The 54,900-nt window shown below is 71.2% G+C and carries 61 protein-coding genes and 1 riboswitch (2 of these 62 running past the window's edge); of the genes, 38 read left to right on the top strand and 23 right to left on the bottom strand.

What is annotated here, in order from left to right; genetic code table 11:
• A protein-coding gene (gene rpsT, locus ACQRWP_RS21290; RefSeq protein ID WP_030491765.1) for a 30S ribosomal protein S20 crosses the window boundary here: on the bottom strand, positions 1 to 2 show a 2-nt sliver of it. Its footprint begins 265 nt before the window's first position; only 2 of the gene's 267 nt are visible here; the start codon is cut by the window's left edge — 2 of its three bases fall inside, at positions 1 to 2; the stop codon falls past the left edge of the window.
• Positions 3 to 291: 289 nt separating this feature from the next.
• The gene (locus ACQRWP_RS21285) at positions 292 to 1,278 is read right to left on the bottom strand and encodes an aminoglycoside phosphotransferase family protein (RefSeq protein WP_430497196.1); all 987 of its coding nucleotides are present in this window, start codon (positions 1,276 to 1,278) and stop codon (positions 292 to 294) included.
• 61 nt (positions 1,279 to 1,339) lie between these two features.
• Here ACQRWP_RS21285 and ACQRWP_RS21280 point away from each other — a divergent pair, with 61 nt between their 5' ends.
• The 9 genes from ACQRWP_RS21280 to ACQRWP_RS21240 all read left to right on the top strand — a co-directional run bounded on the left by ACQRWP_RS21280 (position 1,340) and on the right by ACQRWP_RS21240 (position 10,643).
• Positions 1,340 to 1,876 (top strand): DUF4240 domain-containing protein, encoded by a 537-nt coding sequence (locus ACQRWP_RS21280; RefSeq protein WP_430497194.1) that lies wholly within the window; start codon positions 1,340 to 1,342, stop codon positions 1,874 to 1,876.
• Between the two features lie 116 nt (positions 1,877 to 1,992).
• Positions 1,993 to 3,870, top strand: a complete 1,878-nt coding sequence (gene lepA / locus ACQRWP_RS21275; protein WP_112677232.1) for a translation elongation factor 4 — start codon at positions 1,993 to 1,995, stop codon at positions 3,868 to 3,870.
• 398 nt (positions 3,871 to 4,268) lie between these two features.
• On the top strand, positions 4,269 to 4,553 hold the full coding sequence (locus ACQRWP_RS21270) for a GlsB/YeaQ/YmgE family stress response membrane protein (protein WP_238660678.1): 285 nt from the start codon (positions 4,269 to 4,271) through the stop codon (positions 4,551 to 4,553).
• 386 nt (positions 4,554 to 4,939) lie between these two features.
• Positions 4,940 to 5,224 carry a GlsB/YeaQ/YmgE family stress response membrane protein gene (locus tag ACQRWP_RS21265; RefSeq protein WP_430497192.1) on the top strand — a complete coding sequence of 95 codons (285 nt, stop codon included), beginning with the start codon at positions 4,940 to 4,942 and terminating at the stop codon, positions 5,222 to 5,224.
• A 251-nt stretch (positions 5,225 to 5,475) separates the two neighbouring features.
• Positions 5,476 to 6,762 carry a sugar ABC transporter substrate-binding protein gene (locus ACQRWP_RS21260; protein WP_430497190.1) on the top strand — a complete coding sequence of 429 codons (1,287 nt, stop codon included), beginning with the start codon at positions 5,476 to 5,478 and terminating at the stop codon, positions 6,760 to 6,762.
• Positions 6,759 to 7,745, top strand: a complete 987-nt coding sequence (locus ACQRWP_RS21255; RefSeq protein WP_430497188.1) for a carbohydrate ABC transporter permease — start codon at positions 6,759 to 6,761, stop codon at positions 7,743 to 7,745. Before ACQRWP_RS21260 ends, ACQRWP_RS21255 begins: the two co-directional genes overlap by 4 nt.
• Positions 7,742 to 8,572, top strand: coding sequence for a carbohydrate ABC transporter permease (locus ACQRWP_RS21250; protein ID WP_430497187.1), 831 nt, complete (start codon positions 7,742 to 7,744; stop codon positions 8,570 to 8,572). Before ACQRWP_RS21255 ends, ACQRWP_RS21250 begins: the two co-directional genes overlap by 4 nt.
• 83 nt (positions 8,573 to 8,655) lie before the next feature.
• A complete protein-coding gene (locus ACQRWP_RS21245) occupies positions 8,656 to 9,297 on the top strand; it encodes an MOSC domain-containing protein (protein WP_430497185.1) in 642 nt (213 codons plus the stop codon).
• Between the two features lie 152 nt (positions 9,298 to 9,449).
• Complete coding sequence (locus tag ACQRWP_RS21240) at positions 9,450 to 10,643, top strand: low temperature requirement protein A (RefSeq protein ID WP_430497183.1); 1,194 nt, start codon at positions 9,450 to 9,452, stop codon at positions 10,641 to 10,643.
• Between the two features lie 27 nt (positions 10,644 to 10,670).
• On the opposite strand, the gene ACQRWP_RS21235 is transcribed toward ACQRWP_RS21240, so the two are convergent.
• The 3 genes from ACQRWP_RS21235 to ACQRWP_RS21225 form a co-directional block, all read right to left on the bottom strand.
• Positions 10,671 to 11,858 (bottom strand): low temperature requirement protein A, encoded by a 1,188-nt coding sequence (locus ACQRWP_RS21235; RefSeq protein WP_430497181.1) that lies wholly within the window; start codon positions 11,856 to 11,858, stop codon positions 10,671 to 10,673.
• A gap of 188 nt (positions 11,859 to 12,046) precedes the next feature.
• Positions 12,047 to 12,949 carry a phytanoyl-CoA dioxygenase family protein gene (locus ACQRWP_RS21230; RefSeq protein ID WP_091409805.1) on the bottom strand — a complete coding sequence of 301 codons (903 nt, stop codon included), beginning with the start codon at positions 12,947 to 12,949 and terminating at the stop codon, positions 12,047 to 12,049.
• Positions 12,950 to 13,170: 221 nt separating this feature from the next.
• Complete coding sequence (locus tag ACQRWP_RS21225) at positions 13,171 to 14,031, bottom strand: hypothetical protein (RefSeq protein WP_430497179.1); 861 nt, start codon at positions 14,029 to 14,031, stop codon at positions 13,171 to 13,173.
• A gap of 321 nt (positions 14,032 to 14,352) precedes the next feature.
• Between ACQRWP_RS21225 and ACQRWP_RS21220 the strand changes: the two genes are divergently transcribed.
• A complete protein-coding gene (locus tag ACQRWP_RS21220; protein WP_430497177.1) occupies positions 14,353 to 15,117 on the top strand; it encodes an SDR family NAD(P)-dependent oxidoreductase in 765 nt (254 codons plus the stop codon).
• A gap of 42 nt (positions 15,118 to 15,159) precedes the next feature.
• Here the strand turns inward: ACQRWP_RS21220 and ACQRWP_RS21215 are convergent, their stop codons facing one another.
• Entirely contained in the window at positions 15,160 to 15,948 is a 789-nt protein-coding gene (locus ACQRWP_RS21215; protein WP_430497175.1) for an enoyl-CoA hydratase-related protein, read from the bottom strand.
• Positions 15,949 to 15,967: 19 nt separating this feature from the next.
• On the opposite strand from ACQRWP_RS21215, the gene hemW reads away from it, so the two are divergent.
• Positions 15,968 to 17,191, top strand: a complete 1,224-nt coding sequence (hemW, locus tag ACQRWP_RS21210) for a radical SAM family heme chaperone HemW (protein ID WP_430503246.1) — start codon at positions 15,968 to 15,970, stop codon at positions 17,189 to 17,191.
• A gap of 66 nt (positions 17,192 to 17,257) precedes the next feature.
• On the opposite strand, the gene ACQRWP_RS21205 is transcribed toward hemW, so the two are convergent.
• Positions 17,258 to 17,884: a DUF4870 domain-containing protein gene (locus ACQRWP_RS21205; protein WP_430497174.1), complete on the bottom strand. Its 627-nt coding sequence runs from the start codon at positions 17,882 to 17,884 to the stop codon at positions 17,258 to 17,260.
• Between the two features lie 225 nt (positions 17,885 to 18,109).
• On the opposite strand from ACQRWP_RS21205, the gene hrcA reads away from it, so the two are divergent.
• The 3 genes from hrcA to ACQRWP_RS21190 all read left to right on the top strand — a co-directional run bounded on the left by hrcA (position 18,110) and on the right by ACQRWP_RS21190 (position 21,089).
• A complete protein-coding gene (gene hrcA, locus ACQRWP_RS21200) occupies positions 18,110 to 19,132 on the top strand; it encodes a heat-inducible transcriptional repressor HrcA (protein ID WP_355494003.1) in 1,023 nt (340 codons plus the stop codon).
• A 75-nt stretch (positions 19,133 to 19,207) separates the two neighbouring features.
• On the top strand, positions 19,208 to 20,353 hold the full coding sequence (dnaJ, locus tag ACQRWP_RS21195; RefSeq protein ID WP_181518639.1) for a molecular chaperone DnaJ: 1,146 nt from the start codon (positions 19,208 to 19,210) through the stop codon (positions 20,351 to 20,353).
• A 1-nt stretch (position 20,354) separates the two neighbouring features.
• On the top strand, positions 20,355 to 21,089 hold the full coding sequence (locus ACQRWP_RS21190; RefSeq protein ID WP_430497172.1) for a 16S rRNA (uracil(1498)-N(3))-methyltransferase: 735 nt from the start codon (positions 20,355 to 20,357) through the stop codon (positions 21,087 to 21,089).
• A gap of 20 nt (positions 21,090 to 21,109) precedes the next feature.
• Here the strand turns inward: ACQRWP_RS21190 and ppk2 are convergent, their stop codons facing one another.
• Entirely contained in the window at positions 21,110 to 22,054 is a 945-nt protein-coding gene (gene ppk2, locus ACQRWP_RS21185; RefSeq protein ID WP_430497170.1) for a polyphosphate kinase 2, read from the bottom strand.
• A gap of 135 nt (positions 22,055 to 22,189) precedes the next feature.
• Between ppk2 and ACQRWP_RS21180 the strand changes: the two genes are divergently transcribed.
• Positions 22,190 to 22,864 (top strand): hypothetical protein, encoded by a 675-nt coding sequence (locus tag ACQRWP_RS21180; protein ID WP_430497169.1) that lies wholly within the window; start codon positions 22,190 to 22,192, stop codon positions 22,862 to 22,864.
• A 42-nt stretch (positions 22,865 to 22,906) separates the two neighbouring features.
• On the opposite strand, the gene ACQRWP_RS21175 is transcribed toward ACQRWP_RS21180, so the two are convergent.
• Complete coding sequence (locus ACQRWP_RS21175; RefSeq protein ID WP_430497167.1) at positions 22,907 to 23,668, bottom strand: SDR family NAD(P)-dependent oxidoreductase; 762 nt, start codon at positions 23,666 to 23,668, stop codon at positions 22,907 to 22,909.
• Between the two features lie 99 nt (positions 23,669 to 23,767).
• On the opposite strand from ACQRWP_RS21175, the gene ACQRWP_RS21170 reads away from it, so the two are divergent.
• The 8 genes from ACQRWP_RS21170 (at position 23,768) to ACQRWP_RS21135 (ending at position 31,249) form a co-directional block, all read left to right on the top strand.
• Positions 23,768 to 24,127, top strand: a complete 360-nt coding sequence (locus tag ACQRWP_RS21170; RefSeq protein ID WP_430497165.1) for a histidine triad nucleotide-binding protein — start codon at positions 23,768 to 23,770, stop codon at positions 24,125 to 24,127.
• A 95-nt stretch (positions 24,128 to 24,222) separates the two neighbouring features.
• Positions 24,223 to 25,605: a serine hydrolase domain-containing protein gene (locus ACQRWP_RS21165; protein ID WP_430497163.1), complete on the top strand. Its 1,383-nt coding sequence runs from the start codon at positions 24,223 to 24,225 to the stop codon at positions 25,603 to 25,605.
• Between the two features lie 131 nt (positions 25,606 to 25,736).
• Entirely contained in the window at positions 25,737 to 26,795 is a 1,059-nt protein-coding gene (locus ACQRWP_RS21160) for a PhoH family protein (protein WP_091409765.1), read from the top strand.
• Positions 26,796 to 26,810: 15 nt separating this feature from the next.
• Complete coding sequence (ybeY, locus tag ACQRWP_RS21155; protein WP_030491788.1) at positions 26,811 to 27,284, top strand: rRNA maturation RNase YbeY; 474 nt, start codon at positions 26,811 to 26,813, stop codon at positions 27,282 to 27,284.
• Positions 27,260 to 28,684 carry a hemolysin family protein gene (locus ACQRWP_RS21150; RefSeq protein ID WP_430503245.1) on the top strand — a complete coding sequence of 475 codons (1,425 nt, stop codon included), beginning with the start codon at positions 27,260 to 27,262 and terminating at the stop codon, positions 28,682 to 28,684. The genes ybeY and ACQRWP_RS21150 overlap by 25 nt, the downstream gene beginning before the upstream one ends.
• Positions 28,677 to 29,063 (top strand): cytidine deaminase, encoded by a 387-nt coding sequence (locus tag ACQRWP_RS21145; RefSeq protein ID WP_430497160.1) that lies wholly within the window; start codon positions 28,677 to 28,679, stop codon positions 29,061 to 29,063. The genes ACQRWP_RS21150 and ACQRWP_RS21145 overlap by 8 nt, the downstream gene beginning before the upstream one ends.
• A 5-nt stretch (positions 29,064 to 29,068) precedes the next feature.
• Positions 29,069 to 29,965 (top strand): GTPase Era, encoded by an 897-nt coding sequence (gene era / locus ACQRWP_RS21140; protein ID WP_112677269.1) that lies wholly within the window; start codon positions 29,069 to 29,071, stop codon positions 29,963 to 29,965.
• A 153-nt stretch (positions 29,966 to 30,118) separates the two neighbouring features.
• On the top strand, positions 30,119 to 31,249 hold the full coding sequence (locus ACQRWP_RS21135) for an acyltransferase family protein (protein WP_430497158.1): 1,131 nt from the start codon (positions 30,119 to 30,121) through the stop codon (positions 31,247 to 31,249).
• Here ACQRWP_RS21135 and ACQRWP_RS21130 read toward each other — a convergent pair.
• A complete protein-coding gene (locus ACQRWP_RS21130; protein WP_430497156.1) occupies positions 31,236 to 32,045 on the bottom strand; it encodes a DUF4097 family beta strand repeat-containing protein in 810 nt (269 codons plus the stop codon). The genes ACQRWP_RS21135 and ACQRWP_RS21130 overlap by 14 nt on opposite strands.
• A gap of 102 nt (positions 32,046 to 32,147) precedes the next feature.
• On the opposite strand from ACQRWP_RS21130, the gene recO reads away from it, so the two are divergent.
• The 5 genes from recO (at position 32,148) to ACQRWP_RS21105 (ending at position 35,237) form a co-directional block, all read left to right on the top strand.
• Positions 32,148 to 33,014 carry a DNA repair protein RecO gene (gene recO / locus ACQRWP_RS21125; RefSeq protein WP_430497154.1) on the top strand — a complete coding sequence of 289 codons (867 nt, stop codon included), beginning with the start codon at positions 32,148 to 32,150 and terminating at the stop codon, positions 33,012 to 33,014.
• 4 nt (positions 33,015 to 33,018) lie between these two features.
• Positions 33,019 to 33,831, top strand: coding sequence for an isoprenyl transferase (locus tag ACQRWP_RS21120; RefSeq protein ID WP_430497152.1), 813 nt, complete (start codon positions 33,019 to 33,021; stop codon positions 33,829 to 33,831).
• A 71-nt stretch (positions 33,832 to 33,902) separates the two neighbouring features.
• The gene (locus ACQRWP_RS21115) at positions 33,903 to 34,088 is read left to right on the top strand and encodes a hypothetical protein (protein WP_124820420.1); all 186 of its coding nucleotides are present in this window, start codon (positions 33,903 to 33,905) and stop codon (positions 34,086 to 34,088) included.
• A 190-nt stretch (positions 34,089 to 34,278) separates the two neighbouring features.
• Entirely contained in the window at positions 34,279 to 34,479 is a 201-nt protein-coding gene (locus tag ACQRWP_RS21110) for a thioredoxin reductase (RefSeq protein ID WP_410815411.1), read from the top strand.
• Entirely contained in the window at positions 34,476 to 35,237 is a 762-nt protein-coding gene (locus ACQRWP_RS21105; protein ID WP_112677214.1) for a pirin family protein, read from the top strand. Before ACQRWP_RS21110 ends, ACQRWP_RS21105 begins: the two co-directional genes overlap by 4 nt.
• 136 nt (positions 35,238 to 35,373) lie before the next feature.
• On the opposite strand, the gene gndA is transcribed toward ACQRWP_RS21105, so the two are convergent.
• A complete protein-coding gene (gene gndA / locus ACQRWP_RS21100) occupies positions 35,374 to 36,816 on the bottom strand; it encodes an NADP-dependent phosphogluconate dehydrogenase (RefSeq protein ID WP_430497151.1) in 1,443 nt (480 codons plus the stop codon).
• A 189-nt stretch (positions 36,817 to 37,005) separates the two neighbouring features.
• Entirely contained in the window at positions 37,006 to 37,302 is a 297-nt protein-coding gene (locus ACQRWP_RS21095; protein ID WP_091409732.1) for a thiamine-binding protein, read from the bottom strand.
• Between the two features lie 289 nt (positions 37,303 to 37,591).
• Here ACQRWP_RS21095 and ACQRWP_RS21090 point away from each other — a divergent pair, with 289 nt between their 5' ends.
• Positions 37,592 to 38,023, top strand: coding sequence for a hypothetical protein (locus tag ACQRWP_RS21090; RefSeq protein WP_430497147.1), 432 nt, complete (start codon positions 37,592 to 37,594; stop codon positions 38,021 to 38,023).
• Between the two features lie 247 nt (positions 38,024 to 38,270).
• Here the strand turns inward: ACQRWP_RS21090 and ACQRWP_RS21085 are convergent, their stop codons facing one another.
• The 3 genes from ACQRWP_RS21085 to ACQRWP_RS21075 form a co-directional block, all read right to left on the bottom strand.
• Positions 38,271 to 39,071: an energy-coupling factor transporter transmembrane component T family protein gene (locus ACQRWP_RS21085; RefSeq protein WP_430497145.1), complete on the bottom strand. Its 801-nt coding sequence runs from the start codon at positions 39,069 to 39,071 to the stop codon at positions 38,271 to 38,273.
• The gene (locus ACQRWP_RS21080; RefSeq protein WP_430497143.1) at positions 39,068 to 40,498 is read right to left on the bottom strand and encodes an ABC transporter ATP-binding protein; all 1,431 of its coding nucleotides are present in this window, start codon (positions 40,496 to 40,498) and stop codon (positions 39,068 to 39,070) included. The genes ACQRWP_RS21085 and ACQRWP_RS21080 overlap by 4 nt, the downstream gene beginning before the upstream one ends.
• A gap of 121 nt (positions 40,499 to 40,619) precedes the next feature.
• Positions 40,620 to 41,213, bottom strand: a complete 594-nt coding sequence (locus ACQRWP_RS21075; RefSeq protein WP_430497141.1) for an ECF transporter S component — start codon at positions 41,211 to 41,213, stop codon at positions 40,620 to 40,622.
• Positions 41,214 to 41,287: 74 nt separating this feature from the next.
• A riboswitch (TPP riboswitch) is annotated at positions 41,288 to 41,392 on the bottom strand.
• Between the two features lie 107 nt (positions 41,393 to 41,499).
• Here ACQRWP_RS21075 and ACQRWP_RS21070 point away from each other — a divergent pair.
• From ACQRWP_RS21070 to ACQRWP_RS21050, 5 genes are all read left to right on the top strand, one after another.
• Positions 41,500 to 42,330 carry an alpha/beta fold hydrolase gene (locus tag ACQRWP_RS21070; RefSeq protein ID WP_430497139.1) on the top strand — a complete coding sequence of 277 codons (831 nt, stop codon included), beginning with the start codon at positions 41,500 to 41,502 and terminating at the stop codon, positions 42,328 to 42,330.
• Positions 42,331 to 42,359: 29 nt separating this feature from the next.
• On the top strand, positions 42,360 to 43,166 hold the full coding sequence (locus ACQRWP_RS21065) for an aminoglycoside N(3)-acetyltransferase (protein WP_430497137.1): 807 nt from the start codon (positions 42,360 to 42,362) through the stop codon (positions 43,164 to 43,166).
• Positions 43,163 to 43,912 (top strand): sugar isomerase domain-containing protein, encoded by a 750-nt coding sequence (locus ACQRWP_RS21060; RefSeq protein ID WP_410815423.1) that lies wholly within the window; start codon positions 43,163 to 43,165, stop codon positions 43,910 to 43,912. Before ACQRWP_RS21065 ends, ACQRWP_RS21060 begins: the two co-directional genes overlap by 4 nt.
• A gap of 139 nt (positions 43,913 to 44,051) precedes the next feature.
• The gene (locus tag ACQRWP_RS21055; RefSeq protein WP_430497135.1) at positions 44,052 to 44,555 is read left to right on the top strand and encodes a DUF6328 family protein; all 504 of its coding nucleotides are present in this window, start codon (positions 44,052 to 44,054) and stop codon (positions 44,553 to 44,555) included.
• A gap of 104 nt (positions 44,556 to 44,659) precedes the next feature.
• Positions 44,660 to 46,657 (top strand): acyl-CoA dehydrogenase family protein, encoded by a 1,998-nt coding sequence (locus ACQRWP_RS21050; RefSeq protein ID WP_430497133.1) that lies wholly within the window; start codon positions 44,660 to 44,662, stop codon positions 46,655 to 46,657.
• A gap of 9 nt (positions 46,658 to 46,666) precedes the next feature.
• Here the strand turns inward: ACQRWP_RS21050 and ACQRWP_RS21045 are convergent, their stop codons facing one another.
• The 8 genes from ACQRWP_RS21045 to ACQRWP_RS21010 all read right to left on the bottom strand — a co-directional run bounded on the left by ACQRWP_RS21045 (position 46,667) and on the right by ACQRWP_RS21010 (position 51,305).
• Entirely contained in the window at positions 46,667 to 46,834 is a 168-nt protein-coding gene (locus ACQRWP_RS21045; protein ID WP_167337361.1) for a hypothetical protein, read from the bottom strand.
• A gap of 159 nt (positions 46,835 to 46,993) precedes the next feature.
• On the bottom strand, positions 46,994 to 47,602 hold the full coding sequence (locus ACQRWP_RS21040) for a hypothetical protein (protein WP_430497131.1): 609 nt from the start codon (positions 47,600 to 47,602) through the stop codon (positions 46,994 to 46,996).
• Positions 47,603 to 47,682: 80 nt separating this feature from the next.
• Positions 47,683 to 48,081 carry a Fur family transcriptional regulator gene (locus ACQRWP_RS21035; protein WP_091409697.1) on the bottom strand — a complete coding sequence of 133 codons (399 nt, stop codon included), beginning with the start codon at positions 48,079 to 48,081 and terminating at the stop codon, positions 47,683 to 47,685.
• Complete coding sequence (locus ACQRWP_RS21030; RefSeq protein WP_030338189.1) at positions 48,078 to 48,377, bottom strand: ArsR/SmtB family transcription factor; 300 nt, start codon at positions 48,375 to 48,377, stop codon at positions 48,078 to 48,080. Before ACQRWP_RS21030 ends, ACQRWP_RS21035 begins: the two co-directional genes overlap by 4 nt.
• A 43-nt stretch (positions 48,378 to 48,420) precedes the next feature.
• Positions 48,421 to 49,287 (bottom strand): metal ABC transporter permease, encoded by an 867-nt coding sequence (locus ACQRWP_RS21025; protein WP_430497128.1) that lies wholly within the window; start codon positions 49,285 to 49,287, stop codon positions 48,421 to 48,423.
• 3 nt (positions 49,288 to 49,290) lie between these two features.
• Positions 49,291 to 50,052 (bottom strand): metal ABC transporter ATP-binding protein, encoded by a 762-nt coding sequence (locus ACQRWP_RS21020; protein WP_196929961.1) that lies wholly within the window; start codon positions 50,050 to 50,052, stop codon positions 49,291 to 49,293.
• On the bottom strand, positions 50,049 to 50,993 hold the full coding sequence (locus tag ACQRWP_RS21015; RefSeq protein WP_430497125.1) for a metal ABC transporter substrate-binding protein: 945 nt from the start codon (positions 50,991 to 50,993) through the stop codon (positions 50,049 to 50,051). The genes ACQRWP_RS21020 and ACQRWP_RS21015 overlap by 4 nt, the downstream gene beginning before the upstream one ends.
• A 54-nt stretch (positions 50,994 to 51,047) precedes the next feature.
• Positions 51,048 to 51,305, bottom strand: coding sequence for a hypothetical protein (locus ACQRWP_RS21010; RefSeq protein ID WP_425698852.1), 258 nt, complete (start codon positions 51,303 to 51,305; stop codon positions 51,048 to 51,050).
• 29 nt (positions 51,306 to 51,334) lie between these two features.
• Between ACQRWP_RS21010 and ACQRWP_RS21005 the strand changes: the two genes are divergently transcribed.
• The 4 genes from ACQRWP_RS21005 to dusB all read left to right on the top strand — a co-directional run.
• On the top strand, positions 51,335 to 51,676 hold the full coding sequence (locus tag ACQRWP_RS21005) for an antibiotic biosynthesis monooxygenase family protein (RefSeq protein ID WP_112642190.1): 342 nt from the start codon (positions 51,335 to 51,337) through the stop codon (positions 51,674 to 51,676).
• Between the two features lie 24 nt (positions 51,677 to 51,700).
• Positions 51,701 to 52,180, top strand: coding sequence for a hypothetical protein (locus ACQRWP_RS21000; protein ID WP_124823385.1), 480 nt, complete (start codon positions 51,701 to 51,703; stop codon positions 52,178 to 52,180).
• Positions 52,181 to 52,295: 115 nt separating this feature from the next.
• Positions 52,296 to 53,675: a glycine--tRNA ligase gene (locus tag ACQRWP_RS20995; RefSeq protein ID WP_203124314.1), complete on the top strand. Its 1,380-nt coding sequence runs from the start codon at positions 52,296 to 52,298 to the stop codon at positions 53,673 to 53,675.
• Between the two features lie 894 nt (positions 53,676 to 54,569).
• A protein-coding gene (dusB, locus tag ACQRWP_RS20990) for a tRNA dihydrouridine synthase DusB (RefSeq protein ID WP_430497121.1) crosses the window boundary here: on the top strand, positions 54,570 to 54,900 show its beginning. 842 nt of this gene lie beyond the right edge of the window; the window shows 331 of its 1,173 coding nt (coding positions 1-331); it begins with the start codon at positions 54,570 to 54,572; the stop codon falls past the right edge of the window.

The following is a 54,900-nucleotide window of genomic DNA, read 5'->3' as shown; positions in this document are numbered from 1 at the left end:
ACGCGACAGCCTCGTCTTGATAGCTCGGGTTGGTCAGCTTATTGCGCGTGATGACGAACATGCGTCATCGCTGCGCGAAGAGCCAGGTTACCAGGTCGCCCGGGACGAGCCAAAACGGCTCGGCCTTCGCGCGGACGGACCCGGCCCGTCGGGGACCAGGTTACGCCCTCGGCCAGGGCGGCGGCTCACCGCCAGCCCGACCCAAGGCCGGTCCGCGGCGCCGCCAGCCCAGCCCGATCCCAGGCCGCTCCGGGGCACCGCCAGCCCAGCCCGATCCCAGGCCGGTCCGCGTCACCGCCAGCCCTGGCGGCGGGCCAACCAGTCGAGCGACTGCTCGCCGCTCCACCGCTGGTGGGCGGGCAGGTGCGGCGAGGCCGTCGGCGGTGCCGCCGCAGCGCCGGTGAGGTAGTAGCCGGCCAACGCGGCCAGCGTCGCGTCCAACGCGTCCGGGGGTGCGCCGGCGGTGGCCGGGTGCGCGGCGAAGAGCCGGTCCGCGTCCAGCCCGCTGGCGTACGCGGTGAGCAGCAGGCCGGCCAGGTCGAACCAGGCCGGCCCGGCGCAGACCCAGGTCCAGTCGCAGAACCAGGCTCGGCCGTCCGAGTCGATCAGCACGTTGTCGACCCGCAGGTCACCGTGGATCAGGCCGGTCGCCCCGGCGGCGTACCGGGGGAGGAGGGACTCCAACTCCACCAGCTCGGGCAGCCGGCCCAGCAGCGGCGCGGGCAGTGGTGGGGTCGGCTCGCGACCGGCGGCGACCTCCTCCCACCAGAGGATGTCCGACCGGGCCAGGTCGGCAAGGTGCGGCAGGCCGAGCGCGGTCAGCTCGGCCGGCGGGTCGGCCAGGGCGGCGGCGATTCGCGCGTACCCGGCGAGGGTGGCGTCCAACTCGGCGGGCACCCAGGGCAGGTGCGGGGTGTGCCCGTCGACCGCGTCGGTGCAGAGCACGAACCAACCGGCCGCGGAGAGGGTCCACCGGGGGCGGGGCGCCGGCAGGTCGGCCGGCAGCCGATCCAGGATCGCGGCCTCTCGGGCGTACCAGTCGACCAGATGCGGTTGCTCGGCGGCGGGCGCGGCCTTGACGAAGGCCCGACCACCGTCGGCGGTGTCGAGCACGGCGGCGAACCCCCGGGTGAAGCCCGCGCCCGCGACCCGGGCGGTGACCACCGGCGCGCCGAGCCGTTCGGCGACCGCGGCCCGCAGCGCCGCCGGCAAGGCCGGCCACGACGGGCGCAGGGCGCTCGCGTGGTACGGCACCGGCGGCAGCAGGGAAGGGGACACCCCACCATGCTGCCCCGGGGTACGTGCGCGACGCACGGCGACACTGCCAGACTGCCAAGCCATGAGGACCGAGGACTTCTGGAAGCTGATCGACGAGGCGCGGGCCGGCGGCGGGGGTGAGCCCGGCCCGGTCGCCGCGCGGGCCGTGGCGCTGCTCACCGAGCGCGACCCGGAGGACATCATCGGGTACGCGCGGCACCAGACGCGGGTGCTGGCCGCCTCGCACAAGGCGGATCTGTGGGGTGCCGCGTACCTGATCAACGGTGGTGCCTCGGCTGACGGCTTCGAACACTTCCGGGGCTGGCTGATGACCCAGGGTCGGGCCGTCTTCGCGCGCGCGGTCGCCGAACCGGACTCGCTGGCCGAACTGCCCCAGGTGCGGGCGGCCTCGCTCAGCGGCGAGGAGTTCTCCGCCGAGCGGATGCTCTCGGTGCCCTGGGACGCGTACCGCAAGGCCACCGCGACCGAACTGCCGGCGGACCGCGACCCGGTGCGGACGCCGGACCTCAACGACTTCTGGGACTTCGACGACGAGGACGAGGCGCGTCGGCGGCTGCCCCGGCTGGCCGCGCTCTTCGTCGAGCCGCCGATGGAGTGAGGGGTCCTCGGGCCGTTCCATCGCCCGCGCAGTGGGCGCACCCCGGCGGCGTGGGAACATAGAGGGGGTCGGCGGCGCGCCGGCCTGTTCACGTCAGCCGACCAGAACGGACCGCTGTGCCACCGAAGCTCGATCCCGGCGCGAACGCCCCTGGTGCCACCGACCCCGGTCGCATCCGGAACTTCGGCATCATCGCCCACATCGACCACGGGAAGTCGACCCTGGCCGACCGGATGTTGCAGCTCACCGGAGTGGTCGACCCGCGGCAGATGCGCGCGCAGTACCTGGACCGGATGGACATCGAGCGCGAGCGCGGCATCACCATCAAGAGCCAGGCCGTCCGCATGCCGTGGACCATCCGCGAGGGTGAGCGGGCCGGTGAGCACGCGGTGCTCAACATGATCGACACCCCGGGGCACGTGGACTTCACCTACGAGGTGTCCCGGTCGCTGGCCGCCTGCGAGGGTGCCGTGCTGCTGGTCGACGCCGCGCAGGGCATCGAGGCGCAGACCCTGGCCAACCTCTACCTGGCTCTCGAGAACGACCTGCGCATCATCCCGGTGCTCAACAAGATCGACCTGCCGGCGGCGCAGCCGGAGAAGTACGCCGAGGAGCTGGCCCACCTGATCGGCGGTGACCCCGCCGACTGCATCCGGGTCTCCGGCAAGACCGGCGAGGGTGTTCCGTACCTGCTCGACGAGATCGTCCGGCAGTTCATCCCACCGGTCGGTGACGCCGTGGCGCCCGCCCGGGCGATGATCTTCGATTCGGTGTACGACGTCTACCGGGGCGTCGTCACGTACGTCCGGGTCATCGACGGGCGGATCAGCGCCCGTGACCGGATCAAGATGATGTCCACCGGTGCGGTGCACGAGCTGCTGGAGATCGGTGTCATCTCACCCGAGATGGTCAAGGCCGAGGCGCTCGGCGTCGGCGAGGTCGGCTACCTGATCACCGGTGTGAAGGACGTCCGGCAGTCCCGGGTCGGTGACACGGTCACCATCAACAGCCGGCCGGCGGCCGAGGCGTTGGGTGGCTACAAGGACCCGAAGCCGATGGTCTACTCCGGCCTCTACCCGATCGACGGGTCGGACTACCCCAACCTGCGCGAGGCGTTGGACAAGCTCAAGCTCAACGACGCCGCCCTGGACTACGAGCCGGAGACCTCCGGTGCGCTCGGCTTCGGCTTCCGCTGCGGCTTCCTCGGCCTGCTCCACCTGGAGATCATCCGGGAGCGGCTGGAGCGCGAGTACAACCTCGACCTGATCTCCACCGCGCCCAACGTCGTCTACCGGGCGATCACGGACGACGGCGAGGAGATCGTCGTCACCAACCCGAGCGAGTACCCCACCGGCAAGATCGCCGAGGTGTACGAGCCGGTGGTCCGGGCCACCGTACTGACGCCCAACGACTACGTGGGCGCGGTGATGGAGCTGTGTCAGGGCCGGCGCGGCAACCTGCTGGGTATGGACTACCTCTCCGCCGACCGGGTGGAGCTGCGCTACACGCTGCCGCTCGCCGAGATCATCTACGACTTCTTCGACCAGCTGAAGAGCCGTACCAAGGGCTACGCCTCGCTCGACTACGAGCCCACCACCGAGCAGGCGTCCGAGTTGGTGAAGGTGGACATCCTCCTGCACGGCGAGCCGGTGGACGCGTTCAGCGCCATCGTGCACAAGGACAAGGCGTACAACTACGGCGTCACCATCGCCGCCAAGCTGCGCACCCTGATCCCGCGCCAGCAGTTCGAGGTACCGATCCAGGCGGCCATCGGCAGCCGGGTCATCGCCCGGGAAACCATCCGGGCGATCCGTAAGGACGTGCTCGCCAAGTGCTACGGCGGCGACATCAGCCGTAAGCGCAAGCTGCTGGAGAAGCAGAAGGAAGGCAAGAAGCGGATGAAGATGGTCGGCCGGGTCGAGGTGCCGCAGGAGGCCTTCATCGCCGCCCTCTCCTCCGACTCCGGCGACGGCAAGGCCGCCGGCAAGAAGTAGTTCGCGCCGCCGTACGCGCCCGGGTGCCATCCGCACCCGGGCGCGTCGCGTTTCCGGCTGTGCTCGCCGGCCGCGCCCGCCTCGCCTGCTCGGCCCACCCTGGCCCCATTGGGCCCGTCAGGCCCGCCGTGCTTACCGGCCGAGCGCCGCGGCGCGGCGAGTGTGAGCACCCGGTGCGGAAGAATTTTCCGTTGCTGTCGTGGGGTCGGCGGGTTGACGAGATGGGCTCCTACCTGTGTGGACGTCCTCACGCGCGAACCGACGCACCGCCAGAGCATTGACAACTGACGTTGTCCTTTGAGGTGAGTCGGTTTGGGCTTTCGGTGGGTCGGGCACTTAGTCGCCACGACAGGAAGCACACGCCTCGTGTGTCAGACATTCTTTGAAGGAGGGCGACCGTGGAGTTCACCGTGTGGGGCATCATCACTGCGATCGTTGTTGGTCTCATCGTCGGCGCGCTCGGCCGTCTGGTCGTCCCGGGCCGGCAGAACATGCCGATCTGGCTGCACATGCTGATCGGTATCGGCGCGGCCCTGCTGGGCACCGTCCTGGCGCGGGCCATCGGCATCGCGACCGAGACGAACGGTATCGACTGGGGCGAGCTGCTGGTGCAGGTCGTGGTGGCCGCGATCGCTGTCGCGCTGGTGGCCGGTGTGGGTGGCCGCCGCCGCGTGACCCGGTAACACCACAGCACCAACTCGTACCACCGCGACACCTCCGATGGGCGCCCGGCCGACAGGCCGGGCGCCCATCGGCGTTCCGCCCGACGTCTCCGGGGCTCCGTCGGGCGTCTTCGGCGGGCTGGATCGCGGTGATCGACTCGGTTTTGGTGATGTCGGGGTGTCCCGGCGGCTCTGATGCCACGGTTTCAATGACCTCGTGTTGATCATGCCTCGCGGCCTCGCCGGCCGGGGCGCTGCTGGGCCTGCGGTGGAACGTGTCCTTGTCGGCCAAGTCGTGATCGTTTCGTGAGTGAAGTCGGTTTGGATTTTGGGTGGGTCGGGCAATTAACGGTCACGACAGGAAGCACACGCACCGTGTGTCAGACATTCTTTGAAGGAGGGTGGCCGTGGAGCTCACCGTGTGGGGCATCATCACTGCGATCGTTGTTGGTCTCATCGTCGGCGCGCTCGGCCGCCTGGTCGTCCCGGGCCGGCAGAACATGCCGATCTGGCTGCACATGCTGATCGGTATCGGCGCGGCCCTGCTGGGCACCGTCCTGGCGCGGGCCATCGGCATCGCGACCGAGACCAGCGGTATCGACTGGGCCGAGCTGCTGGTGCAGGTCGTGGTGGCCGCGATCGCTGTCGCGCTGGTGGCCGGTGTGGGTCGCCGCCGCAGCGTCACCCGATAACGACCCGGCATCATCTGGCGACACAGCACCACTACTAGGACAGCACGACTGGAAAGGGCGCCCGGCCGAGAGCCGGGCGCTCTTTCGTGCTGAAGTGCCCATCTTTGGCCCGATGCCGGAGCGCCGGCCGTCGGGCCGCTGCGGTACGGTCGCCACGCTTCGGCCAGTCCCGCCCACTGTCGTAAAGGAATTCTCCGTACTAGGGTGCGGCGGAGAAGGTTAGTTCCAGGCGGCGCGAGGGGAGAAGTGGCGTGAACAGGTGGAAGCGGCTGGCCCCGGTCACCGCCATGGTGGCCTCGGCCGCGATGGTGCTGACCGGCTGTGGAGGTTCCGGCGACGACGCGGCCGACGACAGCAAGCTCACGGTCTGGATGATGGGCGAGGGCGGGGACGCGCAGAACTCCTTCCTCGACGGCGTCGAGGCCGAGTTCCGCCAGAAGCACCCCGACACCGACGTGGCCGTGCAGTACATCCCCTGGCTGGAGGCGCCCAAGAAGTTCCAGGCGGCGCTCGCCGGCGGTGAGGGGCCGGACATCACCGAGCTGGGCAACACCGAGACTCAGGGTTGGGCCGCCCAGGAGGCGCTCGCCGACGTGAGTGGTCGGATGGGCGGCTGGGCCGACGGCAAGGATCTGCTGCCCGACCTGGTGCGCAACGCGCAGCTCGACGGCAAGCAGTACGGCGTGCCCTGGTACGCGGGTGTGCGCGCGATCTACTACCGCACCGACTGGTTCGCCGAGGCCGGTGTGCAGCCCCCGAAGACCTGGGACGAGCTGGTCACCGTGGCCAAGGCGGTGCAGGCGAAGAAGAAGGGCACCTACGGCATCGCGCTGCCCGGCAACTCCGAGCTGCCCTTCTACTCCTTCCTCTGGGGCGCGGGCGGCGAGATCGCCAGCAACCAGGGCGGCACCTGGAAGTCCGGCTACACCACGCCCGAGGCGCAGCGGGCCGTCAAGTTCTGGACCGACCTGGTGACCGTGCACAAGGTCGCCCCGCCGGCGGCGGCGGGTTGGAACGAGATCGACGCGCGTACCCAGTTCGCCACCGGCAAGGCCGCGATGGCCTTCGCCGGTAGCTGGCAGCAGGGCGCCATCAAGAAGGACAACCCCGAGATCGAGAAGGTCTGGGGTACGTTCCCGATCCCCGGCCCGGACGGCAAGGCGGCGCCCGGTTTCGCGGGCGGCTCGGACGTGGCGATCTGGAAGGACAGCGAGCGGCAGGACCTGGCCTGGGACTACCTGACCGTGCTGCTGAACAAGAAGAACGCGCAGAGCTTCGCGAGCAGCCTCGGCTTCTTCCCCGTCTACCAGGACCTGGTCTCCGGTGACGCGTACGCGAACGACAAGGTGATGGCGGCCTTCGCCACCACCATGCAGAACACCAAGCTCACGCCGCTCACCCCGAAGTGGGTGGAGGTCAGCCGGACGAAGACGGTGACCCAGGCGATGAACAGCTCGGTTATGAAGGGTCAGAAGACGGTCGAGAAGGCTACCGCCGACGCGGCCGGTGAGATGGAAGGCATTTTGAACAGCAAGTGAGCTCACAGACAAAAAGCCCGGAGACGGCCACCGCGCGGGAGACCCCCGCGCGGCGGCGTCGCCGGGTGGACCGCCTGCCCTACCTGCTGCTCCTGCCCGCCCTGCTGATCATCGGGGTGCTGCTGCTCTGGCCGCTCGGCCAGGTGGTGGTGATGTCCTTCTACCGGCTGAACAGCGTCCGGCAACTGCGCGGCGATCGGGAATGGCCGTGGGTGGGGCTCGGCAACTACGCCGACATCCTCTCCGACCCGTTCTTCCTGACCGTGCTGCGCAACACGGTCCTGTTCGCCGCGGCCAACGTGCTGCTCACCATGGTGCTCGGCACCCTGGTGGGGCTGCTGCTCAACCGGCTCGGTCGCAAGATGGCGACGTTCGTGGCCAGCTGCGTGATGCTCGCCTGGGCCACGCCGGCGCTGACCGGCACCATCGTCTGGAAGTGGATCTTCGACGACACGAGCGGCCTGGTCACGTGGCTGTTCAACGCGTTGCCGGACGGGCTCTCGAACAGCCTGTTCGGGCGCAGCGACTGGACCGGCTACGGCTGGTTCAACTCGCCGCTGCTCTTCTTCGCCATCCTCACCCTGGTGGTGGTCTGGCACTCGTTCCCGTTCATCGCGGTGAGTGTGCTGGCCGGTCTCAAGAGCGTGCCGAGTGAGCTGCACGAGGCGGCCCGGGTGGACGGCGCCAGCCCGTGGCGGGTCTTCTGGAAGATCACCTTCCCGTTGCTGCGCCCGGTCTTCGGGATCCTGATCGTGCTCTCCACGATCTGGGACTTCAAGGTCTTCACCCAGCAGTTCGTGCTGGCCGGCGGCACCCAGGACCGGCCGACGTTCATGCTCGCCATCTACTCGTACGCCGAAGCCTTCTCACCGCCGCCCAAGTACGGGCTCGGCGCGGCCATCGCGGTGATCCTCACGCTGATCCTGCTCGTGGTCACCGGCTTCTACGTACGGATGGTGCTCAGGCAGGAGGACGAGTCGTGAAGAAAGTCGCCCTCAACGGCGCCGGGCTGCTGGTCGCGCTCTTCGCGGCGTTCCCGGTCTACTGGATGATCTCCACCTCGCTGAAGCCGAGCAGCGAGATCTTCTCGGCCACCCCGCAGCCGGTGCCGACCCATCCGACGTTGGCGCACTACCGGGAGATCCTGACCGGCAACCTGATCCCCGGCGTCAGCTTTTTCGACTTCTTCCTCAACAGCGCGCTGGTCGCCGTCTCCACTGTGGTGCTCAGCGGCCTGGTGGCGTTGCTCGCCGCGACCGCTGTCGCCCGATTCCGGTTCCGGCTGCGGACCAGCTTCCTGATCATGCTGCTGGTGGTGCAGATGATCCCGCTGGAGGCGTTGGTCATCCCGCTGTTCCTGATGATCCAGCGGCTCGGGCTCTACAACACCCTGCCCAGCCTGATCCTCACGTACCTCGGGTTCTCGCTGCCGTTCGCGGTCTGGATGCTGCGCGGCTTCGTCGCCGCGGTGCCCAAGGAACTGGAGGAGGCGGCGGCGATCGACGGGGCCAGCCGGGCCCAGATCTTCCGCCGGGTGCTCTTCCCGCTGGTCGCGCCCGGCCTGGTGGCCACCAGCATCTTCTCCTTCATCACGGCGTGGAACGAGCTGATCTTCGCGTTGACGTTCATCAACGACCAGGGCAGCTACACGCTGCCGGTGGCGATGACCTTCTTCTTCGGCCGGGACGACACCAACTGGGGGCCGGTGATGGCCGCGTCCACCCTGTTCACCCTGCCGGTCATCATCTTCTTCCTGCTGGTGCAGCGTCGGATGGTCTCCGGCCTGGTGGCCGGCGCCGTCAAGGGCTGACCCGCGCCGCGACGGGCTGACGCCGGTGCTGACCCCCGGCCGGAGGGCTGGCCGGCGTCGGACCGCCAACTAGGCTGACGGTCATGACGGGCAGGGTGGCAGCGGTGAACCTCGGCATCGTGACCGAGGCTGGGTGGGCCGGCGACGCGAGCGGTCGCAGCGGCATCGACAAGCGGCCGGTCGACGGCCCGGTGCCACTGCTCACCGGCGGCCTGGCGGGCGACTTCATCGGCGAGCGGGCCCACCACGGTGGCCCTGACCAGGCGGTCTACGCCTACGCGGAGGAGGACGCCGCCTGGTGGGTGGCCGAGTTGGGCCGCGCCATACCGCCCGGCGGCTTCGGCGAGAACCTGACCACCTACGCGATCGACGTGACGGGTGCGGTGATCGGCGAGCAGTGGCAGGTCGGCTCCGCCCTGCTCCAGGTCACCAAGCCGCGCACCCCCTGCACCACCTTCGCCGGGTTCTGGGGCGTACCGGATCTGATCAAGCGGTTCACCGTTCGGGCATCGCCCGGGGCCTACCTGCGGGTGCTGCGCGAGGGGGAGGTCGGCGCGGGCGACCCGGTCGAGGTGGTGGACCGGCCGGCGCACGGTGTCACCATCGGCGAGGTGTTCCGGGCGACCAGCCTGGAGCCGGAGTTGCTGCCTCGGCTGCTCGACGCCGAGGACCTGCCGGCGCCGATCCGGGAGAAGGCCCGACGACGCCTCGCCGCCCGCGGCTGACCGGCCGCGACGACCGCCGACGCGACGGGACCCGGGAAGCACCGACGGGCACGCTACCGATTCGGCCCGGAAGAACCCGACGACGGGCCCGACGGGCGACTTGCCCGTATTGTCCCCACAGAGGGTGTGCGGCGGGGACCGGGTGGAGCGCGATGTCGATGGCGACGGACGGCGGTGCCGCAGCGGCGTCACACCCCGATCCGGGCCTGGAGCGTCCGGCGTTCCTGGAACTCTTCTTCGACCTCGTCTACGTTTTCGCCCTGGTCACCTTGGCGACGGTGCTGGCCGACAACCTGACCTGGACCGGCATCGTCGAGACGCTGGTGCTGCTGCTCGGGTTCACGATGATCTGGGCGTTGACCGTGTGGGCGGCGGACAGCGTCGACCTGACCCGCCCGATCGGGCAGGGGCAGTTCATCTGGGTGGCGGCGGCCAGCCTGCTGTTGGCCGCGCTCGCTGCCGACGCGTACGGCGACCGCCGACTGCTCTTCGCGACCACGTACGTGGTCATTCACCTCAGCACCACGGCCTACTACGTCCTGGTCGTCTCGTCGAGGAGATTGCCGCGTCGCACCATCCGGATCCAGATCTGGGAGGGCATCGCCGGCATCGGCTGGATCGGTGGGGCGCTCGTCGGCGGTTCGGGGCAGTTGGCGATCTGGGCGCTCGCTGTCGCCGTCGAGTACTCCGCAGCCGTGTGGGGCTGGCCGGTGCCCGGGATCGGCCGCTCACGGCCGCGCGACTGGCGGCTGGTCGGCGGGCGGGTGGCCGAGCGTTACCGGCAGTTCGTCATCGTCGCGCTCGGTGTCTCGATCTTCGTGACCGGTACGACCTTCAGCATGAGCGAGTACACGCTGGAGCGAGCCTGGGCGTTACTCGTGGTGTTCACCACCATCGTGTTGATGTGGCGGATCTACATCTACCGCGCCGGTGAGCTGCTGACTGACGCGATCGCCCGGTCGTCCAACCCCGCGCTGCTCACCCAGTCCGCCGCGGTCACCCATCTGATCATGGTGGCCGGAATAGTCGGCGCGGCGGTCACCAGCCGGCTCGTGGTGGGCCGCCCGTTGGGCGAGACCCCGCCGTCGTGGGCCGCGGTGATCCTCGGCGGACCCGCGTTGTACCTGATCGGTCGGGGCGTCCTCGATTTCACCGTGTTCGGACGGATCTCGCGGTCCCGGTCGGCCGGGCTGGTGCTGTTGGCGGCCGTGGCGCCGGCAACGCCCCTGCTGCCGCCGGTGCTGGTCGCCCTGCTCGCCATGACGGTGCTGCTCCTGATCGCCGCGGCGAACCTGGTGAGCACCCGGCGACACGCGCGTACGCCGGCACCGCCGATGCTGCGGTGACTCCGCACGGCGGGCGCGGACGGCCCTTCATCGTGATGGCGCGGCGGCCCCGACCAGGCGTCGGCGCGCGGCCAGCCCTTCCCCGACCAGGGTGATCAGCAGGACCAGGTTCGCCAGCGCCAGGGCGGCCAGGGGCGGGAGCAGGAGTGTGGCGGGTGCCATCAGGGCGCACAACACCACGATGGCCAGCACCCGGGACCAGAGGGTCCGGCCGGTCACCACGGCATCGAACAGGACGCTGCCGAGCAGGAACAGGACCGGTCCGCCGAGGGTGGCGACCATCAGCTCGACCGGGGCGTGGCCGAACGGCCGGTGGATGACCAGCGAGGTGCTGGTCGAGACCAGCACCACCCCGGCCACCATGACCAGATGGCTGTACGAGGTGGAGGTGCCGGAGCGGACCCGTTCCACAGTTGCGACGCTCGGTGGCGCCAGGATCCGCTGGACCCGCTGGAAGTAGAGCTGGAATAGCAGGACCGCGCTGACGAACGCGACCGCGCCGGTGGCCACCGCGCCGGCGGTGAATCCGCTGCCGGCCAGCCCCGTGCCGGTGCTCAGGATCAACTCGCCGAGCGCGACGATGAAGATCGCCCGGTGCCGTTCGGAGAGATGCACCCCGGTGAAGATCTGGCTGGCAAGCTCGGTGCGCCCCAGCCTCGGCGTCGGCCAGCCGATCCGGGCCGAGCCGAGGTCGACCGCCACCGCGAGCGACCAGAGCGCCAGTCGAGCGGTCTCGTCCACGAACACCCCGGCCACCCAGGGTGTCACGGTGACGCCGAACCAGAAGAACACCCGGATGCTCCTGGCCTGGATCGGACGGTTCACCCGGGTGCCGGGGATCAGGACGGCGTCGCGGACCAGGTGAATGCCGAAGTAGGCCGCGACGAAGAGCCACCCGTACCGACCGAAGGCGTACGGCGTCGCGATCGCCATCAGCAGGGTGCCGAGCATGACCAGCAGGGTGGTTGCCTGGATGATCGGCAGTCGGGGGTTGAACAGGTCGGTGAGCCACGCGGTCAGCACCCAGACCCACCAGGCGGCCAGCAGCAGGACGGCCGTCTGCGCCGCGCCCCGGAGGGTGAGGTTCTCGGCCAGGCTGGCAGCGAGCCGGGAGAACATGAAGATGTAGACGAGATCGAAGAAGAGTTCCAGGAAGGTCGGGTATTCCGGCTCGCCGCGGCGGCGGAGGATCCGGGGGAGCGGAGCGGATGTCACTGCGCTGCCTCCTGTGCCACCCCACGCCCTGGGCACCGCGCCCCGACCTGCGCACCCGCCACGCTACCGACAGTGCGGTCCCCGATGGTCGGGAACGGGCTCGGCCCGAACGGTCGGGTCCGCAGACGTGGAACGGCCCCCCGCCAACGCTGAGCGTCGGTAGGGGGCCGTTCTACAGGCAGGAGGGGTCAGCGGAGCCAGGGGATGTTGCGGTCGAGCAGACCGCGCTCCTTGAGCTCCTTGCGCAGCGGGATCTCGTCGTCGACGTACCCGTCCCAGTTGATGCCCCAGTAGTTGGCGGTGTGGGTGCCCTCACCGATCAGCTGGCGCTGCACCGGGGTGCGGTTGCGGTACCACTCGCCGTTCACGTCGGGGTGCAGCTCGTCCAGCGGACGGATCCACCGGTAGGTGTAGCCGACGAAGAGCATCTTGCGGGTGATGGTCGACAGGTTCGTCGACCGCGAGTGCCACTGCCGGCGGTCGAAGATGAAGGCGTCGCCCGGGTTGGCGGTGATCTCCACCGTGCCCTCCGGGTCGGGGTTCTGCACGGTGAGGTCCGCCGGCCGGGGCAGCGAGTTCTTCAGGTGGCTGCCCGGGATGACCTTGGTGGCGCCGCGACCGGTCTCGGAGAGGTCCGACAGCACGTACGCGACCTTCAGCGAGAACATCGGCCGAGGCAGGTTCGGGTCCATCGTCTCCGGGTCGGAGTTCTGCCGGTACCCGTCCTGGTGCCAACCCCAGTACGGCTTCTCCGGCTCGGCGGCCGGCGGGGTGACGTCCAGGTGGTTGTGGTGGGTGTAGATGTTCCAGCCGGCCAGCCCCCACATGTACGGGAAGGCGATCGGGTGGGTCAGCAGCTCGCCGAAGAGCTCGTCGCGCTCCAGGAAGCCCAGCAGGTGCAGGGTCCCGTCCTTCTTGGTGGTGCCCTTCGCCTGCTCCTCCGCGTAGACGCGGTCGACCGCCGCCTCCAGCGCCGCCCGGTGGTCCTCCGTCAGGACGTTGCGCAGCAGGAGGAAGCCCTGCTCGTGGAACTCCTTGCGGTCAGTGTCGCTGATCGGTTCGTAACCGGTCCGGTCGCCGTAATCGAACACCGCGTCGTACCCCTCCCCATGAGGTGAAACCTTTTCTGGCACAGGCCGCCGATCGTAACGCGGCGGCCCAGGCGTCGGGGAGGGTGTGGCGCGGGATTGGGCCACGGTGGGACCCCACGCAGCGAGAGAAACGCACAGAGTGAGATCTAGGCGATCAATAGCGGGATTTGGCACGCATTGCCCGATTGTGCGGTGACTGCCGGTTAAGAGATCCGGGTCGGTCAACCCTCGTTGAACACCTCGGCCACCACCTGGCCGGCGGGGCTCTGCCGACCGTCCACCCGGCCCCACGAGCCGTCGCGGGCGGTCCACTCCAGGTCGCCGAAGCGGACCCGCTTCACCCCGTGGTCCTGGGCGTGCGAGACCAGCCAGTGCGCGTACCGCCAGCCGTCGCGCTGGTCGCCCGGAGTCACCGCCAACCCGTTCGGGTCGGTCGGGTCGGTGCCCTTCAACCCCCAGTCCAGCACCAGGTTGCGGGTCAGCTGCGCGGCGGCCGCCGCGCCGTGCATCGCCGGGGTACGCCCTACCGAGCAGGCGACCGCGCCGCTGGCGTCGCCGAGCAGGGCCCGGCTGAGCACCTCGGAGTCGTCGGACCACTTCTGGTACGCCTCGGGGAACGCCGAACGCTGCACCCGCTGGGCGGCATCGGTGACCCGCATCTTCTCCCAGCCGCGGACCTTCTTGAGGGCCGCGTAGAACCGGTTGGCCGCGTAGCGCGGGTCGCGGATCTGCGCCGGAGTGCCCCAGCCCTGGCTCGGCCGCTGCTGGAACAGGCCGACCGAGTCGCGGTCGCCGTCGGCGAGGTTGCGCAGCCCAGACTCCTGGTACGCGGTGGCGAGCGCGACCACGACGGCCCGCTCGGGCATTCCGCGCTTCGCGCCGATCGCGGCGATGGTCGCGGCGTTGGCCATCTGGTCGGCGTCCAGCGCGACCCGTCCGTCGGCCTGCACTGTGCACTTCCGTGCCACCAACGGCAACCTGAGGTTGTCGCCTACCTGCCGTACGACGAGCCAGATCGCGATCACGGCGACGAGGATGAGCACCACTCCACCCGCCACGGTTGCCCGAGTTCGCACCCACACCCCCAGATCGACAGTTCGCCAAGCGTACGTCCCCGCAGGCCCTCTGCGGGTCGTCCGAGTGGTTCGGGCCCCGCCTGGCCGACTCCGACCGGTTCGGGGGCGGCTCCGCTGTCGCGTACCGGTTGGCGACGTTCCCGCTCCGGTCGCGATCTCACCTGCCGCGTCGTTCTGTCACCTGCCCCGGTTCGTGGCTGTCGTGAGCGTCACCGGGTAAGCGACAACGGGAAGCGATTGACCGGTCAAGGAGTTGATCCAGTTGACATATCAATCCGACCTACCACCCATACCGGGCGCGTTGGTCACCGAACGAGGAGGAGTTCCATGGGAACGCTCGACGGCAAGATCGTGCTCGTCACCGGCACCGGAGGCGGTCTGGGGCGCGTCGCCGCGCAGATCTTCGCGCGGGAGGGCGCAAAGGTCGTCGGGGCCGATATCCAGGTCGACGGCAACAACGAGACGGTCGAACTCGTTCGCAGCGCCGGCGGTGAGATGAAGGGCATCGCGCCGGTCGATCTCACCGATCCGGACCAGGTGCGCACACTCGTCGAGGACGCCGCTGCGGCCTACGGCGGCCTTGACGTGGTCTACAACAACGCTGCGGCGCTCCGCTTCGGCCCGATGCCCGACTTCTCCGTGGAGGACTGGCGCTACACCATCACCGGAGAACTCGACATTCCGTACTTCGTGTCGAAGTTCGCCTGGCCGCACCTGGTCCGGCGCGGTGGCGGTGTCATCATCAACGCCGCCTCCATGGCCGGCATGATCGCCGGTCACGTCCCACCGATGGTCGGCCACACCGCCGCCAACGCCGGCGTCATCGGCCTGACGCGACAGCTCGCGCTCGAAGGCGCGCCGCACGGTATCCGCGCGGTGGCGGTCAGCCCCGGGCCGATCGTCAGCCCCGCAAGTGAGCGTGACCTGGGCGACAACCAGGAGGCGCGGGACGCAATCACCGGCAAGACCCTCCTCAAGCGGTTCGCCCAACCCGAGGAGGTCGCCGAACTGGTGGTGTTCCTCGCCTCCGACCGGGCGTCGTACATCACCGGGGCGAACTACGCGGTCGACGGCGGCGCGACCGCCTGGTGACCCGGCCTTGGGGCGCCGCCGCTCCCGGTGGCGCCCCGACCGTCAGTTGTCGAGGGCGGGCACCCAGCGCGCCGGTCGACGTTCGCGGAACGCCATGACCCCCTCGCGCCCCTCGTCGGAGAGGAAGTAGCCGGTCGAGACGGCGGAGAGCCGGGCCAGGTCGGCGCGCAGCTCGGCGGTACCCGGTCGGCGCAGCAACTCCTTCGCGCCGGCCAGCGCCCCGGGCGCGCCGCGCACCAGCGAGTCGCAGTAGCCCCGTACCGCGTCGTCCAACCCGTCCGACGGGACCGAGGCAGTCACCAGGCCGATCTCGGCGGCGCGGCGACCGTCGAAGGTGTCGCCGGTCAGGTACAGCTCGGCTGCGGCGCGGGGGTGCAGCCTGGGCAGCACGGTCGCCGAGATCACCGCCGGGACCACCCCGATGCGTACCTCGGTGAACGCGAAGGTCGCCTCGTCGGCGCAGACCGCCAGGTCGGCGGCGGCGATCAGGCCGAGCCCTCCGGCCCGCGCCGGTCCGCCGACCCGGGCCAGCACCGGCTTCGGGCACTCCCAGAGCGCCGCGAGCACGTCACCCAGCATCCCGGCCGGCACCGTCCCGCTGGCGTACGCCGCGGCGGTCTCCTTCAGGTCCGCGCCGGAGCAGAAGACCGGGCCGGAGTGGTCGAGCACGATCACTCGGACCGCCTCGTCGGCGACCGCTTCCGCCAGCCCGGCCAGCAGCTGGGTCATCAGGCCGGTGGAGAGCGCGTTGCGGTTGTGCGGGCTGTCCAGGGTGAGGGTGGTCACCCCACGGGCCGTGGCGACCCGCACGAGGACGTCGGGAGAGGTCATGCCGGGCACACTAGTGGCCATGCCCGGCGTCCTTCCAGATGGTGAGACCGTCCCCGTCGACGGATCGTTGCCCGCCACCGCCACCACGGCGGTCGGCGCGCGCGGCTTCGGCGTGTACGTGCACGTCCCGTTCTGCGCCAGCCGCTGCGGATACTGCGACTTCAACACCTACACCGCCTCCGAACTGGGCGGCGGCGCCAGCCGCGAGGGGTACGCCGACACCGTCCTGGCCGAGCTGACGCTCGCCGCCCGGGTGCTCGGCGACACCCCGCCGCCCCGGGTCGACACCGTCTTTGTCGGCGGCGGCACGCCCACCCTGCTCCCCGCCGACGACCTGGCCCGCATCCTCGACGGCATCGACCGCACCTGGGGGCTGGCCGCCGACGCCGAAGTGACCACCGAGGCCAACCCCGAGTCGGTCACCCCGGAATCGTTGAAGCTGCTGCGGGCGGCCGGCTACACCCGGATCTCGCTGGGCATGCAGTCCGCCTCCCCGGGGGTGCTGGCGATCCTGGACCGCAAACACAGCGCCGGCCGGGCCACCGCCGCCGCCCTGGAGGCGCGCGACGCCGGGTTCGAGCACGTCAACCTGGACCTGATCTACGGCACCCCGGGGGAGCGGGCCGAGGACTTCGCCGCCTCGCTGGAGCAGGTCGTCGCCGCCGGAGTGGACCATGTCAGCGCGTACGCCCTGATCGTCGAGGACGGCACCCGGCTCGCCGCCCGGATGCGGCGCGGCGAGCTGGCGTACCCCAGTGACGACGTGGCGGCGGACCGCTACCTGGCCGCGGAGGCCGCGCTCGACGCGGCCGGGCTCTCCTGGTACGAGGTCTCCAACTGGGCCCGCACCGAGGAGGCCCGCTGCCGGCACAACCTGCTCTACTGGACCGGCGCGGACTGGTGGGGGCTGGGGCCGGGGGCGCACAGCCACGTCGGTGGGGTGCGCTGGTGGAACGTGAAGCACCCCTCGGCGTACGCCCAGCGGTTGGCCGCCGGTGCGTCTCCCGGTCTGGCCCGGGAGGTGCTCACTGTCGACGAGGCGCACATGGAGGACGTGATGCTCCGGCTGCGGCTGGCCAGCGGTCTCCCGCTGGCGGTGCTCGACGCCACCGGCCGGGCCGGCGCCGAGCGGGCGCTGGCCGGCGGCCTGCTGGCTGCCGACGAGTACGCCGCCGGTAGGGCGGTGCTCACCCTGCGCGGACGGCTGCTCGCCGACGCGGTCGTCCGCGACCTGCTGCCCTGAGTGGCCCACCGCCCCCGGACCGGGTCAGCGGTGTTCCGGACCGGCCGGGGGAGCGGCCGGCCCGGTTCACTTGATGAAGTTGGCCGTCATCGGGTAGCGGTACGGGGTGCCCTCGTTGGCCTTCATGCCGGCGATGATCCCGAACAGGATCTGGATCACCACGACGGCGATGCTGGGCAGGAAGAGCAGGCACCAGCTCACGAAGAGCAGCACGAACGCGATGATCGACCAGAGGATCTGGAAGTTCAGGGCGGCGAGGGCGTGCGCCCGGACGGTCGGCGACTGCTGGCCGCGGGCCAGGTAGGCGATCAGCGGGGCGACGAAGCCCAGCGGCCCGAAGCTGACCAGCGCGCCGAGGGCGCCGCCGAAGTGCGCGACCAGCGCCCAGGTCTTGTCCTCGTTGTTGGCGTAGCCGCCGCCGGGGCCGCCGTAGGCCCCACCGGCCGGGTAGCCGCCGGGCGGGGGATAGCCCCCGGGCGGGGGGTAGCCGCCTGCCGGAGGGTAGCCGCCTGACGGCGGTTGGTCACCGGTGGGCGGCGGATAGCCACCGGGCGGGGGATAGCCGGCCGGGCCGGGGGCCCCGGAGAGTGGTGCGGTGGGCGGCTCGGCCGACGGGAACGGGCCTGGGGAGGTGGGCTCCGGCGGGTAGTTGCCGGGGTCGCCCGACCCGGGAGGGCGAGGAGGTTCAGTCATGGATGTCACGGTAGGGGCCCGTGGCAACGCGGCACCAGAGCGACACCGCCTGGCAGTGCGGGCCGATCGGCCCAACAGGGTGGCGCGGGCCGCACCGACGGGTGGCCGTTGATCATCGCGTCGGCGGGTCCGCCGACGTAGACTGGCACTCGCTACAGTCGAGTGCCAGTACGGCCCGGCCGGCCCAGAGCGCCGGCGGCCGACGTGCGACAGGAGGTGCGGAGGATGGGTCTCGACGACCGGAAACTCGCCGTGCTCCGCGCCATCGTCGAAGACTACGTCTCCACCCAGGAGCCGGTCGGCAGCAAGGCGCTGGTCGAGCGGCACCAGCTCGGGGTCTCCCCGGCCACGGTCCGCAACGACATGGCCGTGCTGGAGGAGGAGGGCTACATCCGGCAGCCGCACACCAGTGCCGGCCGGGTGCCCACCGACCGCGGCTACCGCCTCTTCGTCGACCGGTTGTCCCGGGTCAAGCCGCTCAGCCCGGCCGAGCGCCGGGCCATCGAGCGCTTCCTGGTCGGCGCGGTCGACCTCGACGACGTGGTGCACCGCACGGTGCGGTTGCTCGCCCAGCTGACCCGGCAGGTCGCCGTCGTGCAGTACCCGAGCCTGGCCCGCTCCTCGGTGCGCCACCTGGAGCTGGTGCCGATCTCCACCACCCGGCTGATGCTCGTCATGATCGCCGACACCGGGCGGGTCGAGCAGCGACTCGTGGAGCTGCCCGGGCCGGTGCCCGCCGACGACGTCACCGACCTGCGCCGACTGATCAACGAGAAGCTCGCCAACGCCCGGCTGTCCGAGACGCCACCGCTGGTGCAGGCGCTGGTCGAGGAAGCGCCGAACGGGCTGCGTCCGACCATGACCACGCTCGCCACCGTCCTGCTGGAGACGCTCGTCGAGCGGCACGAGGAGCGGATCGCGCTCGCCGGCACCGCGAACCTCACCCGGGGCGGCCTGCTCGACTTCCAGGGCTCCCTGCGGCCGATCCTCGAAGCTCTGGAGGAGGAGGTCGTGCTGCTCAAGCTCATCGGTGAGACCGAGCCGAGCACGACCCGGGTGCTGATCGGCGACGAGAACGAGTTCGACAACCTGCGCGCCGCCTCGGTGGTCAGCACCGGGTACGGCCCGGGCACCACCATCGTGGGCGGCCTGGGGGTGCTGGGGCCCACCCGGATGGACTACCCCGGCAACATCGCCACGGTGCGCGCCGTGGCACGCTACGTGGGCGAGTTGCTGGCCCAGAACTGATTGGTCAGGGCCGACGCGGCCGGCTGCGGCCGCCGACCGGCGCAACGCGAGACGAACATGAGGACACGGAACGCAGTGGCCAGGGACTACTACGGCATTCTCGGTGTGAGCCGGGAAGCCTCCGATGACGAGATCAAGCGCGCCTACCGCAAGCTGGCGCGCCAGTTCCACCCGGACGTCAATCCGGACCCGGAGGCTCAGGAGAAGTTCAAGGACATCAACGCCGCGTACGAGGTCCTCTCGGACGACCGGAAGCGGCAGATCGTCGACCTCGGTGGCGACCCGCTCGCCCCGGGTGGCGGCGGCGCCGGCGGCCCGGGCGGCCCCGGAGGCGCCGGCCCGTTCGTCGGTTTCCAGGACATCATGGACGCGTTCTTCGGTGGTGCCGGAGGTGGCGCCCGTGGCCCACGCCCGCGTACCCGCCCGGGCGCCGACGCGATTCTGCGGCTCGAACTCGACCTGCACGAGACGGCGTTCGGCGTCGAGGCCCCGATCACCGTCGACACCGCCGTGCTCTGCACCACCTGCTCCGGCGCCGGCACGGCCGCCGGCACACACCTGGCGACCTGCGAGGCGTGCGGCGGTCGGGGCGAGGTGCAGTCGGTGCAGCGCACCTTCCTCGGCCAGGTGGTCTCCGCCCGGCCGTGCACCGTGTGCCAGGGCTACGGCACCACCATCCCGCATCCCTGCCCCACCTGCGCCGGCGACGGCCGGGTGCGGACCCGCCGCTCGCTGACCGTCAAGATCCCGGCCGGCGTCGAGGACGGCATGCGGATCCGGCTGGCCCAGCAGGGCGAGGTGGGCCCCGGCGGCGGCACCGCCGGTGACCTCTACGTGGAGATCCACGAGCGCCCGCACGACGTGTACTCCCGCAAGGGCGACGACCTGCACTGCCGGGTCACCGTGCCGATGACCGCGGCGGCGCTGGGCACCCGGCTGACCATCAAGACGCTGGACAGCGAGGAGACCGTCGACGTCAAGGCCGGCACCCAGCCGGCCAGCACGCTGCGACTGCGCGCCCGGGGCGTGCCGCACCTGCGCGGCACCGGCCGAGGTGACCTCTACGTGCACCTGGACGTGCGGACGCCCACCAAGCTCGACCCGGACCAGGAGAAGATGCTGCGCGACTTCGCCAAGACCCGTGGTGAGGAGGTCGCCGAGCTGTCCAAGCAGGGCGGCTTCTTCTCCCGGATGCGCGACGCGTTCAACGGGCACGCCTGAGGTGTCCGCACCGCTGTTCCTGGTCGAGGCGCTGCCCACCGGCGACGCGCTGACCCTGGACGGCCCGGAGGGGCACCACGCCGCCACCGTGCAGCGGTTGCGCGTCGGCGAGGAGCTGCTGCTCGCCGACGGCCGGGGTGGCACGGCCGCCGCCGTGGTCACGGCCGTCGGCCGGGGCAGCCTGGAGGTCACCATCACCTCCCGGGGGTACGCGGACGCGCCCGTACCCCGGCTGGTGACCGTGCAGGGCATCGCCAAGGGCGACCGGGGCGAACTGGCCGTGCAGGCGATGACCGAGGTCGGGGTGGACGAGATCGTGCCCTGGGCGGCCTCGCGCTCGGTGACCCAGTGGCGCGGCGACCGGGGCGTACGCGCCCGGGAGAAGTGGGTGGCCACCGCCCGGGAGGCGGCCAAGCAGGCCCGCCGGCCGTGGCTGCCGGTGGTGGCCGGTGCGCCGGACGAGTCCACCGCCACGGTGGCCCGTCGGATCGCCGGTGCCGCCGCCGGGTTCGTGCTGCACGAGGAGGCCGAGGACCGGCTCACCACCGCGGAGTTGCCCTCCACCGGCGAGATCGTCCTGGTGGTCGGCCCGGAGGGTGGCATCGCCCCGGCCGAGCTGAGCGCGTTCCGGGAGGCTGGCGGGCGACCCGTACGCCTCGGGCCGGCCGTGCTGCGCACCTCCACCGCGGGGGTGGCGGCCCTCAGCGTGCTTGCCGCCCGCCTCGGCCGCTGGTGACCCTTCGGCGGCTGGCTCGGTCAGGGTCGGGGAAACACCGGCACGACCTCTTCCTCCGGCCCTAGGTCCAGCCCGGCCGGCCCGATGATCTGCGGGTCCGGTGTGCCGACCACCTCGGGGTCCTTGCCGGTGTAGTCGAAGCGGTGCAGCACGTGCCGCATCGCCTCGAGCCGGGCCCGCTTCTTGTCGTTGCTCTTCACCACCGTCCACGGCGCGTCGGCCGTGTCCGTCCAGAAGAACATCGCCTCCTTGGCCTCGGTGTACTCGTCCCACCGGTCGAGCGAGGCGATGTCCATCGGGGACAGCTTCCACTGACGGACCGGGTCGACCTGGCGGATCGCGAACCGGGTGCGCTGCTCGTTCTGGGAGACGGAGAACCAGAACTTGACCAGCCGGATGCCCGAGCGCACCAGCATCCGTTCCAGCTCCGGTGCCTGCCGCAGGAACTCCAGGTACTCCTTGCGGCTACAGAAGCCCATCACCCGCTCCACGCCGGCCCGGTTGTACCAGGAACGGTCGAACAGCACGATCTCGCCGGCCGCCGGCAGGTGCGCCAGCCACCGCTGGAAGTACCACTGGGCGGCTTCCCGCTCGTCCGGCTTGGCGAGCGCCACCACCGACGCGCCACGCGGGTTGAGGTGCTCCATGAAGCGTTTGATGGTGCCGCCCTTGCCGGCCGCGTCCCGGCCCTCGAAGAGGATCACCAAACGCTCGCCGGACTCCTTCATCCAGTCCTGGAGTTTCAGCAGCTCGATCTGGAGCAGCCGCTTGTCGCGGTCGTACTCCTCGCGGTCCAGTCGCTCGTCGTACGGGTAGTCCTCGCGCCAGGTGTCGACGGGAGTGCCGTCGGGGCGGAGCAGGACAGGGTCGTCGTCGTGGCCATCGGCCACCCGGTAGTCGGCGGTGAGGTCCAGCAGCGCGGAGTCGGCCATGTTGGTGGGACTTACCCGCCCGCGAACCGTCAACCACCTCCCCGTCCGGGTGATCCGCCGGCGGTCGGCACGCGAGCCCGCCGCGACCGTGCGAGCGCCACGGCCAGGGACGGTCCAATGGCTGACAATCGATCAACCCTTGTGGATGGTCACGCGTACCCTGGCGCGGTGCTCGCTGCCGAGGCTCCGAAGATCACCGACTGGATGCAGGCGTGGGGAAGTGTCGTCGGCCTGCTGCTGTCGGGTCTTGCCGCAATGGCCACCTGGCTGCTGTTTCGCCATGAGATCCAGGTGCGGCGAGAGGAACAACGCGACAATGAGGCAGCTCAGGCGCGGTTGATCGTTCCGGTGTTGGACGACCTGCCTCGGGGTCTTGATGAGGTGCGAAGCTTCACGATTGCCAATTACAGTGGCGTGCCGTTCTATGACCTGCGGGTCATGCTCCTCCGGAATGAGCGGTTGATTGGCAACTATTCGTCCCCTCTCCACGTCCTGATGGGTGAGGTCAAGGGGAGCTTTTCCTATCTGGCGGTGCCAGGGGTTGACGTCGTAGGGATCGCCAAGACCGGTGATCTGGCCATCGGAGTCTATTTCACCGACGCTTCTGGTTTGCGCTGGAGCAAACTCAACCGTGAGCCACCGACTCGGGTGCGACAAGATGATCGTTGGATCGAGATTGACACTATCCGTCAACGGCAACGTGCAGCGGCGAGAGCGAGGCTTGAAACTGAGATGAAGCTGCGGGCGATGGCCCGTCGAAACAAATCAAGGTTCCGGATTGCAGCCTCGATCGCCGCAGTTGTTGCTGTGGCTGTTTTCTTGGTGTTCCTCATCTACAGGTAGGCACGCCTACCACGTCACTGTCACCCGCTTCGCGATGGCGGGTCAGCTGCGTAGGTAGGAGGCGCCGTTGAGGTCGACGATCGTGCCGGACGCCCACTCGGCCTGCGGCGAGGCCAGCCAGTGCACGGCGGCGGCGATCTCCTCCGGTTGGCCCACCCGGTCGAACGGGCTCTGCGCCCGGATCGCCGCGCCCTCCTCACCGCGCAGGTACTCGGTGACCATGTCGGTCGCCACGAAGCCCGGCGCGACGGTGGCGACCGCGATGCCGTACGGCGCGAGCGCCACGGCGAGGGACTGGCCCAGCGCGTTCAGCCCCGCCTTGCTGGCCCCGTACGCCGGCTGGTGCGGCTCGCCACGGAACGCGCCACGGGACGAGACGTTGACGATCCGCCCGCCGCGTTGGCGCATGTGCTGGGCGGCGCACCAGATGACATTGCCGGCGCCGGTCAGGTTGGTCTCCAGCACCTGCCGCCAGCGCTGCTGCCACTCCTCGTACGAGGCGCCGAAGATCGGGTGCGGGTCGTCGCGGTCGCCGTACGTCCCGGCGTTGTTGACAAGCACGTCCAGCCCGCCGAGCAGCTCGGCGGCCCGGTCCACCATGACCCGGACCGCGTCCGGATCGGTGAGGTCGGCGCGGACCACCACGTGCCCGTCGCCGGGAAGCTGCGCGCGTAGCTCCTCGGCCGCGTCGGCGGAGTCGCGGTGGTGGATGGCCACCCGGTCGCCGCCGGCCGCGAACGCCTTCGCCACCGCGCGGCCGATCCCGCGCGAGGCCCCGGTCACGAGTACCGCCCGATCCGTCATGCCGGCCATCCTGCCTCAGCCGAATGTTCCCCTGCGAACGGGCCGGCGGCGCATGCTGCGCCGGAGCGTCCCCGGCCCGTTGGTCCTTACACTGCCCCGATGGGATCCGACTGCCTGTTCTGCCGCATCGTCGCCGGGGAGATCCCGGCCACCGTGGTCCGGGAGACCGACACCACGCTCGCCTTCCGCGACATCGACCCGAAGGCGCCGGTGCACGTCCTGGTCATTCCGAAGGAGCACTACGCCGACGTCGCCACGCTCGCCCAGGGTGACCCGACGCTGGCCGCCGACGTGCTGGCGACGTCCGCCGCCGTGGCCGAGGACGAGGGGCTGCTCGGCGACGGTTTCCGGCTGATGTTCAACACCGGCGCGTACGGCGGGCAGGAGGTGTTCCACGTGCACGCGCACCTGCTCGGTGGTGCGCCGCTCGGCCCGATGCTCGCCCGGAACCTGGCGTGAACGAGCGCAGCGAGCGAACCAGCAGGCTCGGTAGCGGGGCGCCTCACGTCGGCGCGCAGCGAAGCGGAGGCGACGGCGTGAGCGGGCGCGGTCCCGTGCCCGAAAGTCGCGGCAATGAGCACCTGGACCGGTTGGTCCGGCGGGTGCAGGCCGAGGCCCGGGTGCCGGCGGTGTCGGCGGCGCTGCACCGGGCCGACCGACCGCTCTGGAGCTGCACCGTCGGCGAGACCGGCACCGACAGCCCGCTGGGGCCGGGCACCCAGTTCCGGATCGGCTCGGTCACCAAGACGTTCACCGCGGTGCTGGTCCTACAGTGCCGCGACGACGGGCTGTTGGACCTGGACGACCCGGTGGGCCGGCACCTTGACCTTCCGGCGCACGGCGAGCTGACCGTACGCCGGTTGCTGTCGCACACCGGTGGCCTGCAACGCGAGCCGTTCGGCGATGTGTGGGACAGCCTCCGCGCACCGGACGACGACCAACTGGTCGCCGAACTGGACCGGGCCGAGCGGGTGCTGCCGACCGGCCGGCGGTTCCACTACTCCAACCTGGGCGTGGCCGTACTCGGCCGACTCGTCGCCCAACTCCGGGGCGGCAGTTGGGCGCAGGCGCTCACCGAGCGGATCCTGACGCCGCTGGGGCTGACCGACACCACGGTGACCCCACGGCCGGCGGCGGCCACCGGGTTCCTGGTCGACGCGTACTCCGACGAGGCGCACCCGGAACCGCCCACCGACTTCGGCGCTGTCGGCCCGGCCGCCCAGCTCTGGAGCACCGCGACCGACATGGCCCGGTGGGCGGCGTTCCTGGCCGACCCGGCGGCGCTGGACCCGGCCGGCGCGGTCCTCGCCCCGGCCACGCTGGACGAGATGCGCTGGCCGCTGACCACCACCGACGAGACACTCTGGGGGGCGGGCTTCGGGCTCGGGCTGATCCTGATCCCACAGGGGGAGCGGGTGATGCACGTGGGGCACGACGGGGCGATGCCCGGGTTCCTCGCCGGGGTGTACGGCCGCCGCGGCGGTGACGGCACGGCCGGCGCGATGGGCGCCGCGGTGCTCGGTTCGTCCGGTACGGCGACCGAACTGTTCGACCTGCCGCATCGGCTGCTCGCCGCGGCGGTCGAGCACGACCCGGCCGAGATCGAGCCCTGGCGACCCGGCGCGCCCGCGCCGGCGGCCCTGCGGGGTGCGCTCGGCCGCTGGTGGGGCGAGGGCTCCGAGTACGTCTTCTCCTGGCACGACGGCACCCTGCGGGCGCGCGGGGTCGGTGACCCGGCCGGACGTCCGCCGGCGATCTTCACCCCGCTGCCGGACCAGCCGGACGTGTTCCGGGTGGTCTCCGGTCGGGAGGTCGGTGAGCTGCTGCGGCTGACCCGGAACGAGGCCGGCGCGGTGGTCCGGATGCACTGGGCGACGTACCGGTTCACCCGCCATCAGGAGACCTTCGACCGGTACGACTTCCGGGCCGGGAGTTGATCGCGGCCAGCGGAAATGGGCGCGATGCGGCCCGCGTTGAACCGATACGATGGGTGTAACGTCCGCACGCCAGGCCAGCAGGCCGGCGCCGAGATCGAGAGCAGGTGGCGCAGGGCCCTTCGGCCCAACCTATGACCGGCACCCCACCTCCCGGCCCGCCCCGGGTGCAGACCAGGATCACCGTGCCCGACCCGAAGATCATGGTCAATCTGCTCGGCGCAGGCGACGAGATCCTCAGACTCGTCGAACGCTCGGTCACCAGTGACGTGCACGTCCGCGGCAACGAGATCACCATCACCGGTGACCCCGCGGACAACGCCCTCGCCGAGCGGGTCTTCAGCGAGCTCCTCGAACTCATCGAGAAAGGCGAGACCCTGACCACTGACGCCGTCCGGCGTACCGTCGGCATGCTCGAGCAGGGCAGCGCCGAGCGGCCCGCCGAGGTCCTGACACTCAACATCCTCTCCCGGCGCGGGCGCACCATCCGACCCAAGACGCTCGGGCAGAAGAAGTACGTCGACGCGATCGACACCCACACCATCGTCTTCGGCATCGGCCCGGCCGGCACCGGAAAGACCTACCTGGCGATGGCGAAGGCCGTCCAGGCGTTGCAGGCCAAGCAGGTCAACCGGATCATCCTCACCCGGCCGGCGGTCGAGGCGGGCGAGCGACTGGGCTTCCTGCCCGGCACGCTCAACGAGAAGATCGACCCTTACCTGCGCCCGCTCTACGACGCGCTGCACGACATGCTCGACCCGGAGACCATCCCGAAGCTGATGGCCGCCGGCACGATCGAGGTCGCCCCCCTCGCCTACATGCGGGGTCGGACGCTCAACGACGCGTTCATCATCCTGGACGAGGCGCAGAACACGACGCCCGAGCAGATGAAGATGTTCCTCACCCGACTCGGCTTCAACTCCAAGATCGTCGTGACCGGTGACATCACCCAGGTGGACCTTCCCGGCGGGACGAGCAGCGGCCTGCGGGTGGTTCGGGAGATCCTGGAAAACGTCGATGACGTGCACTTCTCCCAGTTGTCCAGCTCCGACGTGGTCCGCCACCAGCTGGTCGGGGAGATCGTCGACGCGTACGCCCGCTGGGACGCCGAGCGGGAGAACCAGCAGGCGCAGGGCGTTCACGCCGTGCCTGGGCGACCCGCCCAGGGCGGCCGGGCCGCCCGCCGCCGCTAAAGCAGAGGAAAGCAGTTGTCCATCGAGATCGCCAACGAGTCCGGTGTCGACGTCGACACCGACGCCGTGCTCGCCGTCGCCCGGCACGCCCTCGACGAGATGGGGGTCAACCCCCTCGCCGAGCTGTCCGTGCTGCTGGTCGACATCGACTACATGACCGAGCTGAACCACCGCTGGATGGGTGGCGACGGCCCGACCGACGTGCTCGCCTTCCCCATGGACGAGGGCAGCGTCGACCACGGCCCGGGTGAGTCCGCACCGGCCGGCGGCGAGCCCGCCCTGCTCGGCGACATCGTGCTCTGCCCGGAGGTGGCGGCCAAGCAGGCCGCGACGGCCGGGCACGCGCCGGCCGACGAGCTGCACCTGCTCACCGTGCACGGGGTGCTGCACCTGCTCGGCTACGACCACGCCGAGCCGGAGGAGGAGCGGGAGATGTTCGCACTCCAGGCTCGGCTGCTGGCGAGCTGGCGGTCGACCCGCACCCAGTGATGTCCACTCCTCCGTTACTGGCGGCCGGCGCCACCGCCGGCCTTCCCGACTTTCAGCTGATCGTCTTCGCGGCCGGTCTGGTGGTGCTGGCCGGCCTGATCGCGATGACCGAGGCGGCCCTCGCCGCGGTCTCACCGGCCCGAGCCGCCGAGCTGGCCCGCGACGGCGTGCGCGGCGCCCGTACTCTCCAGGTCGTCGCCGGCGACGTCGTCCGGCACCTCAACCTGCTCCTGCTGTTGCGGCTGCTCGCCGAGCTGACCGCCACCACACTGGTGGCGCTCGTGGCGGTGGACAGCTTCGGCGCCGGCTGGCGGGCCGCGCTGGTGACCGCCGGCGCGATGACAGTGGTCAGCTTCGTGGTGGTGGGCGTCGCCCCGCGCACCATCGGCCGGCAGCACGCCTACGCCGTGGGTCGTGCGGTGGCGCCGCTGGTCCGCTGGCTGGGCCGGGCGCTCAACCCGCTCGCGTCGCTGCTGATCCTGATCGGCAACGCGGTCACCCCGGGGCGCGGCTTCCGGGAAGGTCCGTTCGCCACCCAGGTGGAGCTGCGGGAGCTGGTCGACCTGGCCGAGCAGCGCGGCGTGGTCGAGCACGGCGAGCGCCAGATGATCCACTCCGTCTTCGCGCTCGGCGACACCATCGCCCGTGAGGTGATGGTGCCGCGTACGGAAATGGTGTGGATCGAGGAGGGCAAGACGCTCGAGCAGGCGCTGGCGCTCTTCCTGCGCTCCGGCTTCTCCCGCATCCCGGTGATCGGCGAGAGCGTCGACGACGTGCTGGGGGTGCTCTACCTCAAGGACCTGATCCGGCGCTCCCGTGGCGGGGACCCGAGGGCCGAGCAGTTGCCGGTGGCCGAGCTGATGCGCCCGGCGACCTTCGTACCGGAGTCCAAGCCGGTCGACGACCTGCTGTCCGAGATGCAGGCGGCCCGCAACCACCTGGTCATCGTGGTGGACGAGTACGGCGGCACCGGCGGTCTGGTCACCATCGAGGACATCCTCGAGGAGATCGTCGGTGAGATCACCGACGAGTACGATGTCGAGCGCCCGCCCGTCGAACGTCTGGCGGACTCCTCGGTGCGGGTGACCGCCCGCCTGCCGGTGGAGAATCTCGGCGAGATGTTCGACACCGACCTGCCCACCGACGAGGTGGAGACGGTCGGCGGTCTGCTCGCCCAGTCGCTGGGGCGGGTGCCGATCCCGGGTGCCGAGGCCGAGGTCGCCGGTCTCCGCCTGGTCGCCGAGGGCACCACCGGCCGGCGCAACCGGATCGACACCGTCCTGGTCAGTCGGGTGGAGCCGGGCGATGAGCAGGACACCGCGGGGCGCGGCGAGCACGCCGGCCCCGGGGACGACACGGACAACTATCGAGACGACGAGAGGCAACCCGCCGATGCCTGACACACCCGCCGCGCCTGCCGCCCGGCCCACCCCCACCGCGTCGGGCGCGCTGAGCGCCGAGGACGGCAAGCTCGTCGTCCTGGCCCGGGGAGCCCGCGCGCGGGTCGGCGCCGTGGAGGGCGCCGCCGTCCGCGACCAGGACGGCCGGACGTACGCGGCGGCCAGTGTCGCTCTGCCGTCGCTGACGCTCACCGCGTTGCAGTTGGCGGTTGCTTCGGCCGTGGCGGCCGGGGCGAGTCGGCTGGAGGCCGCGGTGGTGGTGACCGAGGCGTCGACGCTGGACGGCGCCGGGCACGCGGCGGTACGGGACCTCGCGGCGGACGCGCCGGTCCACGTGGCCGCTCCGAACGGCACGGTCCTCGGCACGGTGACCCAGTGAGCCCGGTGCAGGATCCGGAGGCGCGTCCGTACCGGGCCGGGTTCGGCTGCTTCGTCGGTCGTCCCAACGCCGGCAAGTCGACGCTGACCAACGCCATCGTCGGCACCAAGATCGCCATCACCTCGAACAAGCCGCAGACCACCCGGCACGTCATCCGGGCGGTGCTGCACCGACCGGAGTCGCAGCTGGTCCTCGTCGACACGCCGGGCCTGCACCGCCCCCGTACGCTGCTCGGCGAGCGTCTCAACGACCTGGTCCGGTCCACCTGGACCGAGGTCGACGTGATCGGCCTGTGCATCCCGGCGGACGAGCCGGTCGGGCGCGGTGACCGGTTCATCACCGGCGAGCTGGCCGAGTTGAAGGCGACCGTGTTGGCGGTGGTCACCAAGACCGACCTGGTGGACAAGCGTCGCCTGGCGGAGCAGCTGCTGGCGGTCAGCAAGATGGGGGAGTTCGCCGAGATCGTGCCGGTGAGCGCGGTGTCGGGGCACCAGGTGGACACTCTCGTCGAGGTGATGACCAAGTACCTGCCGCCGTCGCCGCAGCTCTACCCGGACGACATGCTCACCGACGATCCCGAGCAGGTGCTGGTCGCCGAGCTGATCCGGGAGGCCGCCCTGGAGGGGGTCCGCGACGAGCTGCCGCACTCCATCGCCGTGGTGGTGGAGGAGATGATCCCCGAGGGTCAGGTCATGAAGATCTACGCCGACCTGTACGTGGAGCGGCCCAGCCAGAAGGCCATCGTGCTCGGGCACAAGGCGAGTCGGCTCAAGGAGGTCGGCACCAACGCCCGCAAGCAGATCGAGGAGCTGCTCGGCGGTCGGGTCTACCTCGACCTGCACGTGCGGGTCGCGAAGGATTGGCAGCGCGACCCGAGGCAACTGCGCAAGCTGGGCTTCTGACCCACCTCGTCGGCGGTGCCCGACCGGCGGCCGGATCGCCTTCGGTCGGGCAGTTGGCGATGTTCACGCTCGGTTGAGGTAGCTGTCGTTTGGTGCGGGCGCCACGCAGGGTAGGAAAGTTGTGCCCCGCGTCCCCGACCGAGATGCAGGCTGATGCGCAACAGGTACCTCGACCTCCTCCGTGCCCTGGCCATCGTTCGAGTGGTGGTCTACCACGTCACCGGATGGGCGACCCTCACCCTCGTCTTCCCCGCCATGTCGGTGATGTTCGCGCTGGCGGGCTCCCTGATGGCCGCGTCGCTGACCCGCGCCGGACCGGCGGCGGTCGGGCGTCGGTTGCGTCGGCTGCTGCCGTCGCTGTGGGTGCTCGCGGTGGTCTTCGTGCCGGCCATGCTGTTCACCGGGCTGTCGGTGAGCCCACGGGTGCTGCTGTGGTTGTTCCCGATCGCGGACCCGCCGGCCAACAACTGGGGCGCGCTGGCGTTGAGCATCATCTGGTACCTGCGCGACTATCTCTGGTTCGTGCTCGCCTCGCCGGTCGCGTTCTGGCTGTTCCGGCGTGCCCCGCTGCTGACCGTGCTCGCCCCGTACCTCCTGCTGGTGACGATCGAGGTGGGGATCTACCCGGCGCCGCCGGTGCTGCGCGAGTTCGGGCTCTACTTCGGCGCGTGGCTGCTCGGCTTCGCCCACCACGCCGGGATGCTGCGCCGACTCTCCGGCCGGTTGCTGTACCCGTTGGCGCTCGCCCTCGCCGTGGGCGGCGGCGCCTGGATCGTCGGGCATCCCGGGCCGCGCGGGTACGACCTGAACGACAACCCCCTGGGCAACGCCCTCTGGTCGGCCGCGTTCATCCTGATCGTGCTGGGCCGGGCGCCGGCCGGGGTGGCCTGGCTGAGCCGGAGCCGACTGGCCGAACGGGCGGTGACCCTGCTCAACCGGCGGGCGCTCACCGTCTACCTCTGGCACATGCCGTTCGTGGTGGCCCTCACTCCGCTGGTCGACGTGGTGGGCTGGTCTCACCAGGACCCGGTGGGGCTGGCCATCCGGGTGCTGCTGGTCTTCGCCCTGGTCGGGCTGGTCACCCTGGCCGTCGGCTGGGTCGAGGACGTCGCCGCCCGCCGCCGCCCGGAGCTGATTCCCGGCGGCCCGGCGCAGTCCGCCGACCCGGCGCTCCGACCGGGTGCCGAAGCGGCGGACGGTGCCGGGGCGACCGTCGGACGAGCGGTGGTGCCGGCGCAGCGGACGGCCGGGGAGGCGGCCAGCGTCGAGATCAACGCTCGCTGATCGTGAGGTTGCCGCTGTCGGCCGAACCGTCGAGCACCAGGGACGCCGCCGGGTTGTCGGCGACGGTGACGGTCTTGTCGCCGGAGTCGGCGTTGGACCGGACCCGGTAGCTGCCCTGCGGCACCAGCAGCGTGACATCACCGCTGGAGGCGTGGACCCGGGCCGAGGCGGGCTTGTCCAGCTCCACGTTGACATTGCCGGAGCTGGCCTCGGCGTCGACCGTGCCGCCCAGCCGGCGTGCGCTGATGTCTCCCGACGAGGCGCGCAGCCGTACCGCCGCGGCGGCCTCGTTCACCTCGATGTTGCCGGAGCGGGCCTCGACCCCGACCGCGCCGGACGCGCCGGAGACTCGCACGTCGCCCGAGCTCACCTGGAGCTCCACGGTGCCGACCCGGCTCAGCTCGACGTTGCCGGAGCTGGTCTCGCCCTGCACCGCCACGCCCTCCGGCACCGTCACCTCGTAGGAGATGCTGCACCGCGAGCCGCAGTCGGTGTTCAGCACCAGCTCGCTGCCCTTGATCTCGTAGCGGGCGTTGTCCGGTTCGCCGCCCTGGTAGCGCACCACCCGCTTGATCCGCACCTCGGACGCCGGGCCGGTGCCGCGGATCACCACGTCGCCCGAGCCCCCGGAGAGCCGGACCGTGGTGATCCGGGCCGCCTCGGTGTTGTCGTAGTCGAGTCGACGGAACGACAGGTTGTCGCACCCCGCGAGCACGATGAGGGTGGTGGCGAGCCCTAGCGCGACGGGAGCGGCGACGCGACGGCGGCGGGGGGTGGTGGTCAGCTGTAGTGCCATGACCAGCACGCTACGACCGAGCACGAGTCGGCCGCATCGGGGTTCATCCGCGCTTGCACCCCGAACCAACCCTGATTTCACACCCCGAGGGAGAATGGCCCGATGGCCGGGTATCGCCGACAGCTCTACCGCGACGACGCGGTGGTGCTGCGTGTGCAGAAGCTCGGCGAGTCCGACCGGATCATCACCCTGCTCACCCGCCGGCACGGCCGGCTGCGCGCGGTGGCGCGAGGGATCCGCCGCACCACCAGCAAGTTCGGTGCCCGGCTGGAGCCGTTCGGCCACGTCGACCTCCAACTCGCCGGTGACCCGAAGGGCAACCACGGCAGCTCCCTGCACACAGTGAGCCAGGTCGAGGGCATCGAGCTGTACGGCAAACGGTTCCTGGGCGACTATCCGCGCTACACGGCGGCCAGCGCGATCGCCGAGACCGCCGAGCGGCTGACCCCGGTGGAACGGGAGCCGTCGCTGCGGCTGTTCCAGCTCACCGTCGGCGCGCTGAAGGCGCTGTCTCGCGGCGAGCACGCCATTACCCTGGTGCTCGACGCGTACCTGCTGCGCGGGATGTCCCTGGCCGGCTGGGCGCCGGCGCTGGTCGCCTGCGCGGTCTGCGGCACGCCCGGGCGGCACCGGGCGTTCTCGGTGCCGGCCGGTGGCGCGGTCTGTCCGGATTGTCGGCCACCCGGTGCGGCTCATCCCGCACCGGCCACCATCGATCTGATGTCCGCGCTGACCACCGGCGACTGGGTGATCGCCGACGCCACCGACGCCGCCGTACGTCGGGAGTGCAGTGGGCTGGTCGCGGCTCACCTGCAGTGGCACCTGGAGCGCGCGCTACGCTCGCTGCCGCTGGTCGACCGGGGTTCCTCGGCGGCCGGCACGGCCCCGCCGCCGGAGGGCACCGGGGCCGTGGTGCTCCGGCCACGCGGCGACGTCGAGGCCGGGGCGGACGGCGCGAACAGGGAGTGACCGAGTGATCCGATCGAAGAAGGCCGGCCGGCGCGAGCCGACGCCGCCGGTGCCACACCCGTCCGGGGCCCGCCCCCCGGCGCTGCCCACCGAGGCGGTGCCGAAGCACGTGGCGGTGGTGATGGACGGCAACGGCCGCTGGGCCAAAGATCGCGGGCTGCCCCGCACCAAGGGGCACGAGGCGGGGGAGCACAGCCTCTTCGACACCATCGAGGGCGCCATCGAGATGGGCATCCCGTACCTGTCGGCGTACGCGTTCTCCACCGAGAACTGGCGGCGCTCGCCCGACGAGGTCCGGTTCCTGATGGGGTTCAACCGGGACGTGATCCGTCGCCGCCGTGACCAGCTGGTCGACCTCGGCGTACGGGTGGTGTGGTCGGGGCGGCCCGGTCGGCTGTGGAAGAGCGTCATCTCCGAGTTGCAGACCGCCGAGGAGATGTCCCGCGACAACTCGACGCTGACCCTGCAGTTCTGCGTCAACTACGGGGGGCAGGCCGAGATCGGTGACGCCGCCGCCGCGATCGCTCGGGACGTGGCGGCCGGCCGGCTGGACCCGGCGAAGGTCACCGAGAAGACCGTGGCGAAGTACCTCTACCACCCGGAGATCCCGGAGGTGGACCTGTTCCTGCGCCCCTCCGGGGAAGAGCGGATCTCCAACTTCATGCTCTGGCAGACCGCGTACGCCGAGTTGGTCTTCCTGGACACGCTCTGGCCCGACTTCGACCGCCGCCACCTCTGGTACGCGTGCGAGTTGTACGCCCAGCGGGACCGACGCTTCGGCGGCGCGCTGCCCAACCCGGTCGCCCCGGTTATCTGAGCCGACACGCTTACCCGCACGTCACTCTGGGTATCAGAGACGTCAGAAGCCACTGACGGAGGTGAACCCACATGATCCAGAAGCGCATTGCCCAGTGGGCGGTGATGGCGGTCGCGGTGCCGTTGGCCGCCGCCGGTGCACGCCGGCTCAGCCACACCCTGGAGGCCCGGCGTGGTCCCTCCGGGGCGACGCGGTTGCTGACCAAGGGCGCGGACCTGATGCGTCCGCAGAAGGCCAAGCGCCGCCGCTTCTTCTGACCGATCGACCCGCAGCTGTCCCGGCGCCGCCCGCACCCCGTGCGGGCGGCGCTGTCGCGTCCCCCATCGGTGCCGAGGTGGGGTGGTGCGCTCGTTTCGGGGTCCTGCGCAAGGGCGGCGGGTAGGGTCCGGAGGTGGTGGGACGACGGCGGTTGGGGGGCACATGCGCGATCTCCGATTTAAAATGATCATGGCGTTGAACGCCGCCGACCTGGGCGACCCGATCTGCGAGCAGGTGGCCGAGATCTGTGCCGAGATCGCCGAGCAGCACTGCGCCGAGTTCGGCCACACACCGCAGCTGCGCACCGGTGAGATCGCCGAACTGGCCACCGGCGAGCCGGCCCTGACCTGGGCGCCGTCGACCCCCGACGCCGGGCCGCGTGCCTGGTGACCGCGCCCGCGCCCGCTGTCGACATCCGTCGTGCCGATGATCGCTTCGCCACCCGGATCTCCTGGCTGGACTCCAAGCACTCCTTCTCGTTCTCCCGGCACTACGACCCCGCCAACACCCACCACGGCCTGCTGCTGGTCAACAACGACGACGTGGTGCGACCCGGGGCCGGCTTCGAGACCCACCCGCACCAGGACATGGAGATCGTGACCTGGGTGCTGCGCGGTTCCCTGGTGCACCAGGACTCCACCGGGCACTCCGGGGTGATCTACCCGGGTCTGGCCCAGCGGATGAGCGCCGGCACCGGCATCCTGCACTCGGAGAAGAACGACGCCTGGCGGCTCAACAACCAGGAGCCGCATACCGACCCGGTGCACTTCGTGCAGATGTGGGTGCTCCCCGACGAGCAGGGTGTCGACCCCGGCTACGAGCAGTTGGAGATCGAGGACGAGCTGCTGCGCGGGGGTCTGGTGCCGATCGCCTCCGGGATGGACCGCTACGACGGCGCGTCCGCGATCCGGATCCGCAACCGGTACGCGACCCTGCACGCCGCCCGTCTCGCCCCCGGCGACGAGGTCACCATCCCCGACGCGCCCTACGTGCACCTCTACGTGCCCAACGGCACGGTGACCCTGGAGGGCAGCGGTCCGCTCGGCAGCGGCGACGCCGCCCGGCTCACCATGACCGGTGGCCGGCGGGTCACCGCCGACGAACCGGCCGAGATCCTCGTCTGGGAGATGCACGCCACGGTCGCCTGACCGTCACCCCGTGCGGGACGCGCCCCTGTGCCGCCAAGATCTCGCCCGAACATGGATGTAGTGGCCTCCCCACCGGGGGAGACCACTACATCAAGGGTCGAGCGCGATCATGGCGGCGCGCCCGGCGCCGCCCCGGCTACGCCGGAGACTCGGTGCGGTCGGCGGCCCAGGTGGTGTGGAACGAGCCCTCGCGGTCCACCCGCTGGTAGGTGTGCGCGCCGAAGTTGTCCCGCAGACCCTGGATCAGCGCGGCGGGCAGCCGCTCCGCGCGCAACGCGTCGAAGTACGCCAGCGACGACGAGAACGCGGGCGTCGGCACACCGGCTCGGGCCGCGTCGGCCACCACCCGCCGCCAGCTCGGCACGCCAGCGCTGACCGCCTCGGCGAAGTACGGCGCCACCAGCAGCGTCGGCAGGTCGGGCTGCTCGTCGTACGCCTCGCGGATCCGGTTCAGGAAGCGGGCCCGGATGATGCAGCCGCCCCGCCAGATCGTCGCGGTGCCGCCCAGGTCGATGTCCCAGTTGTATTCCTGGCTGCCCGCGCGGATGTGGTCGAAGCCCTGCGCGTACGCGACGATCTTGGAAGCGAGCAGCGCCCGGCGGACGTCCTCGACGAAGGTCTCCCGGTCGGTGACCTGCCACTTCTCACCCGCGTCGGGGAACGCCCGACGGGCCGCCTCGCGCTGGTCGACGTGCCCGGAGAGCGAGCGGGCGAAGGTCGCCTCGGCGATTCCGGTGATCGGGATGCCCAGGTCCAGGGCGCTCTGCACGGTCCACCGACCGGTGCCCTTCTGCTCGGCCCGGTCCTGCACGATGTCAACGAACGACCGGCCGGTCGCCGCGTCGGTGTGCGCGAGCACGTCGGCGGTGATCTCGATGAGGAACGACTCCAGCTCGCCGTTGTTCCACTCCCGGAAGATCTCCGCGATCTCGGCCGGCGTCGCGTCCAGGCCGGCCCGGAGCAGGTCGTACGCCTCGGCGATGAGCTGCATGTCGGCGTACTCGATGCCGTTGTGCACCATCTTGACGAAGTGCCCGGCGCCGTCCGGCCCGACGTGCGTGCAGCACGGCATGCCGTCCACCTGGGCGGCGATCTTCTCGAACATCGGCCCGAGCTTGGCGTACGACTCGGCGGAGCCGCCCGGCATGATGCTCGGCCCGCGCAGCGCGCCCTCCTCGCCGCCGGAGACACCGGTGCCGCTGAAGTGCAGCCCCTGCGCCCGCAGCGCCTCCTCGCGGCGACGCGTGTCGGCGAAGTGGGCGTTGCCACAGTCGACGATGATGTCGCCCTCGTCGAGCAGCGGCACCAACTCGTCGATCACCGCGTCGGTGGGCGCACCGGCCTTCACCATGACGATGACCGCGCGGGGGCGTTCCAGTGACGCCACGAAATCGGCCATCGTCTCGCCCGGCACGAACGTGCCCTCGTCGCCGTGCTCGGCGACCAGGCTGCGGGTGCGCTCCGGCGAGCGGTTGTGCACTGCCACCGTGAAGCCGTTGCGGGCCAGGTTGCGGGCCACGTTGCGACCCATCACCGCCAACCCGGTCACACCGATTTGTGCCCTCGCCTGATCAGCCATCCGTGCCGCCACCTCTCGTCACACCACTATCAGCGTTTGGAAACTTACCGTGATGTGAGCCGATACGGACCAGTGATCGACGTCCCGTTACTGCACGTGATGTGGACGTTGCCGCTGGCGGCTCGGGCTCTCGACAGTGGTCGGTGAGCCCCGCGCAGGGAAACGTGTCGTCATTCCCCGCCGCGCACGTCAGCCTTCGGCGAGACGGGCTTCGATTCGGGCGATCTTCCCGGTCAGCGCGTCGGTGACCCCGGGCCGGACGTCGGCCTTGAGCACCACACTCACCCGGGGCGCCTGCGCGGCGACCACGTCGACCGCCCGCTTCACCACCGCCATCACCTCGTCCCACTCGCCCTCGATGGTGGTGAACATGGCATCGGTCCGGTTGGGCAGGCCGGACGCACGGACTACCCGCACCGCCTCGGCGACCAGGTCACCCACGGAGTCGTCACCGCCGAGCGGGGTGATCGAGAACGCGATCAGCATGTGCCGATCGTGCCAGTAAAAACGGATGCGCGTCGGTCGGGCGGTGGCTACGGTACGAACATGCGTAACTGACGCCCCACTTCCGAGCCGGCCCGCCGTCCCGCGTCGCGGTCCGTGCGCTCCCGGGCGTCCCGCATCCCCTCCCCGCCGTTCGGCGGCGATGGCCCTGCCTGGCCCCGGTGAGCAGTCCCTTCCCACTCGATCGTCGTGCAACGGCGGTCACCAGCCGATCCGACCGACCGCCGCAGCGCGGGACCGGCCGTGCCGGTCGGCATTGAAGGAGGCCCGGATGCCTGCCAGGCGTAACCCGAAGAAGTCACGTACCCCCAGAGCGACGCCGCTCGGCGTCGACCCGGCGGCCGGCCACGGCCCGCTCCCAACCACCCTCCCGGCACTCGACCTCGCGGTCGAACCGGCCCTGCCGGCGGTGCTCGTCGAACCGGCGGCGCGGGCCGAGCCGGCGCTGCCGGCGGCACTGGTGGAGCCGGCGCTGCCTGTGACCGCCCCGGACGAGGTGGCGCTGCCGGACGAGGTGGCGGTGCCGGCAGCCGTCGATGTGCCGGCGGTTGTCGACGCGCCGTCGATGGGCGATCTGCCGAAGCCGACCGGCCGACCGAAGGCGCCGACGGCCGGGCCACCGCAGGGCGGCGCCAACCGCTCCGGCAGCGGCCGCAGCCAGCAGGCCGGCCAGACCCGCCGCTACGCCTTCCGCCGAAGCTGACCGAGCCGCCCCACCCAGCGCGGCCCAGCGCGATCTTGCACTTTCTGTCCTCGCATCACCGGCATATCGGGATGAATCAACGACAGAAACCGCAAGATCGACGGGGGCGAGGGCGGGTGGGCGCTGGGTGGTGACAGCAACATCGGGGATGTAGTGGCCTCCGTCGCCAGCGAGGCCACTACATCCCTGATGTTGTGCGGCGGGCGGCGGGCGGGCGCGCTGTGGCGCGGGGCGCGGCGGGCTGGGGTCAGCTGATCAAGGGGCGGAAGGCGCCTAGGAGGATGCTCGTGGTGAGGGTGGCTGCGGCGAGGACGGCGGACCCGGCGATGAGGAGGACGTCGGCGCGGGTGAAGTGCTGCCGGCGGGCGACGGTACGGGGTGTGCCGGCGTCGAAGCCTCGCGCGTCCATCGCCACCGCCAGCCGGGTGCCTCGACGGATCGCCCCCACCAGCAGCGCGAACGCGGTGGAGGTGAAGAGCCGCAGCTTCGCCACCGGGTTGCGTCCCGCGTCGACGCCCCGGGCGCGTCGAGCCATGCTGATCATCTGCCACTCCTGACCGAGCAGCGGCACCAGCCGGAACGCGGCCAGCGCCCCGATGGCGAACCGGGCCGGCGCCTTCGCGTTCTGGATCAACGCGTCGGCCAGGTCGGTGGGGTCGGTGGTCGCGAAGACGATCACACCGGGCAGGGCCACCGCGAACACCCGCAGCACCAGGCCGAGCGCGGTGAGCAGGACGCCGGTGCTCACCAGCACCGGTCCCGCGTCCAGCAGGACCCGGCCGGACCGGTCGGCCGCGAACAGCACCAGGGTGACCAGGATGCCGGCGGCACTGAGCAGCAGTGGCCAGGCCCGTCGGGCCAGCACCCGGTAGCGGATGCCGAACAGCGGCAGGACGGCCAGTTCGAGGGCGATGGCGATCGCCGGGGCCACCGGGTCGAGGGTCGCCAGCAGGGTGAACGAGAAGACCAGTGCGGCGGCGACCTTCGCCACCGGGTTGCGGCGGGCCAACGGCGCGTCCGGCGCGGCGACCGGCTCGATGCTGATCATCGCTGGTCGTCCGGGGCGCGGTGCAGGGTGACGGTGCGATCGGCGAGCGCGGCGACGAAGTCCGCGTCGTGGGTGACAGTGACCACGCCGTGCCCGGCGTCGCGTAGGTCGGCGAAGAGGTCGACCAGCTCCCGCCAGGTCCGCCGGTCCTGGCCGAAGGTGGGTTCGTCGCAGATCAGCAGGCGTGGCGCGGTGGCCAGGGCGGTCGCCACGCTCAGTCGCCGCGCCTCGCCACCCGAGAGGGTGTACGGGTTGGCGGCGGCGAGCCGGTCCAGCCGCAGCCGGTCCAGCAGCCCGGCCACGGTGTCCTTGACGGCCGCCTCGGGTTGACCGGTGCGGCGCGGGCCGAGCGCCAGCTCGTCGAAGACCGTGCTGGTGACGAACTGGTGCTCCGGATCCTGAAAGACCGACCCGATCCGTCGGGCCAGCGCGGGCGCCCGCCACCGGTGCGGGGGAGTGCGGTGGTCCGCGCCGGCCAACTCGGCGGACGCGGTGACCCGCCCGCTGCCCGGCCGGAGCAGGCCGCCGAGCAGCAACGCCAGGGTGGACTTGCCGGCACCGTTCGGTCCGCGTACGGCGAGTGCTTCACCGGCGCGTACCGCCAGATCGGTGTGGCCCAGCCGGGGCGGCAGGCCGAGCCGGTCGGCGGTGAGCAACAGCTCCCCGGGGCCGGCGGTGGCCGCCCGGGGCGCGATGGGGTGACCGGGCACCCAGACCCCCTCGGCGGCCAGGGCGGCGCCGTGGGCGGCGAAGACCGCCTCGGGCGTGCCGTCCGCGCGGACGCCGCCACCCGGTTCCAGGACGACCACCCGGTCGACCAGCGGCAGTGCCTCGGCGACCCGGTGTTCGACCAGGATCAGCGTGGTGTCGGCGTCCAGCGCGCCGGCCACCGCGTGCCGGACCAGCTCGGCCCCGGCCGGGTCGAGGTTGGCGGTCGGCTCGTCGAGCAGCAGCAGGGCGGGGCGCAGGGCCAGCGCGCCGGCCAGGGCGAGGCGTTGCTGCTCGCCGCCGGAGAGCGCCGCGGTGTGACGGTCCCGGGAGTACGGGAAGCCGACCCGGTGCAGCGCCTCGTCCACCCGGGGCCAGATCTCGTCGGCCGGCACACCCCGGTTCTCCAGCCCGAACGCGACGTCGTCGCCGCAGCGCGTCATCACCAGCTGGGTCTCCGGGTCCTGGAAGACGATGCCGACCCGTTCCCGCCCCTTGCGCGGGTCGAGCCCGTCGATCTCGACGGTGCCCTCCTGCTCGCCGGAGTCCTCGGGAAGCAGCCCGGCCAACGCGCTGAGCAGGGTGCTCTTACCGGCCCCCGACGGCCCGAGCAGCAAGACTCGCTCCCCAGCCTCCACCCGCAGGTCAACACCCCGAACAGCCCAGGCGCGCCGCCCCGCGTGCCGCCACCCGAACCCCCGCAGCAGTACCCCGCCCACCAAACCCACCCCCTCCGGGCCGCGCGCCCCGCCTCCACCCTGCACGGTCGATCATGAGATTGACGGTGGTTATGAAGATCCATCCGCCCGTCAACCTCATGATCGACGCGAGTTGGTTGGGTCAGATCAGGGCTCGGTTTCGGCCTGCTGGGAAGCGGTCCAGGACGCCGGTGTTGGCCAGGGCCTGGGTTAGCAGCCAGCCGCCTAGGCCGGCGATCACGGTGGCACTGACGATGGTGAGCAGCGCGTACGGGATGCGGTAGTCGGTCAGTGCGTAGTCGACGTTCCAGACGAAGAAGTCGAACAGTGCGGCGCTGAGGCCGGTCAGCGCGCCCGCGAACACCGCGGTCGGCAGCCGGAACGACCGGTACCGGAAGGCGGCGAAGGCCAGCTCGGCGCCGATGCCCTGCACGATGCCCTGCGGGATCACCGTGCCGGCCCACTGGCTGCCCAGCAGCGCGGACAGGACCGCGGCCACGGTTTCGCAGTAGAGCGCGGCGCCGGGCTTGCGGATGACCAGCCCACCGATCACCGCCGGCATCAGCCAGACGCCGTAGAGCAGCGTCTGCGCCGGCGGGAAGAAGGCGAACGCGCCCTCGGTGGCGCTCCAGACCAGGCCCCAGGCCCAGAAGATGACGCCGAAGGCGACCGCGATCACCGAGGCGACCACGATGTCGATGGTGCGCCAACGGTGTGTGTCGGTGGTGGATCTCATGTGTTGCTCCCAGTTCGTGAGTGCGAACCAGGAGAAGACGCACGCCGCGTCCGGTGGCACCGGACTGCGGCGCGGCTGGAGGTCGACCGAACTCCCTGCGCTGGCATTACCCAGATCAGGTTCGAGGGTCTGCGGGCGTGCCCGCACTCTCAGCGCTGTGCGCTCCCCTGTCGGATATGAAGTTGTCTCGCTGACGCTAACACCGACCAGGGTCGCGGGCCCAGCAGGGCATCCGCCTGACCTGCGGGAGCGACCGGCGCACCGCCGTCTGGGTACGCTTCCGATCATGCGGGTTGACGCGCGAGGCTTCACGTTCGAGGTGACCGTCGGCGGTCCGACGGACGGCGTACCCGTCCTGCTGCTGCACGGTTTCCCTCAGCACAGCGGCGAGTGGGACGACGTGGTGCCGGCGCTGCACGCGGGTGGGCTGCGCACGTACGCGCTGGACCAGCGCGGTTACTCACCCGGTGCCCGGCCCACCGCGGTGGCCGACTACCGCATCCCCGAACTCGTCACCGACGTGGTGGCGGTGCTCGACGCGCTCGCGCTCGACGCCGTGCACCTGGTCGGCCACGACTGGGGCGCGATCGTGGCCTGGGGGGTTGCCGCCCGGCACCCCGAGCGGGTCCACACGCTGACCGCGGTGTCCGTACCGCACCCGGCGGCCATGGCGCACGCCCTGAGCACCGACGCCCAACAGAAGGCCCGGTCGTCGTACATCGCGCTGTTCCGCAAGCCCGACAAGGCGGAGAAGGTGCTGCTGGCGTGGCACGCCACCGCGCTGCGCAAGCTCCTCGGCGGGGTGGGCGACACGTCTCGGGTGAACCGGTACGCCGACCCGATGCGTGAGCCGGGGGCGCTCACGGCCGCGCTGAACTGGTACCGGGCGATGTCCCGCGCCGACCTGGCCGGCGTCGGCCCGGTCGCGGTGCCCACCACGTACGTCTGGAGTGACCGGGACGTCGCCATCGGCCGGACCGCCGCCGAGGCGTGCGCGCAGAACGTCACCGGGGACTACCGGTTCGTGCAGCTGCCCGGGGTGAGTCACTGGATCCCGGACGCGGCGCCGGCCCCGCTCGCCGAGGCGATCCTGGCCCGAGCCGGCGGAACGGCCTGAGCCGTGCGGGTCAATGAAGGAAAGTCATCGTGACGACGGACGCCGGCGGGCCGGGCAGCCGTCGCTCGATCGCCGCGCAGCTGCGCGTGCTGGGCGTACGCCCGGGCGCGACGCTGCTGGTGCACGCCTCGCTGCGTCCGCTGGGCTTCATCAGCGGCGGTCCGCACGCGGTGGTGCTCGCCCTGCGCGACGTGCTCGGCCCGGACGGCACGATCGTCGTGCCCACCCACACACCCGACAACAGCGACCCCGCGCAGTGGCGCAACCCGCCGGTGCCGGCGGGCTGGTGGCCGCTGATCCGCTCGGAGATGCCGGGCTTCGACCCGGCGGTCACCCCGAGCCGGTTCATGGGTGCGCTCGCCGAGACGGTCCGCGGCTGGCCCGGTGCGCTGCGCAGCTCCCATCCGCACGTGTCGTTCGCCGCGCTCGGCCCGGCCGCCGAGCAGGTGGTGGCCGGGCACACCCTGGCGGACATGCTCGGCGAGGGCTCCCCGCTGGCCCGCCTCTACGACCTCGACGCCGACGTGTTGCTGCTCGGCGTGGACCACTCGGTGAGCACCTCGCTGCACCTGGCCGAGTACCGCTGCCCCGGCTCGCCCCGGGAGCGGATCGGTGCCGCCGTGCGTACCGCCGACGGTGGTCGGGAATGGGTGTGGTGGCAGGACGTACGACTCGACGCGGACGACTTCGCCGCGTTGGGCGGGGACCTGGAGGCCACCGGGGCGGTACGCACCGCACCGGTCGGCACCGGGACCGGCAGGTTGATGCGCCAGCGGGCGGCGGTCGACTTCGCGGTTCGCTGGCTGGCCCGTAATCGAACGACGGAGGACGTATGACGGTGAGTGCCGAGGACTACCTGGCCGTGGTGACCGAGACGATCGGCCAGGTGGCCGCCAGTCAGCGGGAGGCGGTGGGGCGGGCCGCCGATCTGATCGCCGAGGCCGTCCGAGCCGATGGCGTGGTGCACGCGTTCGGCACCGGGCACTCGGAGGCCCTCGCCATGGAGATCGCCGGCCGGGCGGGCGGTCTGGTGCCGACCAACCGGATCGCGCTACGCGATCTGGTGCTGCTCGGCGGCGAACCGGCCGACCGGCTGGGCCCGCTGCTGGAACGGGACCCGTCCGTCGCGCACCGCCTCTACGAGCTGGCCCCGGTGCGTCCCACCGACGTCTTCGTGCTCGCCTCGAACTCCGGGGTCAACGGCGCGATGGTGGAGTTCGCCACGCTGGTGAAGGAGCGCGGGCACGGGTTGGTGGCGATCACCTCGGCGCGGCACTCCGGCCGGATGACCTCCCGGCACCCGTCCGGGCGCAAGCTGAGCGACCTCGCCGACGTGGTGCTCGACAACGGCGCGCCGTACGGCGACGCGACGCTGCCCCTGCCCGGTGGCGGCGCGGTCGGCGCGGTCTCCTCGATCACCGCGGCGCTGCTGGCGCAGCAGGTGACCGTGGAGGTGGTGGCGCGGTTGCTGGCGGCGGGGGAGCGGCCCCCGGTCTACCTGTCGGCGAACATCCCGGACGGCGACGCGCACAACAACGAGTTGGAAGCGCGGTACGCGGGCCGGATCCGACGCGGGTCCTGACACGGTTCCGGTGGCCGACTTGCGTCGCCGAGATGAACGGCAGATGTCGTGAACCTGTTTCGCGCTCGGCCGGGTGGGGCATTGGCGTTGCTGCCGGCGGCCGGGACCGCCGGCAGTAACGTCTCACCGGAGGTAGCGCGTGTCCAAGGAGACCGAGAAGCAGCGCTGGCAGCGCAACTTCGCCGACCTGCTCCAGGAGTTGCGGGTCGCCCAGACCGGCGTGCAGATCCTCTTCGCCTTCCTGCTCACCCTGCCGTTCAGTAACGGGTTCACCGAGACCACGGAGTTCCAGCGCGACGTCTACATCGTGGCGTTGCTCGCGGCGGCCGCCGCCACCGCGCTGATCATCTCGCCGGTGGCGTTCCACCGGGCGCTGTTCCGGCAGGGGCGCAAACCGGAGCTGGTCCGCTTCGCGCACCGGATGGCCACCGGCGGCCTCGCCTTCATGCTGATCGCGATGGTCAGCGCGGTGCTGCTGATCACCGACTTCGTGCTGGACCGGCCGATCGCCTTCGTGCTCAGCGGCCTGGCCGGAATCTGGTTCCTCACGTTCTGGGTGGCCCTGCCGTTCGCCCGACGCAACTGGGGTGAGGACGACATCGACGACGATGACGACGACCCGGACATGATCAGCGGTCGCTGACCGCGCCGATCTTCACGCAGCGCTACCCCTGGGTAACAACCGGGGGTAGCGTGGCAATAGTCGCGCACGTCGACGCAGCCGCACCGAGCTTCGAGGGGGCAGCCGTGACCACGACGCAGGATGGCCGACCGGCACCGGACGGCCCCGACTCCGAAACCACGGCCGGCGCCGCCGCGCCGCTGCCCGCGGAAGCCGGGCAGGTCACCGAGAAGGAGGCCCGGCAGGTCGCCGAGGCCGCCCGCGAGTCCACCTGGGACCGGCCCAGCTTCGGCAAGGAGCTGTTCCTCGGCCGGTTCCGGCTCGACCTGATCGACCCGTGGCCCCGATCCGATCCGGACGACGTGGCTCGCGCGGAGGAGTTCCTTGGTCGGTTCCGCGCCTTCCTGGCCTCCGAGGTGGATGGTGAGGCCATCGAACGGGACGCGTCGATACCCGACTCGGTGTTCCACGGCCTGGCCGACCTCGGCGCGTTCGGCATGAAGATCGACCGGAAGTACGGCGGGCTCGAGCTGAGCAACCTGCACTACTGCCGGGCGCTCATGCTGGCCGGCTCGGTCAGCCCGGCCATCGGCGCGCTGCTCTCGGCGCACCAGTCGATCGGGGTGCCGCAGCCACTGAAGATGTTCGGCACCACCGAGCAGAAGCAGCGCTTCCTGCCCCGGCTCGCCGCCGGTGAGGTGTCCGCGTTCCTGCTCACCGAGCCGGACGTCGGCTCCGACCCGGCCCGGCTGGCCACCATCGCCGAGCCGACCGAGGACGGTACGGGTTACCGACTCAACGGGGTGAAGCTCTGGGCCACCAACGGCATCGTGGCCACCCTGCTGGTGGTGATGGCCCGGGTGCCGGCAACGGAGGGCCGTCGGGGCGGCATCACCGCGTTCGTGGTGGACGGTGACAGCCCCGGCATCACTGTCGAGCGGCGCAACGAGTTCATCGGCCTACGCGGCCTGGAGAACAGCCTCACCCGGTTCCACGACGTGATCGTCCCCGCCGAGAACGTCATCGGCGGCGAGGGCAAGGGGCTGAAGATCGCCCTGACCACTCTGAACACCGGCCGGCTCTCGCTGCCGGCCATGTGCGTGGGCGCCGGCAAGTGGGCGTTGAACGTGGCCCGAGGGTGGGCCGCCGACCGCGTCCAGTGGGGACGGCCGGTGGGCGAGCACGAGGCGGTCGCGCAGAAGCTCTCCTTCATCGCCGCCACCACGTACGGCATGGAGACCATGCTCGACCTCTGCTGCCTGCTCGCCGACGACGACCGCAACGACATCCGGATCGAAGCGGCACTGGTGAAGCTGTACGCCAGCGAGATGGCCTGGAAGATCGCCGACGAGCTGATCCAGATCCGGGGTGGGCGCGGCTACGAGACGGCCGACTCACTGGCCGCCCGAGGCGAACGCCCGGCCGCCGTCGAGCAGATGCTGCGTGACCTGCGGATCAACCGGATCTTCGAGGGTTCCACCGAGATCATGCACCTCCTGATCGCGCGGGAGGCGGTCGACGCCCACCTGTCGGTGGCCGGCGACATCATCGACCCGGACGCGGGGCTGGGCCGCAAGGCCCGAGCCGGCGCGCGAGCGGGCGCCTTCTACGCGAAGTGGCTGCCCACCCTCGCCGTCGGTCGGGGGCAGAGCCCTTCGGCGTACGCCGAGTTCGGCCCGCTCGCCGCGCACCTGCGCCAGGTGGAGCGCTCGTCCCGCAAGCTGGCCCGGTCGACGTTCTACGCGATGTCCCGCTGGCAGGGAAAGATGGAGCGCAAGCAGGCGTTCCTCGGCCGGGTGGTCGACATCGGCGCCGAGTTGTTCGCGATGTCCGCGGTCTGCGTCCGGGCCTCCGCCGAACGGGACAGCCGCCCGGAGAACGTCGAGCTGGCCGACCTGTTCTGCCGGCAGGCGCGGGTGCGGGTGGACGCCCTGTTCGCCGCACTCTGGGACAACACCGACTCGGTCGACACCGCCGCCGCGAAGCGCATCCTCGCCGGCCGCTATGCGGGCTTGGAGGAGGGCGTGCTCACCCCGTCCGACGAGCTGCCCTGGGTGGCCCGCTGGTCGCCCGGCCCGTCCACCGCCGAGGACGTCCGCCGCCGCATCCCCCCAAAGCCCTGACCAGCTCGGTCAGCGGGAGACCGCCCAGGCCAGCACCCCCGCCAGGATCAGACCGTTGAGCCCGGCCAGGGCCAGGTACGCGGCGGGTGGGATCTTCTTGCCCCGGCGGACGAAGGAGACCAGAACGGCGGCGTAGCCGAGCAGCAGGACGGCGATGACGACGAGGAAGTAGAACACCCGACGACCTTAACGACACCCTCGTCGGGCTGAACCTGCGCCCGGCCGAGCGACTGTCCGTCAACCCACCCCTGCCTGGTCGATCATGGAGTTATGGTGGGTCACAAAGGATCATATAAACACCCAAACTGGGCACCACAACTCCTTGATCGACGGGGCTCAGCGGCCCCGGCCGCGTAGGCCGAGTTGGCGCAGCTCCAAGGCCGCCAGGGCGTCTACTGTCGCGTCGTCGCCGCGCCGCCACGCCTCGGCGACGTCCGGACCGATCCGGGTCAGCTTGCCCAGTGGTTGGGTGGCCAGCGCGCGTAGGGCGAGCAGGTCCCGGCCAGCCGGCCCGGCGGCCAGTTTCGCCGCTGATCCGGCCCGGCGCATCCAGCGGACCCGCAGCGGCAGCCAACCGAACAGCACGATGCCGAGCGGGAAGATCAGCACCGCGATGGCGAGGGCCAGGGCGAGCTGGTCGACCAATTGCTGCTGGTCGCGTCCGGCGTCGGCGAGCGATCGGGCGGCGTCGGCGGCGCGCTGGAACGGTGCGGTGAGTTCGTCGCCGACCAGTGGCACCCGCCCGACCTTGCTGCCGGCGTCGCCCAGGTTGTCGGCGAGCCCACTGCCGGCGCCCTCCAACTTCTGCCCCGGCACGGCGAGCTTCTGCACCAGGTCGTGCAGCCACAGCGCGCCGCGGATCACCACGTACACCCAGGCGACGACGAGCAGGTCGGTGAGCAACTGACGGGCGGCGGTCGGAAACCGATCGGCATAGATCTTCACGCCGGCCAGCGTGCCACGAACGCCCCGCCCGGTGTACCCGTGAAGTGAGCCCGGATCGCGATCGACCGGGGCGCTGGTGGTCAGCGCGGGCAGGTCGGGCAGGTGCCGAAGATCTCCAGGGTGTGGCTGACGTCGGCGTAGCCGTGCTGCGCGGCGACCCGATCGGCCCAGCTCTCCACGGCCGGACCGGCCACCTCGACCGTACGCCCGCACACCCGGCAGACCAGGTGGTGGTGGTGCCCCTCGCTGCACCGGCGGTAGAGGTGCTCGCCGCCCGGCGGACGCATCACGTCGATCTCACCGGCGTCGGCGAGCCCCTGGAGGGTGCGGTAGACGGTGGTCAGACCGACCCGCTCGCCGCGCTGCCGCAGCATCGCGTGCAGGTCCTGAGCGCTGTGGAAGCCCTCCATCTCGCCCAGCAGCGCGCTCACCGCCGACCGTTGCCGGGTGTTGCGCACCGCGGCGCTGCTCTCGCTCATGATCCCTCCCCGGCGTGGCTGACCGCGTCCGCCACGATGTGCGCGACGTGCTCGTCGACCAGGCTGTAGGCGATCTCCCGGCCTCGGCGGGAGCCGCGCACCACGCCCGCCCCGCGCAACACCCGCAGGTGCTGGGAGACCAGTGGTTGCGCCGCCCCGAGCTTCTCCACCAACTCGTGCACGCACCGCTCGCCGCCGGCCAGCTCACTGACGATGGCCAGCCGAATGGGCGCGGACAGGGCGCGGAGCAACTCGCTGGCCCCGTCGAACCCGTCGTAGCCCGTGGCGCTGGTCATCCTGCAACGGTAACCAATACCACCGACGTCGCGCTGATCAGGCTCAGCTCAGCACGACCTCGTGCGGTTCCGGGGTAGGCGCGGCGGTCGGCGTCGTCCGGCGGCGCACGACCCGCCAGGCAGCGCCGGCCACGGCCACCACCAGGAACGAGGCGATCGCCACCAGCACCACCGAGGCGCCCGGCGCGGTGTCCGCCGTGGCCGCCACCCAGACACCCGAGCCGGCGGCGAAGAGCCCGAGCGCCATCGCGGCGGCCATCGTGCTGCGGAAGCCCCGGGTGACCTGCTGGGCGGTGGCGACCGGCACCACCATCAACGCGCTGATCAGCAGCACTCCGACGGCCCGCATGGCGATGGTCACGGTGACCGCTGTGGCGACCGCGATCAGCAGGTTCAGCGTGCGGACCGGCAGGCCGGAGACCCGGGCGTACTCCTCGTCGTGACTGACCGCGAAGAGCGCCGGCCGCAACGCGATCATCGTGACCAGGATCGCCGCGCCGAGCACCGCGATGGTGGTCAGGTCGGCGGGCGAGATGGTGGTCAGCGACCCGAACAGGTAGGCGTTGAGGTTCGCGCTGGTCGCGTCGGAGAGGCCGACCAGGAGTACGCCGCCCGCGATGCCGCCGTAGAAGAGCAGGGCCAGGGCCAGGTCACCGGAGGTACGCCCCCGGGCCCGGACGATCTCGATGGCGATCGCGCCGATGGTGGCGGCGATCACCGCGACCAGCACCGGTGAGCGGTTGAGCAGCAGCCCCGCCCCGACGCCGGTCAGCGCCACGTGCCCCACACCGTCGCCGATCAGCGCCAGCCGGCGCTGCACCAGGTAGATGCCGAGCGCCGGCGCGGCCAGGCCGATCACCAGCGCGCCGATCAGGGCGCGCTGCATGTAGGGGTACTGGAAGAGTTCCATGGGTCAGTTGCTCCACAGCCCGGCGGGCTCGTCGTAGCAGTGCGGGTGCACGTGGTCGTGGTCGGGCTCCGCGTGATGGCCGGCCGGGTCCGGCACCGCGCCGTCGTGGGCGATGCGACCCTCGTGTACGACGACAGCCCGGCTGATCACCGGTCGCAGCGGGCCCAGCTCGTGGGCGACGAGCAGCACCGTTCCGCCGTCGGCGACGAAGTCGCGCAGTGCGCCGGCGAACGCCTCCTGGCTGGCCGCGTCCACCCCGGCGGTGGGCTCGTCGAGAACCAGCAGCTCCGGCTGGCCGGCCAGGGCGCGGGCGATCAGGGTGCGCTGCTGCTGGCCGCCCGAGAGCGTGGAAACCGGGTCACCGGCCCGGTCGGCGAGCCCGACCGCGCGTAGCGCGGTGTCGACGGCGGACCGGTCGGCTCGACCCGGCGGACGCAGCACCCCCCGACGGGCCAGCCGGCCGGAGGCCACCACCTCGCGGACGGTGGCCGGTACGCCGCCGCCGGCGCCCAGGCGCTGCGGGACGTACCCGATGCGTGCCCACTGCCGGAACCGGCGCAACGGCCGGTCGAAGAGGGTGACCGAGCCGGCGCTGATCGGCACCAGCCCGAGCACGGCGCGGATCAGGGTGGACTTGCCCGAGCCGTTGGCGCCGAGGATCGCGACCACCTCGCCGGCGGTCACGGTGAGCGAGATGTCCCGGAGCACGGGACGGCCGTCGTAGCCGACCACCCCGTGCTCGACGGTGATGACAGGTGAGGTCACGAGCAGCTCAAGGCCGTCTGCAGGGTCCGCAGGTTGGTGCGCATCACCGAAAGGTAGTCCCCGTTGCTGCCGGCGGCGAGCCCTTCGATCGGGTCGAGCACGGCGGTCTTCGCGCCGACCTGACCGGCGATGGTCTCGGCCACCTTCGGGCTGACCAGGGTCTCGAAGAAGATCGTGGTGGCGTGGTGCTCCTTGGCCTCCTCGATCACGTGCGCGAGGCGCTGCGGCGAGGGCTCGACGTCCGGGCTCAGCCCGGTGATGCCGACCTGGTCGAGCTGGTAGCGGTCGGCGAGGTAGCCGAACGCGGCGTGGCTGGTCACGATCTCCCGCCGCTGGCAGGTCGCCAGACCGTGCTTGAACTCACCGTCCAGGGTCGTCAGGTCGGCGCGCAGGGCTGCCGCCCGGGAGGTGTAGTCGGCGGCGTGGTCCGGGTCGGCCTTGCCGAGCCGCTGGGCGAGCTGGTCGCCGATGCCGGCCAGCCGGGTCGGGTCGAGCCAGACGTGCGGGTCCTTGCCGCCGCTCTCCTCGGCGTGCCCCTCCTCGCCCTCGTGGTCGTGCCCGCCGGCGGACGCGTCCAACAGTGGCTGCACGCTGGTCACGTCGAACGCCCGGTCGCCGCCGTTCTGGGCCACGGCGTCGTCCACCGCCGGCTGGAACCCCTTGAGGTAGACGATCAGCTCCGCGTCGCTGACCTCGCCGACCTGGCTCGGGTTGAGTTCCAGGTCGTGCGGCTCAGCGCCGGGCTTGGCCAGGTTGGTCACCCGGACCGCGTCGCCACCGATCCGCTCGGCCAGGAACTGGAGGGGGTAGAACGCGGCCACCACGTCGACTCGCTGGGGATCGGCGCCGGCGGCACCACCGGTGGAGCAGCCGGCCCCGGCGCTCAGGGCGAGGAGGGCGGTTGCGGCGGCGAGGACACGGTACGTGGCGCGGTTGGTCATGTCGTCAACTGTCCGTGGCAACGATAATGATTGTCAAAAACGCATGATTGCATGTCAGAGGAGCTTCGCGAGGCCCACCGTCACCAGCAGGGTGAGCATCACCAGTCGGATCAGCCGGGTTTGCGGTGCCTGAACCGCCCATGTCGTCGCCAACAGGGTGATCAGGACCCCGGCGAGCGCGAGCGTGAGCAGCCCGCCGATCACCCCGGGCGTGAAGAACGCCACCAGCACCACCACCAGGGTGAGCAGGAACACCGACGTCGGGTTCGCCCCGGCCAACCGGGCGAGCAGAGGGCGCTGCGTACGCTGCATCCCACAGACTCTACGAGGAGGAACCCCCGGTGCTGGTGACCAACCGGTTCGTGGTCGACGTCGATGCCGCCGACGGCTTCACCGAACGGGCGCACGCCGCCCTCACCGCGCTGGCCGCCCGGCCCGGCTACCTGCGCGGCCAACTGGTCCGGGCGCTGGACGACCCCCGGCACTGGTCACTGGTCACCGAATGGGAGTCGGTCGGCACGTACCGGCGGGCGCTCGGCGCCTTCGAGGTCAAGGTCAGCGCCGTGCCGCTGCTCGCCGAGTCCGTCGACGAGCCCTCCGCCTACGAGGCGCTGGCCACCGCCGCCCCCGGCGGGGCCGTGGTCGTCGCCGACAGTGATCGGGCTGCGGGTCCTTACCGCTGAGCCGCCGGACACTACGCTGCTCCTATGACCGCACCCGCCCCGCCACCCGGTCCCGGGGTGGCTCCGCCGTTCGCCGCGCCGCCCACCGAGGGCCGCCGGACTCGGCTCTGGATCGGCCTCGGCGTCGGCGCGCTCGCCGTGGTGCTCTGCTGCGGCGGGGGTGGCACCGCCGTCGTCGGCCTGGCCGTCAGCGGAGTCCAGGCCATCCGCGAACAGGCCCGTACCGTGACCGGCGACTACTACCAGGCGCTGGTCGAGCGGAACTACGGGCGGGCGTACGACCAGCTCTGCGACGACGCGCAGCGGCGTGAGTCCCGGCCGGAGTTCGAGCGGCGCGCTGCCGCCGAGCCGCAGGTGACCGCGTTCCGGGTGGGTGAGGTGGACACCACCTACCTGACCGTGCCGGTCGACGTGACCCTCGACGGTGGCGACCGGGACCGGCAACAGGTCAGCCTCGGCCAGGACGGGCAGACCGGCGGCGTGGAGGTCTGCGAGGTCAGCTGACCCGTCCCCGGTATTCTGCTGGGCTCGGGGGGACGGTGGTCGTACCGTTGTCCCCGAACCGACCGTTCCATCCACATCTCGCCCCCGCCGACCGCCAGCCGGCGTAGGAGGAAACATGCCAGCCGACCGTATCGACGCCGTCGTCAGCCTCGCCAAGCGCCGAGGCTTCGTCTTCCCCTCCAGTGAGATCTACGGAGGCACCCGATCGGCGTGGGACTACGGCCCGCTCGGCGTGGAGCTCAAGGAGAACGTCCGCCGGCAGTGGTGGAAGACCATGGTCCAGCAGCGCGACGACGTCGTCGGCCTGGACTCCGCGGTGATCCTGTCCCGCAAGGTGTGGGAGGCGTCCGGCCACATCGCCGAGTTCGTCGACCCGCTCACCGAGTGCCAGTTCTGTCACAAGCGGTTCCGGGCGGACCACCTGGAAGAGGCGTACGCCGAGAAGCACGGCAAGCCGCTCACCTCACTGGCCGAGCTGAACTGCCCCAACTGCGGCAACAAGGGCACCTTCACCGAGCCGAAGATGTTCAACGGCCTGATGAAGACCTACCTGGGCCCGGTGGAGAGCGACGAAGGGCTGCACTACCTGCGCCCGGAAACCGCGCAGGGCATCTTCGTCAACTACAAGAACGTCGAGACGGTCGCCCGCAAGAAGCCCCCGTTCGGCATCGCGCAGACCGGCAAGTCGTTCCGCAACGAGATCACGCCGGGCAACTTCATCTTCCGGACCCGCGAGTTCGAGCAGATGGAGATGGAGTTCTTCGTCGAGCCGGGCACCGACGAGCAGTGGCACGAGTACTGGCTCCAGGAGCGCTGGAACTGGTACCTCGACCTCGGCCTCTCGGCGGACAATCTGCGCCTGTTCGAGCACCCCAAGGAGAAGCTGTCGCACTACTCGAAGCGGACGGTCGACATCGAGTACCGCTTCCAGTTCGGTGGCACCGAGTTCGCCGAGCTGGAGGGTGTCGCCAACCGCACCGACTTCGACCTCTCCACGCACAGCAAGCACTCCGGCGTCGACCTGTCGTACTTCGACCAGGGCAAGAGTGAGCGCTGGATGCCGTACGTCATCGAGCCGGCTGCGGGTCTGACGCGCGCGGTGCTCGCCTTCCTGCTGGAGGCGTACGACGAGGACGAGGCGCCCAACACCAAGGGCGGCGTGGACAAGCGCACCGTGATGCGGTTCGACCCGCGGCTCGCCCCGGTCAAGGTGGCGGTGCTGCCGCTGTCCCGCAACGAGGCGCTGTCGCCCAAGGCCAAGGACCTCGCCACGCTGCTGCGCAAGCGCTGGGTGGTGGAGTTCGACGACTCGCAGGCGATCGGGCGTCGCTACCGCCGGCAGGACGAGATCGGCACCCCGTTCTGTGTGACGGTCGACTTCGACACCCTGGACGACAACGCGGTGACGGTGCGCAACCGGGACACCATGGCCCAGGAGCGCGTCTCCCTGGACCAGGTCGAGCGCTACCTGATCGAGCGTCTCCCCGGCTGCTGACGCGCGCCGAGGGGCGGGACGCGAAACAAACCGCTGGGCGGTTCGCGGGCCGATGAAATTAATTCAATGCCATCTTTCGATATCTTGGTCTGAATCGAAAGAAGGTGGGGACGACATGGCAAAGCGGATTTCCGTCCTCCGCTTGTTGGCGGCTGCGTCGGTTGTCGCGGGGCTGTCGGCGCTCTCGGGGTCCACGGGCCACCGCATTGCCGCCCAAGCTCCCTCGGCCGAGGCTGCCGCCCACGCCACGCCGTCGCCGAGCGCGTCATCCGTGTCGCGCGGATCGGCCGGTGCGGTCGCCACGTCCACGCCGCCCGAGTCGTCCGTCGGGGGGATGATCGAGGCCGCTCAGTCGAGGATCGAGCCACCGGTCGCATCCCGTCGCGCTATCGCGCGGGGTGCGGCCCCGGCGGTCCCGGCATCCCCAGCATCCCCGGCGGTTCCGGCATCCCCGGCGGCCCCTGCGGCCCCTGCGGCCCCCGTGACACGTCTTTCCCCCGTCACGGCGATCCATTCGCAGAGCACGATCGACCGGGGAGCGCTGGTCACCTGGACGACCTCGCCGACGTGCCTCCTCGCGGGGCACGACACCATGGGTTGGGCATGGCTGGACGACCTCCCGGCAGGGAGGCTGGTGCGGGTCGTGTCAGGGCCGTGCTCGGGCACCTACCAGGTGGTCGGGCACCGTTGGCAGCCGCGCAAGGGCGGTGCGCTGCCCCACTGGATGAGCCGATACGACCTCGTGCTCCAGACCTGCACGGGGCGGAGCGGGACGGGATTCAGCACCGCCCGACGAGTGGCCCGGTAAGGCCCGTTCGGTTCGGCCAGGGCGTCGAGCCGAGCGCTCGCCCTCCGGCAGGCATAGGGGGAGGAACCCCTCCGTATACTTGCAGGGTGAGTGATGTGGCGGTGGCGGCCGGACGCCCGTTGACCCTCGGTGGCCACCAGGTGTGGCCGCCGGTCGTGCTCGCGCCGATGGCCGGGATCACCAACATCGGGTTCCGTCGGCTCTGCCGGGAGCAGGGCGGCGGCATCTACGTCTGCGAGATGATCACCACTCGGGCGCTGGTCGAGCGCAACCCGAAGACGCTGCGCATGATCGCCTTCGGCGACGACGAGAAGCCCCGCAGCCTCCAGCTCTACGGCACCGATCCGGAGATCACCGCCGCCGCCGTGCGGATCGTCGTCGAGCGCAACCTGGCCGACCACATCGACCTCAACTTCG

Origin of the sequence: Micromonospora trifolii (assembly GCF_050516465.1) — a bacterium.
GTDB classification, from domain to species: Bacteria; Actinomycetota; Actinomycetes; order Mycobacteriales; family Micromonosporaceae; genus Micromonospora; species Micromonospora trifolii.
This window is presented reverse-complemented; position numbering and strand designations above follow the sequence as displayed.

What these genes read in the sequence shown, in the direction of transcription:
- ACQRWP_RS21110 (WP_410815411.1), top strand. Translation starts at nt 34,279, where the DNA reads ATGGCGTTGAACGCCGCCGACCTGGGCGACCCGATCTGCGAGCAGGTG.
- ACQRWP_RS21085 (WP_430497145.1), bottom strand. Translation starts at nt 39,071, where the DNA reads ATGATCAGCATCGAGCCGGTCGCCGCGCCGGACGCGCCGTTGGCCCGC.
- ACQRWP_RS21095 (WP_091409732.1), bottom strand. Translation starts at nt 37,302, where the DNA reads ATGCTGATCGCGTTCTCGATCACCCCGCTCGGCGGTGACGACTCCGTG.
- ACQRWP_RS21115 (WP_124820420.1), top strand. Translation starts at nt 33,903, where the DNA reads ATGATCCAGAAGCGCATTGCCCAGTGGGCGGTGATGGCGGTCGCGGTG.
- ACQRWP_RS20995 (WP_203124314.1), top strand. Translation starts at nt 52,296, where the DNA reads ATGCCAGCCGACCGTATCGACGCCGTCGTCAGCCTCGCCAAGCGCCGA.
- ACQRWP_RS21025 (WP_430497128.1), bottom strand. Translation starts at nt 49,287, where the DNA reads ATGGAACTCTTCCAGTACCCCTACATGCAGCGCGCCCTGATCGGCGCG.
- ACQRWP_RS21215 (WP_430497175.1), bottom strand. Translation starts at nt 15,948, where the DNA reads ATGACCTCTCCCGACGTCCTCGTGCGGGTCGCCACGGCCCGTGGGGTG.
- ACQRWP_RS21170 (WP_430497165.1), top strand. Translation starts at nt 23,768, where the DNA reads ATGGGATCCGACTGCCTGTTCTGCCGCATCGTCGCCGGGGAGATCCCG.
- ACQRWP_RS21015 (WP_430497125.1), bottom strand. Translation starts at nt 50,993, where the DNA reads ATGACCAACCGCGCCACGTACCGTGTCCTCGCCGCCGCAACCGCCCTC.
- ACQRWP_RS21010 (WP_425698852.1), bottom strand. Translation starts at nt 51,305, where the DNA reads ATGCAGCGTACGCAGCGCCCTCTGCTCGCCCGGTTGGCCGGGGCGAAC.
- ACQRWP_RS21240 (WP_430497183.1), top strand. Translation starts at nt 9,450, where the DNA reads ATGTCGATGGCGACGGACGGCGGTGCCGCAGCGGCGTCACACCCCGAT.
- gndA (WP_430497151.1), bottom strand. Translation starts at nt 36,816, where the DNA reads ATGGCTGATCAGGCGAGGGCACAAATCGGTGTGACCGGGTTGGCGGTG.
- ACQRWP_RS21130 (WP_430497156.1), bottom strand. Translation starts at nt 32,045, where the DNA reads ATGGCACTACAGCTGACCACCACCCCCCGCCGCCGTCGCGTCGCCGCT.
- ACQRWP_RS21245 (WP_430497185.1), top strand. Translation starts at nt 8,656, where the DNA reads ATGACGGGCAGGGTGGCAGCGGTGAACCTCGGCATCGTGACCGAGGCT.
- ACQRWP_RS21035 (WP_091409697.1), bottom strand. Translation starts at nt 48,081, where the DNA reads ATGAGCGAGAGCAGCGCCGCGGTGCGCAACACCCGGCAACGGTCGGCG.
- ACQRWP_RS21090 (WP_430497147.1), top strand. Translation starts at nt 37,592, where the DNA reads ATGCCTGCCAGGCGTAACCCGAAGAAGTCACGTACCCCCAGAGCGACG.
- ACQRWP_RS21135 (WP_430497158.1), top strand. Translation starts at nt 30,119, where the DNA reads ATGCGCAACAGGTACCTCGACCTCCTCCGTGCCCTGGCCATCGTTCGA.
- hemW (WP_430503246.1), top strand. Translation starts at nt 15,968, where the DNA reads ATGCCCGGCGTCCTTCCAGATGGTGAGACCGTCCCCGTCGACGGATCG.
- recO (WP_430497154.1), top strand. Translation starts at nt 32,148, where the DNA reads ATGGCCGGGTATCGCCGACAGCTCTACCGCGACGACGCGGTGGTGCTG.
- ACQRWP_RS21060 (WP_410815423.1), top strand. Translation starts at nt 43,163, where the DNA reads ATGACGGTGAGTGCCGAGGACTACCTGGCCGTGGTGACCGAGACGATC.
- ACQRWP_RS21030 (WP_030338189.1), bottom strand. Translation starts at nt 48,377, where the DNA reads ATGACCAGCGCCACGGGCTACGACGGGTTCGACGGGGCCAGCGAGTTG.
- ACQRWP_RS21205 (WP_430497174.1), bottom strand. Translation starts at nt 17,884, where the DNA reads ATGACTGAACCTCCTCGCCCTCCCGGGTCGGGCGACCCCGGCAACTAC.
- ACQRWP_RS21175 (WP_430497167.1), bottom strand. Translation starts at nt 23,668, where the DNA reads ATGACGGATCGGGCGGTACTCGTGACCGGGGCCTCGCGCGGGATCGGC.
- ACQRWP_RS21000 (WP_124823385.1), top strand. Translation starts at nt 51,701, where the DNA reads ATGACCGCACCCGCCCCGCCACCCGGTCCCGGGGTGGCTCCGCCGTTC.
- hrcA (WP_355494003.1), top strand. Translation starts at nt 18,110, where the DNA reads ATGGGTCTCGACGACCGGAAACTCGCCGTGCTCCGCGCCATCGTCGAA.
- ACQRWP_RS21160 (WP_091409765.1), top strand. Translation starts at nt 25,737, where the DNA reads ATGACCGGCACCCCACCTCCCGGCCCGCCCCGGGTGCAGACCAGGATC.
- ACQRWP_RS21070 (WP_430497139.1), top strand. Translation starts at nt 41,500, where the DNA reads ATGCGGGTTGACGCGCGAGGCTTCACGTTCGAGGTGACCGTCGGCGGT.
- ACQRWP_RS21075 (WP_430497141.1), bottom strand. Translation starts at nt 41,213, where the DNA reads ATGAGATCCACCACCGACACACACCGTTGGCGCACCATCGACATCGTG.
- ACQRWP_RS21220 (WP_430497177.1), top strand. Translation starts at nt 14,353, where the DNA reads ATGGGAACGCTCGACGGCAAGATCGTGCTCGTCACCGGCACCGGAGGC.
- ACQRWP_RS21280 (WP_430497194.1), top strand. Translation starts at nt 1,340, where the DNA reads ATGAGGACCGAGGACTTCTGGAAGCTGATCGACGAGGCGCGGGCCGGC.
- ACQRWP_RS21145 (WP_430497160.1), top strand. Translation starts at nt 28,677, where the DNA reads ATGCCTGACACACCCGCCGCGCCTGCCGCCCGGCCCACCCCCACCGCG.